The sequence below is a fragment of the Acinetobacter sp. 1542444 genome (genome assembly GCF_000581835.1).
GTDB classification, from domain to species: Bacteria; Pseudomonadota; Gammaproteobacteria; order Pseudomonadales; family Moraxellaceae; genus Acinetobacter; species Acinetobacter pittii.
Genome location: NZ_JEYA01000002.1, coordinates 631,368 through 689,038, shown reverse-complemented (window position 1 = coordinate 689,038; position 57,671 = coordinate 631,368). Strand labels below are relative to the sequence as shown.

Sequence of the window (57,671 nt, the reverse complement as noted above, 5' to 3'; positions counted from 1 at the left end):
TTTGTCTGTAAAACCGATCGTTGGGCTTATTCCTCCTGAGGTCACTTTAATACCTCAGCCTACCGAAATTGATCGAATTTTCTTTGTCCCGTTACAGCAACTGATCGAAACGCGTCCGACACCCTATGAAGTTCGATATGCTCATCAGTCTTTATATTTCCCAAGCTTACAGATTGATAATGAAATTATCTGGGGGTTAACTGCTCGTATGTTAGTTGCTCTGTTTAAATATGGACTAGGTTATCAAAAAGATTGGCCATTTTTACTCAACTCACCAACCTTTGGAATGCCAAAGTTTTCTCATAAAAAATAAAGATCAGGATTGATAAATTATGATGTATAGCTATCAAGGACAGCACCCAAAAGCATTACATGAACCATGGGATGGTTGGGTTGCTCCAACTGCAACACTTATTGGGCAAGTGGAATTAGGTCGTCAGGTCAGTATTTGGTTTGGTGCAGTAGTTCGTGCTGATAACTGTGTCGTTCGGATTGGTGATTTCTCTAATATTCAAGAAAATTCTGTCTTACATACCGATGCTGGACTTGAGCTAAACATTGGTGAATATGTCACAGTCGGTCATAAAGTCATGCTGCATGGTTGTACGATTGGCGATAATAGTTTGATTGGTATGAACGCCGTAATTTTAAATCGGGCGGTGATTGGTAAAAATTGTATTATCGGTGCTAATGCTTTAATACCTGAAGGAAAAGTAATTCCAGATAATTCAGTGGTGATGGGTTCACCAGGCAAAATTGTCAAAACTTTAGATGACGATGGTGCCGCAAAAATACGATTGAGTGCATTGCATTATGCTGAACACTTTAAGAACTATGCAGATTTAAAAGAGTTTCACTTTTAAAAGTTTTTAATAAGTTATTTTCTATGCCAAGCATAAGCTTGGCATTTTTATTTAGAAAGAGAACAACTCGCCTATCAGAGCCGAGTGGGGTATCATAACCCTCGTTTTTAATCTGATTTAATACTAAGGTTGTGCATGAAATTGCTGGCGTTGGAAACTGCAAATGAGCAGTGTTCTATTTCATTAGTCGATGAAACCCAAGAACTATTTTTTCAACTCGATACGCGGGCGAAAGCACAAACCCAGACCATTTTGCCTATGATTGAGCAAGGGCTACAACAAACAGGTCTTGAAGTTGCTGGTTTGGATGCGATTGCCTTTAGCCGTGGGCCTGGTTCTTTTAGTGGTGTTCGAATTAATGCTGCTGTTGCCCAAGCTTTAGCTTGGTCACAAGATTTACCTGTGGTTCCAGTTTCTACATTGCAAGCTTTAGCACAAGCGGCATACCGACTTGAAGGTTTGGAACAAGTGACTGCCGTGCTCGATGCGCGTATGAATGAAGTTTACATTGCAAGTTATGTTTTAGATGAACAAGGAATTATGCAGTGTATTGATGAAGAAAAATTAATGGGCTATGAGCCAGCAGCAGCTTATGCAAAACATTGCTTAATTGGTTCGGGCGCCAAGCTACTTCAAGTTGATGCAGAGCATCAAACAATCACTGCAACTGCACAGGATATTGCTTCTATTGCACGTGTCTATGCTGCACAAAAGCAATGGGTGGATGCCGAGCATGCTTTGCCAGTTTATTTACGTGATGATGCGTGGAAAAAGATAGCGGATCAGGGTAAAGCAAAGTAAAGGCAGTACTCATGCATATATATTTTGAACAAGATTTTCAAGAACAAGCACAGCACTACCAAGCTGTGCTTTGTTCTAGAGGTGTGACTGTCGATTTAAAGCCAATTGAAAAGCTGAATGCACGGTTTTTACGCTTCAATCCTGAAATTGCCCTTTGTGTAGATGAAAACGGACTTTGGTTATCTGCTAATGGCATGAAAATGCAACCCGACTGGAAAGCTGAAATTCCACGTTTAAAACGTGCAAGTCTTAAATCGGAAATGATTGCCCGTGCTTGTCAGTTAGGTGAAAAGCCAGTACTGGTTGATGCAACAGCGGGTTTAGGCCATGACAGCTTACTTATGGCTTATTTAGGTGCCCAAATCCAGCTTGTTGAGCGCCATCCGATTTTATTTACTTTACTTGAAGATTCAAAAGCTCAGGCGGAATGTGATCCATTCTTAAGTCAATTTATGGATTGTATTCAACTGATCTTTGCTGACTCTGCAAGCTATTTACAGCAATTACATCAAGAAGCAAAAACGGTTGATGTAGTCTATCTTGACCCGATGTTCCCACAGCGCGACCAAAATCAACAAGCAATTAAAAAACAAGCTCAAGTCAAAAAACAAATGCAGCTTTTACATCTTCTTTTACCTGAAGATGGTGAGATGGATTTGGGGGATAATTTGCTAGTTTTGGCACAGAGAGTTGCTAAACGTGTAGTCGTTAAGCGGCCACGCCATGCTATTTTCTTGGCAAATCAAGAGCCAGCTCATCAATGGCAAGGGGATGCTTGTCGTTTTGATGCGTATTTTCAGTAGGCTTATGTAAGGTTAGGTTTTATTGCTTGAATAATGCACAAATATATGTGATATAGTTCAAAAGCATGATTGCTAAAATTCTTAGCAGGCATACACTTAAGATGCCTGTCAAAAACGAAATTTTTGAAAACCTTTTATGATTGATCTTAAACCCTCCATTAACTTTTGGCATGATTTTAAAAGCAACCAAATTGCCGGAATGTGGCTGTTTTTGGGGTCAAGACGTTCTTTACAGATTGTGCATCCATCTATTCTTCAGCTTATTGTCTGGGGAATTTTAGGGGGGTGTACTAACTCTCTTTACAGCTGGCTTGTAGCTGGTCAAATCGGTGATTTTAATTCACAAGGTTTAATTGGTTATGCGCTTTGGCCATTCATTGCTTTAATTGTTGGTATTTTCTTATCACAGCGAACCAACCAACCTCGCTTAATGCTAGTTCCTGCTTTACTTTGGCTGGTTCTAGATACAAATATCTTATTAATTCAATGTTTAATCCAGTATTTGGGGTCTAACGGTTATCTCAACTTTATTCCCGATGCTATTTATAACGGAATTTTACCGAGTTTATTTGTAGCTTTATTCGTGTGGCAAAGTTTAGCCGTAATTTGGGTTTTCTCACGTGAGCTTAAGTGGCCATGGTGGGAACGTGCACTGGTTATGGTTGCGACCATTGCAACGATGGTGGTTTGGCAACTTTCTGTAAAAGATCAACCGATTTGGAAGGTAGAAGATACGGCTCCAACGTTTGCTGAAGATGCTTTTTATGCACAAAGTAAACTATTAAATGATTCTTTAGAGCAAGTTCAATATGGTGAGCTCGCCAAAAGCCATTGGTATTTTCTAGGTGTTGCTGGTGATAGTTATCAAGATGTTTTTAAATCGGAAGTGGTCCGTATTAAAGAACAGTTTGATACACGTTTCGGAACGATTGGACGTTCGATGATGCTGGTTAATAATCCAGATACCCGCACAGAAATTCCGATTGCCTCTAAAACCAGTATCGAGTTAGCCCTACGCCGCATGGGCCAGCAAATGAACCGTGATAGTGATGTACTATTTTTATATATGACTTCACACGGTGAACAAAATCACTTCGAAATTGAAAATGCGCCATTAGATTTAGGGCAAGTGGACCCGAAATGGTTGCGAGAAACACTGGACAAATCCGGTATTCGCTGGCGTGTAATTGTGATCTCAGCCTGTTATTCAGGAAGCTTTATTCCTGCTTTACAGTCTCCTGATACCTTAATTATTACTGCATCGGCTGCTGATAAAACTTCTTTTGGGTGTAATAACGAAGCTGACTATACCTATTTTGGTCGAGCTTTCTTTGATTTGGCTATGCGAGAGCAATCGTCGATGAAAGATTCGTTTAACACAGCTAAGCAAACGGTAACCAAATGGGAAGTGGCTCAAGGTGTTGAACCTTCGGAACCTCAGTGGATGATCGGTAAAAATATGGAACTTATGCTACCTCAATTGGAAAAGTATCTATTTCCTCAGCAAAATACGGGTAGTGTAGATATTGCTCAAACAAAAACAGAGGCTAAAAACGATGCAACTCCTGCAAAAAAACCGCTGCTTTGAGGGCGAGCAGCGTATATACCAATTTGAATCTTCTTATTTAAAAGGACCAGCGAAGTTTGGTGTTTATTTACCACCAGCAGCTCTAGAAGGTAAAGCTTGCTCAACTCTATTTTACTTAGCTGGGTTAACGTGTACTGAAGAAACCTTTGCCATTAAAGCACATGCACAGCATATGGCAGCTCAACTTAGTCTTATACTGATTACCCCAGATACTTCTCCTCGTGGCGAACAAGTTGCGGCAGGGGATCATTGGGATATAGGCCAAGGCGCAGGCTTTTATATTAATGCCACAGAAGCACCTTGGTCTGAGCATTATCAAATGGAAAGTTATTTAATTGATGAGCTATATCCACTCATTTTAAAAAGCTTTCCTGTAAACGATCAACAAGTTGGTATCTTTGGGCACTCAATGGGTGGCCACGGCGCATTGACTTTGGCTTTTAAATATCCTGAGAAATTTAAGTCGGTATCTGCTTTTGCTCCGATCTGTGCACCAACAGAGTGTGCATGGGGAAACAAAGCGTTTAGCCATTATTTAGGTGCAGATCGCAATAGCTGGTTAGCTCATGATGCTACAGCTTTAGTCTCAAAGAATGGTGCAATATTTAGCGAAATTTTGGTGGATCAGGGATTGGATGACCAATTTTATGAACAACTTCACCCTGAAAAATTTAAGCAAGCATGTTTAAAAGCAGGACAGCCTTTAACTTTAAGACAACATGCTGGCTATGACCATGGTTATTATTTCATTCAAACCTTTATGGATGAGCACTTACAGTTTCATGCAATCCAGTTAGAAAAAGTATTTGGCTAATTAGTTTAGTGTTGCCATTCAACTTGAAATTCTTGTTGAGCCATACGGTTTAGATGATCAAGCACCACTTTTTCTAAGTGGTTGTGGTCATCCAACTGACTATCAATAGCAACGTTTAACTGCTCTGTTTCTGGTGCAAGCGTAATTGTTGCGGTAGGCATTAAGATTTTAAAATCTTGTTCAGTTTCTTGTACTTCAAATTTGTGCTTCCAATGATTAACTAGACGTTTTGCAATGCGTTTTCCATCGTTTGTTAATAGATGAGTTGTGCTTTTCATTATCAATCCTCACATTGGTTTAATGTACCTTAACAAATTCGTTTCGCCGTTAGCATTCTATTGTTGCAACGTTACGTTTCAAGTTTGAAATGTTGTCATTTAAGCAAGGAAGGGCGGGCCAATTAGGTTCTTTTTTGTTATAATTTTTAGCCTCTCCTTAAACTTCTAGCCAGGTCATTCACCTATGTCCAAGCCTTATTTGATTGCTCCTTCTATTTTATCTGCCGATTTTGCTCGTTTAGGCGAAGATGTAGACAAAGTGTTAGCCGCAGGTGCAGATGTAGTGCATTTTGACGTTATGGATAATCACTATGTTCCAAATTTAACTTTTGGTGCAGGTGTATGTAAGGCTTTAAAAAACTATGGGATTACAGCTCCTGTTGATGTACATCTAATGGTATCTCCAGTTGATCGTATTATTGGAGACTTTTTGGAAGCAGGCGCAGATATTATTACGTTCCACCCAGAAGCATCTCACCACATTGACCGTTCATTACAGCTTATTAAATCTGGTGGTGCTAAAGCAGGTTTAGTTTTTAACCCAGCAACGCCATTGCATTATCTAGATTATGTACTTGATAAAGTTGACCAAATTTTAATAATGAGTGTAAACCCTGGTTTTGGTGGACAAAAGTTCATTCCAATGACATTAGAAAAATTACGTGAAGCCCGCAAAATTATCGATGCAAGTGGTCGTGATATTCGTTTAGAAGTTGATGGTGGTGTTGGCCCTGCAAATATCCGTGAAATTGCAGAAGCTGGTGCAGATATGTTTGTTGCCGGTTCCGCAATTTTTGGTCAACCCGATTATAAAGTTGTGATTGACCAAATGCGTGCAGAGCTTGCGAAAGTAGGCAGTGTTAATGCTTAAAAAGATAGAGTTAATCTAAAATAGACTTGTGGATAACTTTGTTTATAACTGTATGGATAACTGTGTTGATAACCGTATGGATAAGATGTTGGTAAAATAAACAAAATTAGATCAACCGTTTATTCTATAGACAAAAACGATGGAAAAAGAACGTTTTGGCGTTCTTTTTTTATGCGTGTTGAATAATTTATTAGCTGGTTTTTTATTAAGCTTTGCTAAAAAATAACCTGTGCAAAAAACGATGTAGCTCTGTGTAAAACTTTTTGTGCATAGATACGTATAAAACTGTAAAAGTGTCATGAAAAATAAAGCTAAATTTGGTTTAATAAGTTTTTAGTAAGAGACCTCGATAATTAATGACAGTAAAAATTTTAGCGGTAGATATGGATGGGACTTTTCTTAATTCCAAAAAGCAGTACAACAAAGCACGTTTTTTAAAACAATACGAACAACTAAAACAAAATAATATTCATTTTGTGGTAGCCAGTGGTAATCAACTTGCAAAGCTTATTACCTATTTTCCAGAAATTAGTCATGAAATTGCTTTTATTGCAGAAAATGGCGCGCATGTTGTAGATGCAGGGCAAGAATTAGCTTTTGCTCATTTAAGTCAGCAACAATATATTGAGATTCTAAAAGCGATTGATCCTTCATATACCTCAACCATGGTGATCTGCGGGAAACAGAGTGCTTATGTGCATAGCAGCATGAACGCAGAGGACTATGCCAAGGTTGCCCGATATTTTGAAAAACTGACAGTTGTAGATGACTTTTATGCACTAGATGACTTAGTGTGCAAAATTACTTTTACCGCTCAGGAAAACGAAAGCTTTGCGATTTTTGAGCATTTTCAGAAGCAAAGTTTTGTAGCAGATAAAGTTTTGGTACCTGTTTCAAGTGGTTTTAATTTTATCGATTTGATTCTTCCCGACCAGCATAAAGCACACGGTTTGAACTTATTACTACAAAAATGGCAGGTTGAACCTAATCAAGTGGTTGCGATTGGTGATAACAACAATGATATGCAGATGATTAAAGCTGTGGGTTATGGGTTTGCAGTTGAAAATGCAGTAGAAGCATTAAAAGCGGTGGCGCCTTATACCACTGTAAGTAATGAACAAGAAGGTGCATTAGAGGTGATTGATTTAGTCCTTCAGCATCAACCTCCATTTGCTTAATTGCCCTATAACAAGCATTTAAGATAGAAAATTGTATCTCTTTTAAAACTTCGTTATGCTAATGGCATTAAAATCACTCATCGGCTCTAGGCGATAAATCACAATGGCTCTACAACACTTACGCAAGTATGCTTGGTTTGTGTTCCTAATGGCTTTCGTCATTGGGTGGAGTGGTGTGTCTATTGCACAGACGCCTATGCAACATGATCTTCATACTATGCCGTGTCATAGTGAAAAATCTTCGCATAACAATATGCATACTCAAGCAAATGATCAGACCGTATGTCATCAAAAGATGACTCAGTCTCTTCATTCGCATGGTGAGCATTGTCAGGACTGTAATCCAGTCCATTGCCAAATGGTGAATTTAGCTCTGCAGCAAGCTGTACCTGACGTTGAATCCCCACTTATTCCTATTTCATATCAATTTAGCAGTATTTATCAGGCTCAACATTTAGCCGGATACTGGCAAGAGATTTTACGTCCTCCTAAAGCTTGATCCTTATTTACTTATTTTTTTAATTAAAAAGGATCACAGCAATGTCTCATAAAACAATTAGCAGCTTAGTCGCTGTATTTGGACTATTGGTTTCACCATGGTCACTCGCAGCAATTAAGGAATATCACCTTAATATTAATGAACAACAGGTCAATGTTACGGGCAAACCCCTTAAACGAATTACCGTAAATGGAAAATTTACAGCACCACTCCTTGAGTTTGAGGAGGGGGATGAGGCTGTTATTCATGTTCATAACCAATTAAAGAATCAAGATACGTCTTTGCATTGGCATGGATTGTTACTACCAGGGTTAATGGATGGCGTACCTGGTTTTAATAATTTCAAAGGAATTGCGCCAAACGGAGATTTTGTTTACCGCTTTAAGGTGAAACAAAACGGTACATATTGGTATCACGCCCATAGCAAAGGGCAAGAGCAAGATGGTTTATATGGGCCACTTGTGATTTACCCGAAAGGGAAAATACCTGTTGCTGCTCATGAAAAAACGGATCGTGATTATGTGGTGATGCTTTCAGATTTTCATAATTCTTCTAGCGATAGCATTATGAAGAATTTGAAGAAATCTGCTGAGTATTATCAAAACCGCCGTGAAACCGTATCTGATGTTTTGAAGCAAGTTAAAACACAAGGCTTAAAAGCAACTTGGCAAGATCGTTCGATGTGGAATCAGATGCGGATGTTAAAAACCGATATGTCTGATGTGACGGGCTATACCTTCTTAGTCAACGGCAAAACACCGCAGCAAAACTGGACAGCTAACTTTAAAGCTAGTGATAAGGTTCGATTACGATTTATTAATGCATCAGCGATGTCATTTTTTGATGTCAGAATTCCAAATTTGAAAATGACTGTTGTGAGTGCAGACGGGCAGCCAGTTAAGCCAGTTGCAATTGACGAGTTTCGTATCGGTACAGCCGAAACCTACGATGTCATTGTAGAACCTACGCAATCAAATTATCAGATTGAAGCAGAGTCTATTGACCGCAGTGGTTTTGCCATTGGAACTTTGCACAATGAAAATGCGCAGGCTGTAGGGCCAATTCAAATGCCACAGCCACGTCCACGCGCTTTGTTAACTATGGATGATATGGGCATGAGTCATGGCAATGGGGCAAGTGATGAACATGCTGGCCATCAAATGAACATGCAACATGACATGTCGGCTATGCCTGAAATGAAAAAAGAAGCGAACCATGCTAATCATGATTCTACAATGATGAATATGGATCATGACATGAAAAATAAATCATCTAGCGAACATGATCATTCCATGATGCAAATGAAGCATGACATGTCAGCGATGCCTGAAATGAAGCATGATATGCAGGCAATGTCAGCTAGCGAGCATGACCACGCTATGATGAATATGAATCATGAGATGCCTGCGCAATCTGAGAATAAGCCTAAAAAGGATGAACCCGTTTATGGCTGGGCAAATGCTTCAACACCAGCGGGGATGAAAGCACTGCAATATAGTGATTTGCAATCTTTAACACCTCAGCCGGACACGCGTGTACCAGAACGAGAGCTTGTTATTCGTTTAGGTGGCAACATGGAGCGTTATATCTGGACCATTAATGGCAAAAAATTTAGCGAAGCTGAGCCATTACAAGTTAAGTATGGCGAACGTATTCGCTTGAAGTTTGTGAATGACAGCATGATGGCCCACCCAATGCATTTACATGGGATGTTTATGCAATTAGAAAATGGCCAACAAGCTGAAAACTTACCAAATAAACATACTCTTATTGTTCCACCAGGAAAAACCGTTACTGCGTTATTGACAGCTGATGCCTTAGGCGAATGGGCGATTCATTGCCATCTGCTTTATCACATGAGTGCTGGAATGATGAATAAGTTGATTGTGGCTCAAGTGAATGATGGACAACAACCTGCTCAAGCTCAATCACCTGTTCAATCTGAAAATGAGAAAGGAGCTAGTCATGCGCATCACTAAGTTATTTTCTCAAATGTTATATTGCGGTGCTTTCTCGAGCATATCAGTATTTACTTTTGCTCAAGAGCCTTTAACTCATGATCATTTACGTGAACATGGTGGACAGGTTTATCAAGCAACAAAAATTGATACTAGCTGGACTCAAAATGAAGAAGGAGAAGGTAGTTTTTCTTCTGAATTAGAAACTTGGGTGGGAACGGATGAAAATAAATTGTTCATTAAAGCCCATGTGGATAAAGCAGAGTCAGAAGATGCTAATTACGGCAGTTCAGTACTTTATAGTCGAAATGTAGCTGACTATTGGGATGTACAGGTTGGGGTAAACTACGAGCGTTTGCAACGGGAAGATGAAAAGCAAGATCGTTGGGCTGGTGTTGTGGGTTTACATGGCATGGCACCATACTTTTTTGAAACCGATGCATATCTTTATGCAGGTGAAGACCAGCTATGGAAGTTAAGTTTAGAAACGGAAAGGGACTTGCTCTTTACCCAAAAGTTAATTGGTAAACCTTATTTAAAAGCAGATGTTGTTTTGCAAGATGAATCTCGCTATGCCAATAAAACAGGGCTATCTAGTTTACAAGTTGGCTTTCAAACCCGTTATGAAATCAACAAAAAGGTCATGCCATTTGTTGACGTCGGTTATGGTTATGAAAAAGGTTTAAAACAAACTGCTTGGCAAACAGGAACCGACTCCGAACATGGTTGGTATTATGGAGCTGGGTTAACACTAAAATTCTAATTGCCGAACAAAAAGTAAGCTTAAACATATGCCATTGGTTTATACTAATGGCATTGTTTTTTGTGTCAGTTATGGTGCAAAGATGGCTTTAGAAAAACAAGAGAATCAAATACATTTAAGTAAAAATAGCTCTAACTGCGAATGCTCAAGCATGTCGTCTCAGGAGTGTTTCACGCCTAGTGAACCTGTGGTTAAAAAGAGCCAGTGGGTAAGTTATTACCATATTCCTCGCATGGACTGTGCAGCCGAAGAGCAAATGGTGCGGATGGCTTTAGCCTCTTACACTGACGATATCCAAGAACTTCATTTTGATTTGCCTGCACGCCATTTAGCGATTTATCACAGTCTTCAAGCTGAAAGGATTACTCAAAGTTTACAGCGTTTAGGACTAGGAGCCGAGCTACAACAAACACAGCCACATTATGAACCTGTTGAAAAACCTAAAAAGGTTCGAGCTGGTTCCTCAACCAATGCAACACAAAAACAAGTTTTACAATGGTTGTTACTGATTAATGGGATCATGTTTGTTATTGAGTTGATGGCAGGCATTATTGCTTCATCGACAGGGTTAATCGCTGATTCGCTCGATATGTTTGCCGATGCTGCAATTTATGGCATTGCTTTATTTGTGGTGGGTAAAAATCTAAATGCACAATTAAAGGCTGCGCATCTTTCGGGGTGGTTGCAGTTTGGCTTAGCCATGATTGTGTTAGTTGATGTACTTCGCCGTTTTATTTACGGTAGTGAACCCGTTTCAATTCTCATGATTTTAATTGGCGGATTAGCTCTTGCGGCCAACATTAGTTGTCTTTATTTAATGAGAGACCATAAGGAGAGCGGGGCACACATGAAGGCGAGTTATATCTTTTCTGCAAATGATGTCATCGTCAACTTGGGTGTCATTGTCGCGGGAATATTGGTTGCCATTACAGGTTCGCGTTATCCTGATTTAATGATTGGATTGATTATTGTTTTGTTTGTTTTAAATAGTGCACGAAAAATTTTACAGTTAAAAAATGAATAATATTTTCTGATAGAGGCAAGCCTGTGTCAGGGTTTGCCTTCATTTTTTATTTTAAAGTAAACTGAGTCCTCACATAAAGGAGGAACGACCTCCCCCATAATGGGACATCATGTCGGGACGACCTGACGCTATAAAAATTAGTGAATGTTATGGCTTGGGCTATTTTAATTTTAGCAGGTGTATTTGAAATCATTTGGGCATATTCTATGAAAATGTCCGAAGGTTTTACACGTTTAACCCCTAGTGTTATTACCGTAGTTTTTATGATTTTGAGTGTAGTTCTGCTTTCAATATCAATGAAAACTTTACCGCTTGGCACTGCCTATACGGTTTGGACAGGCATTGGCGCAATTGGGTCATTTCTTGTAGGTATATTTTTTCTTCATGAACCTATTGGAGCTATGCGAATGATTGCCGCTGTATTAATTGTGTCAGGTTTGGTTTTAATGAAAATTTCATCGCCGTCTTAAGAGAATAAAACTATGTTGCTGTCTTATAAGTATATCAATTCGCCTGTTGGGCAATTAAAGCTAGTTGCGAATGAAAATGCTTTGGTGGCAGTACTCTGGGACAATGAAAATCCAAAACGTGTTCGACTGGCTGAGCTGGTCGAACAAACTGAACATCCAGTATTATTAAAGACCGAACAACAATTAGTAGAATATTTTGAAGGTAAACGCCGTGAGTTCACCTTGCCATTAGATTTTGAAGGGACCGCATTTCAAAAGCAGGTCTGGGCTGCTTTACTGACCATCCCTTATGGGGAAACAAGAAGTTATAAAGATATTGCACTTCAAATTGGCAATGAAAAAGCGGTGAGAGCAGTGGGCGCGGCAAATGGCAAAAACCCGATTTCCATTATTGCACCTTGTCACCGAGTCATTGGTGCGGGTGGAGCTTTAGTTGGTTTTGCTGGTGGGCTTGATAAGAAAGATATTTTATTAAAACTAGAGCAACAATGAGCCGTTTTTGCGCTCGATTTTTTTAGACTTTTCTACTAAGCTGTTCACAATGATATTTCATAAGGTCGGTGCTTTATTGCATCGCTTTTTTTGAAATATTGATCTTATTCAACAAACTTTGGATGTTCTAAAAATGGCTGTCGGTGACGTAACAATGCCACAAATGCATGTGGTAAAAGGTGTAAAAATTGGCTCAACAGAAGCATATGTACGTTACCAAAACCGACGAGATTTAGTCATTTTTGAGTTTGTAGAAGGCTCAAATGTTGCTGGTGTATTTACTCAAAATGCATTCTGTGCAGCACCTGTTCATGTCTCTAAAGCTCATCTTGCCGAAGGTAATCCTCGCTATTTAGTAATTAACACGGGTAATGCCAATGCAGGTACCGGGCCTACAGGTTTGAAAAACGCTCAGGATACTTGTGCAAAGTTAGCGGAGCTTGCTGGCGTTAATAGTTTTGAAGTGCTTCCATTTTCTACAGGTGTGATTGGTGAGCAGCTTCCGATGGAGCGCTTACTTGCTGGTCTTCAGCCTGCATTAAATAGTGTACAAGATGCTGCTTGGAATGATGCTGCAACTGGCATTATGACAACAGATACTGTGCCTAAAGGCGCATCTGAACAATTTGAACTTGATGGCATTGCTTATACCATGACAGGTATTAGTAAAGGCGCCGGAATGATTCGCCCGAACATGGCAACCATGTTGAGCTTTGTGGCAACAGATGCACCTATTAGCCGTGATTTAGTACAAAAGCTATTAAAGACAACAGTTGAGCATTCATTTAACCGTATTACGATTGATGGCGATACCTCAACAAATGACTCTTGTATTTTCGTAGCAACAGGTCAGGCGGGTGGTGCTGAAATCACATCAGACAACGATGCACGCTACACTAAAGTTTTAGAAGTACTTGCTCGTGTAATGAATCGTTTAGCCCAGTTAATTGTCCGTGATGGTGAAGGTGCGACGAAATTTATTACTGTTGCTGTAGAAGGCGGCGCAAATACTCAAGAATGTTGTGACATTGCATATAGCATTGCGCATTCACCACTTGTCAAAACTGCACTTTTTGCATCGGACCCCAACTGGGGACGTATTTTAGCTGCGATTGGCTATGCAGGCGTTAAAGACTTAGACGTGTCTAAAATTCAAGTGTGGTTAGACGATGTACAAATCTGTAAAGATGGTGGCGCAGCTGAGGACTATACCGAAGAAGCGGGTGCGCGCGTTATGGCACAAACCGAAATTACCATTCGTGTTGATTTAGGACGTGGTCAGGCCAAAGACACGGTATATACGTGTGACTTATCTTACGACTATGTCAAAATTAATGCTGATTACCGTTCTTAAATATCAGTTATAATCAAGCCTCGACAAAGAGGCTTTTTTATTAGCCCCATCTTTTGATATTAAATGATTCAATCCGTAAATCATTTAAGCAGTAACGTTATATGCGAGCAGGTATGCCAGCATGAAGGATAGAGAAGACGTTTTATGAGTGATGCGACTTTAATTGCCAACGATGCAAAAAACATTGTACAAGCGCATTTAGACCGTTTAGGTGAGCCAAAAGACAATCGCTTAAGTGAAGAAGCAAAACAACAAAAGTTTGCGCAGATCGAAGCAGAGCTCAAAAAACGTGATGCTGTCCTTGTTGCTCATTACTATTGCGACCCTGAAGTACAAGAACTTGCCGAAAAAACAGGTGGATGCGTTTCTGACTCTTTAGAAATGGCCCGTTTTGGACGAGATCATGCAGCCTCTACACTGGTTGTGGCTGGTGTTAAGTTTATGGGAGAAACAGCAAAAATCCTGTCTCCTGAAAAAACAATTTTAATGCCGACACTTGAAGCAACCTGTTCACTCGACTTGGGTTGCCCAGTTGATGAGTTCACGGCATTTTGTGATCAGCACCCTGACCATACCGTAGTTGTTTATGCTAATACATCGGCTGCTGTTAAAGCACGTGCAGATTGGGTCGTGACATCAAGCTGTGCGGTTGAAATTGTTGAGCATCTAGACAGCTTAGGTGAAAAAATTATTTGGGCACCAGATCAGCACTTAGGTCGCTATATTCAGAAGAAAACTGGTGCAGATATGTTGCTTTGGGATGGCGCATGTATTGTGCATGAAGAATTCCGTGCGCGTGGTATTGCCAACATGAAAGCACTGTATCCAGACGCTGCTGTATTGGTACATCCTGAGTCACCAGAGTCAGTTGTAGAAATTGCAGACGCGGTAGGTAGTACGTCGCAACTCATTAAAGCTGCGCAGACTTTGCCAAACGAAAGACTCATTGTGGCAACAGACCGCGGTATTTTCTACAAAATGCAGCAAGCTGTACCGAATAAGATTTTAGTTGAAGCGCCAACAGCGGGTGAGGGGGCAACTTGTCGTTCATGTGCCCACTGTCCTTGGATGGCAATGAATGAACTTGACGGAATTTTAGAAGTTTTACAAAAAGGTGATCAGGAAATATACGTTGATCCAGCGCTTGCTGAACGTGCCAAAATGCCTTTAGATCGAATGTTAGCCTTTAGTGCATCGTTAAAACGTTAAAAAACCTCAAAATGCTTGTTAAATATACATTTGATAAGGATTTTTAACTTTTTTTGAGAATAGGTGTTGACGTCTGAGGGCGTCGCGCCTAGAATGCACACCGTACCGCACGATGTGCGATACAGCAAAAGCTGAGATAGATCGGAGCATAGCACAGCCTGGTAGTGCACCTGGTTTGGGACCAGGGGGTCGTAGGTTCGAATCCTACTGCTCCGACCACTTAAAATAATATTTTAAGATCGGCGAAGTATCGCATGATAAGCATCATCGGTTAAGCGCCTGTAGCTCAGTTGGATAGAGCATCCGCCTTCTAAGCGGATGGTCACAGGTTCGAATCCTGTCAGGCGCGCCATTTGGTAGCTTGGTACATAGAACTTATTTGATGGTGGATGTAGCTCAGTTGGTAGAGCCCTGGATTGTGATTCCAGTTGTCGCGGGTTCGAATCCCGTCATTCACCCCAATTTCGGAGCATAGCACAGCCTGGTAGTGCACCTGGTTTGGGACCAGGGGGTCGTAGGTTCGAATCCTACTGCTCCGACCATATTTAAAATCGTTCAAGCTTTGAAAATATCCCAAATATTGAAAAGAATTTCTTCTAGTCTTACAGGTAGAAGGAATTTTTTGTTTTTATATATTTAAATTTTAATTCATACACACTCCAATATTTGAACTTATTTATATAAGCTCTGTTCTCTGTTCTCTGTTCTCTGTTCTCTGTTCTCTGTTCTCTGTTCTCTGTTCTCTGTTCTCTGTTCTCTGTTCTCTGTTCTCTGTTCTCTGTTCTCTGTTATTGATATTTCTGCCTTAACTCATCTTTTTCTTGATCTGATAGAAATGCGATTTTTAGGCCGTTTTCTTGAGCTGTATAAATTTGCTCAGGGCTTAAACCTGCTAATGGGGCGGCAGTTAAATATTCATGTTGTATCTCAATGCCTTCTACCGCTGGGTCATCTGTATTAATGGTGGCAAGCACACCATGTTCTAAAAAAGTCTTTAATGGGTGTTCTGCTAAAGACGGTACTGTGTTGGTTTGAATATTTGAGGTGAGGCAAGATTCAATACCAATCTGGTGTTTTGCCAAATAATCTAAAAGTTTTAAATCTTGAACTGCTTTAACGCCATGTCCAATTCGTTCGGCACCTAATTCTTCAATAGCTTGCCAAATACTTTCTGGGCCAGCAGCTTCACCTGCATGTACCGTAATGTGCCAACCTGCATCACGTGCTTTTTTAAAGTGATCAATAAATAAATTGCCCGGAAAACCAAGCTCATCTCCAGCAAGATCTAGTGCTTTAATATCATTTTTATGGGCAAGCAGGGCATTTAATTCTTTTTCACAGGCTTCTTGGCCAAAAGTACGACTCATAATGCCAATTAAATTCGCTTTTACTCCGTACGCTTGGCTGCCTTCTTTTACTCCAGCAATCACAGCTTCAACTACGCCTTCAAGTGGAAGTTGATGGGTCATACCCATGTAACCAGGTGAAAAACGTAGTTCTACATAGTCTAGACCTTGCTGTGCTGCATCCTGCATGTTTTCAAAAGCAATACGTTTGCAGGCATCTAGGCTCGCTAATACTTTTACACCCCAATCGAGCTTAGATAAAAAACTTAATAAGTCTGGTTGGTTATCCATCACTTGTACGTGGGGTCGTAAAGATTCAATGTCGTAAGCAGGTAAATCTAAATTGTATTGTTGGCCCAATTCTAAAATGGTTTGAATGCGGATGTTGCCATCAAGATGACGGTGTATATCTGTAAGCGGGAGCGTTTTTGTAATCATAGACTTCTTCTTATCTGTTGCTATTAATTCATCATGCCTGTTTAGTTGCGCTGATAAAAGTTTGGATTTGCTATGTTTTTGTGAAAAGCGTTGAGTTGAGTTTTTTGAACTTACTATATTTGTATAAGTTTTAATTTTGATGACATTGTTCTGGCCTAAGAAGATAACTCAGTCTGTGTAAGATACGAGCACCAAGATTTTTATTGTTTTTAATTTCGCTGAGCCTGTTTAGTTGACTCTTCAAGAGTGGATTGGCTGAAGAATGGTCATTGGTATTTTGCCTTTTACTTGTAAAGATGAATAAAGGCTTGCTAAAGACCAAACTGATAAAGCGATTAATTTATCTGTAGAAATCTATTTCTAGCAAGTAAATGAAAAAGAAGAAATAGGAAGCGCTCAAATGAAGTCGGTACTTTGTCATCAAGCAAAACTACAAGTGGTGGACCAACCGAAATTAACGCCTGCAAAAGGGCAAGTTTTATTGGAAGTGGTGCGATGCGGGATCTGTGGTTCAGATTTACATATGCAGCATCACTGCGACCACATGCATGATTTGGCTGCACGTGTCGGGTTTAATGGTTTAGCGAAGTCTACAGACCCATTTGTATTGGGACATGAGTTTTGCGGCAAGGTTTTAGACTATGGCCCAAAAACACGTCACAAATTTAAAGCCGATACACTTGTTTGTGCAATGCCGCTTTTAAATGTAGATCAGCATGGTTATTTGTCTACAGGGCTTTCTCCAAATGCATCTGGTGGCTATGCAGAGCAAGTGCTGGCTCAGTCGAGCTTGATGTTTGAAGTACCTAACGGTCTAGATGCAGATAGTGCTGCCATGACTGAACCTATGGCGGTTGCATTGCATGCTGTTCGCCGTAGTCGTGTAAAAACTGGTGAACCTGCGATTGTGATTGGCTGTGGCCCTGTTGGGCTAGGTGTCATATTAATGCTTAAAGCAGCTGGGGTTAAAACTGTAGTTGCTAGCGACTTTTCACCAAACCGCCGTAAGCTTGCCGAGCAATGCGGTGCAGATATTGTGGTAGACCCTAAAGAGACGTCACCATTTGCTAACTGGAAAGAGTTTGGTTTGCTTGGCAATGTTTCTGATGCCATTAACATGGGCATGGGGCTGTTTGATAAGTTGCAAGCGACACGCTTACCGTGGTGGCATGGATGGCGCATGATTGATAAGTTAGGTGCTCTGCCAAAACGTCCTGTTATTTTTGAGTGCGTGGGCGTACCGGGTGTTTTACAGCAGATTATTGAAGGTGCACCTTTATTTTCCCGAATCGTCGGGGTGGGGGTATGCATGCAAAGTGACAAAATCGAACCCGCACTTGCAATTAATAAAGAGTTAGAAATTCAGTTCGTATTGGGCTATACACCGCTTGAGTTTCGAGATGCGCTACACATGATTGCAGAAGGTAAAGTGAATTGCTCACCGCTCATTACCGGTGTTGTTGGCCTAGAAGGGGTTACGAGTGCATTTGAAGCATTACGTGATCCTGAACAGCATGCCAAAATCTTGATTGACCCGAAACGTAGCGGTTCAGATATTCAATTAATGAGTCATTAATTTCAAAGTTATTTATGCTTAACTAAAAGGTTGTGATCTTATCAATCACAATCTTTTTTTATGCGTATAGATCGCACAAAGTGGCTCAGCTAATTTGTATTACTTTTTAGTTGTTCTAGTTCTTGGTAAATCCACTCAACAAATTTTTGAATAGTCGGTGAGATGTCTTGGCTTGAGTGAATGAGATAGTATTTTCGGCTACCTTTTAGTTTTTTATTAGAAACAATCACCAGTTCCTTTTTTTGTAGTTCAGACTCAATCAACATTTGTGGAATTAGAGCCATTCCCATGTCATGGCTAGCAGCAACAGCAAGCATTGAAAATAACTCATGGCGCTGTCCATCAAAAGGTTTCGGGTGCTGCATCTGATGGGTCAGAAACCATTCTTGCCAAATACTAGGTCGAGTGGTTTGTTGCAGTAGAGGAATTTTCAGTAAATCTTCAGAGCTTAAATCATAGGTATTTTCATTGATCATGACTGCATCTGGAAAATACTTTTCGATGAGTCTCGGCGAGCACACGGGTACAATTTCTTCATCCATTAAATAATGTGCTTGTATGCCGGGCCAGTGATCAATTTGCTGCTGCGTACCTGCAAAAATAGCAGCGTCAAAAATATTGTCATTAAATAAAAAGGGCTTGGTACTGGTTTCTAAGTGAACCGTAATTTCAGGGTGTTTTTGATTTAAAAGATGGAGCTTGGGTAACAACCAGCGCGTTGCAAAGGTAGGTACTACACCTAACTTTAGTGTGCCACCTAAACCTTTATGAGAAATCACATCGGCTGTACATTTCTCTAGTCCTAACAAGTAAGGTTTAATGCTTTTAAAATACTGCTGACCTGCAATGGTGAGTTCAACACCATGCCGAGTACGTATAAAGAGTTCAACGCCCAAGAAATCTTCTAACTGCTGAATTTGGCGCGAGACTGCACTTTGGGTAATACATAACTCTTGGGCAGCATAGGTATAACTTAGATGTTTTGCTGCACTTTCAAAGCAAATCAGGCCCTGAATGGATGGGATATTTCTTCGCATAAATAAATCCTTTTATTTGTCGTCATATTTCAAAATGGCATATGACCTAAATGCAGAGAGCAGAGTTTAGTATAAAAATAAGCCATTTTTAATGAAATACAACGAATAAAATATCTAAATTTAATGCATCTTATTTTAAATATGCGTAAGTCGCATATCTGCATGAACATTTATCGTTTGATTACTGCATTTTTCACGCATAACATCGAGTTAAATAAAGAAGATCAAATCAAGCAGAGGATGCGATGAATCACATGGTGACAACAAAAAAAGCAAAAGTTCAATTTAACTGGCAAGACCCATTTTTAATTGAGCAACAGCTTACCGAAGATGAGCGCATGATTCGTGATGCTGCTCACGCCTATTGCCAAGAACGTTTGCAACCACGTGTACTTGAACAATTTCGTCATGAAACAACAGATCCATCTATTTTCCGTGAAATGGGAGAGCTAGGCTTACTGGGTCCAACCATTCCTGAGCAATATGGCGGCGCGGGTTTGAACTATGTGAGTTACGGTTTGGTTGCACGTGAAATTGAATATGTCGATTCGGGTTACCGCTCTATGGCGAGCGTGCAAAGCTCATTGGTCATGGTTCCGATTCATGAATTTGGTACCGAAGAGCAAAAGCAAAAGTATTTACCTAAACTAGCTACGGGTGAATATATTGGTTGTTTTGGTTTGACAGAACCTGATCATGGCTCAGACCCGGGCAGTATGATTACCCGTGCTAAAAAAGTTGATGGTGGTTACCGTTTGACTGGCGCAAAAATGTGGATTACCAATAGTCCAATTGCCGATGTATTTGTAGTCTGGGCAAAAGAAGTTTCTGCTGAAGGCAATGTCGGTGATATTCGCGGCTTTATTTTAGAAAAGGGCTGGGAAGGTCTATCTGCACCTGCCATTCATGGCAAGGTTGGTTTACGTGCATCGATTACAGGTGAAATCGTGATGGATAACGTATTTGTACCTGAAGAGAATGCGTTCCCTGAAATTCGAGGTTTAAAAGGCCCATTTACCTGTCTAAATAGCGCCCGTTATGGTATTGCATGGGGCGCAATGGGTGCTGCCGAGTTCTGCTGGCATACTGCACATCAATACACCATGGACCGCAAACAATTTGGTCGTCCGTTGGCTGCAAATCAGTTGATTCAAAAGAAACTGGCAGATATGCAAACTGAAATTGCTTTGGGTTTACAGGCAGCTTTACGTTTTGGCCGTATGAAAGATGAAGGTATTGCATCAGTTGAAGGGACATCTTTAATTAAGCGTAATAACTGTGGAAAGGCGCTTGATATCGCTCGTATGGCGCGCGACATGATGGGTGGAAATGGTATTAGTGACGAGTTTGGCGTAGCACGTCATTTGGTTAACCTTGAAGTCGTGAATACCTATGAAGGCACACATGATGTTCATGCTTTGATTTTAGGTCGTGCACAAACAGGCATAGCCGCATTTAGTAACTAACTCATTCATTTTTAAAAGATAAAGGTGTTCTTTCGAGAGCACCTTTAGGGATTTTTACTCAAAAATTTATGGATAATGACAAGATTCATCGTAAGGATACTCATGTAAAGATATGCCTCTGTGTACTTAAAACCAAATGTAAGATGATGAAAATATAAAAGATTAAGTCATGCAGAAAACATAAGTAAGCTATCGATGACTCATTTGGGAAAATGAGGAACTAAAGATGAACAATGACGTTCAAGTAATATCGAAAGAATTAAGAAATACATTTCCAAGCAACCTTGGAACATATGAAAGAATTGGCCCTCATACATGGAAATGGGCGTTGTTATTTGCCTATTTTGCGATGGTGGTCGATGGCATTGATATTATGCTGTTGTCTTATAGCTTGACCAGTTTAAAGGCAGAGTTTGGTTTAAGTACCTTTCAGGCAGGTGCCTTAGGTAGTGCTTCTTTGGCAGGGATGGGGATTGGCGGTATTTTGGGTGGTTGGGCATGTGACAAGTTTGGTCGTGTACGAACCATTTCCAACTCGGTGACTTTCTTTTCGGTAGCGACCTGTTTATTGGGCTTTACGCAAAGCTTCGAACAATTTATGGCCTTACGTTTTATTGGTGCTTTGGGTATTGGAGCACTCTATATGGCTTGTAATACCTTAATGGCTGAATATGTACCGACTACTTACCGTACAACGGTCTTGGGTACATTACAGACAGGTCAAACCGTAGGTTATATTGCTGCGACGTTATTAGCTGGCGCAATTATTCCAGATCATGGCTGGCGCGTTTTATTCTTCCTGACCGTAGTACCTGCTTTCGTCAATATTTTCCTGCAACGCTTTGTGCCAGAGCCAAAATCTTGGCAGCTCACCAAAATTGAAAGCTTACAAGGCAACAGACAACCTAAAGAAAGAGTGGTGGCTGAAAAGCCGAAAAGTGGCAGTATCTACAAACAAATCTTTAATAATTTTAAGCACCGTAAAATGTTTTTGTTGTGGATGACCACAGCATTCTTCTTACAGTTTGGTTATTACGGCATTAACAACTGGATGCCAAGTTATTTAGAAACAGAAGTGCATATGAACTTTAAAAACTTAACCAGTTATATGGTGGGTTCATATACAGCAATGATCCTAGGAAAAATTTTAGCGGGTTATCTTGCTGACAAATTTAACCGTCGTGCTGTTTTTGTGTTTGGAACAATAGCCAGCGCCGTGTTCTTGCCAATCATTATTTTCTTTAACACCCCTGACAATATTTTGTATTTATTGATCACCTTTGGCTTCTTATATGGCATTCCATATGGTGTGAACGCGACTTATATGGCTGAAAGTTTTTCAACCGATGTGCGCGGAACAGCCATTGGCGGTGCCTATAACATTGGTCGTGTCGGGGCTGCGATTGCACCAGCCACCATTGGTTTCTTGGCATCGGGCGGTACGTTTGCTATGGCTTTTATTGTGATGGGTGCTGCGTATTTTGTTGCGGGTGTATTGCCGGGCTTATTTATTAAAGATCGTCAGTACGATCCACAAAGACAATCATAAACAATGACAGGGAGGTATGTTGAGTACCTTCTAAAAAGATAAGGGTATCGTTATGGGTGCATTACAAGGAATTCGGGTTTTAGATTTAAGTCGTGTGCTTGCTGGGCCTTGGTGTGGGCAAATCTTGGCAGACCTTGGCGCGGAAGTGATTAAAATTGAACGTCCTCGAGTCGGTGATGACACCCGTATGTGGGGTCCACCATGGATGCCCGATCACGACGGAAACATGACCCGTGAATCTGGTTATTTCCAGTGTACCAACCGCAATAAATATTCGGTTGTGGTAGACATAACCACACCCGAAGGTCAGGCCTTAATTTATGAAATTGCCAAGACTGCTGACGTGGTAATTGAAAATTATAAGACAGGGTCTTTGGCTAAATATGGTTTGGACTACGCGTCATTAAGTGAGTTGAACCCAAATATTGTTTATTGCTCGATTACCGGTTTTGGGCAAGATGGCCCACGTGCAGAAGAACCTGGTTATGATTTTATTATTCAGGGTATGTCTGGCTTAATGAGCATTACTGGCGAGCCTGATGATGTGGCAGGCGGTGGTGCACAAAAAGTTGGCGTGGCTGTGGTAGATATTCAAACTGGTTTATATTCCACCATTGCCATTCAAGCTGCCTTGATTGCACGTTCGCACACGGGACGCGGTCAGTATATTGACATGTCACTCCTTGATGTACAGGTCGCGGCACTGGCAAATCAGGGAATGAACTATTTAGCTTCGGGTAAAGTACCACAGCGCATGGGCAATCAACACCCAAGTATTGTGCCGTATCAAACTTTTAAGGCTAAAGATAAAGAATTTATTATTGCTTGCGGTAACGATAAACAGTTTAAGGATTTATGTATTGCGATTGGTTATTCAGAGCTACTCGAAAATGAAAAGTTTGTACGCAATCAAGACCGTGTCAAATATCGAAATGAACTGATTCCTTTATTGTCGGAGCACTTTTTACAGAAAACTGCTAAAGAATGGGTCGACATGATTCATGCGCTTAAAGTACCCGTAGGTGTTATCAACTCTATTGAAGATGCTTTGGCTGAACCACAAATCGTCCATCGCAATTTGGTGGTCAATATTCCTCATCGTTTAAATGAAAACTTTCAAACCATTGGCTCACCAATCAAAATGTCTGATACTCCAGTTGAATATCATCATGCACCGCCAGAGTTGGGTGAACATACCGCTCAAATCTTATCGAGATTTAAAACAGCAGAAGAACTGGCTACTTTAAAAGAGAAGGGCATTATTGATGGGAAGATTGCTTAAGCTATTGCTGTTTTTAATGTGATTCAATTTAAATGAAAACTGTGATTTGCAATAAATCACAGTTTTTTATTAGAAAATAAGCGTTTTAATATTTAAAAATAAGCGGCAGCTCTGGTCTGAAATCATGAATCATTCCTTGAGGTTTATGATCAAAACTAATTTCCATTAAATGCTCCGGTCCATCGGTGACTTCAAAATTATCAAGTGTATTGAACAGTAATGAAGTAGGATGCTGCTTAAGGTTTGGAATAGAAACCTTAATCGCGGTGATTTCTGATAAATCTTTGCTATGCACAAGTGGTTGTTGTTTGTCTTTTACAGCAAGGTCTGGTCGTGAAGCAAATGAAAGGAAGAACCACATCGGTTCAGATACAACAGCATCTTTGGCAACATTTACTTCTAAGCTGGCTGGTAAATAGCTTGGTTTGTAAACCCAATTAGGAAATTTTACGCCGTTATCATCTTTATTTTTAGGTCTAAAGCAAATTCCAAAAGGGGATGCGATATTATCTTGAGCACTGAGTCGTTCAAAGAGCAGGGTGGGTTTGGTGAGATCGCTTGAGGCTTCTTCTGGATTATTTAAAAAGATTAATTCGATAAAGCTATTTTTAAAGAAAAATCGTCTGTTTTCGGTACCTTGACCCGGATGCTTATTGGATGAACCTTCTGTGAGACCGAATTTTTTTAAAGTTTCAGCTTCGGGAGCGCCTGATTGTACACAAATAAAAATATGGTCCACTTCCATTTTAAGTTCTCATGCTAATGTTTATGAATATTAAATAATTGATTAATAGAGTTTTTCATGTTTGTCGCAAGTGTTTCATCGAAACCATCGACTAAAAAGCGGCTAATCAGCCCTTCAATTACCGTATAGATTAGCTCAGATAAAGCTTTACCATTGGGTATATTGCAGTTTTGTGCAATCAATACTTTAATCCATTGTTTATGGGCTTTAGAAATAGAAATAATGTCTTGATCATCTTGGTTAGATTCAGCGACAGCTCTTACAAATAAACAGCCCTTAAAAAAATCTTGTCTAAACCAGTTAGTGTGCCAATCCAGAATTTTATTGATGGCCTCTAACCCTGTTGCATCTCCCACATAGCCCAAAAGGCTTTGCTTGAATCGCTCATCACGTGCAACGAGCACAGACTTAACCAATTGATTTTTATTTTTATAGTACGTGTACATGGTGGTTTTAGAGCAGCCAGATTCATCGCGAATCAGGTCAACGCCAACCCCGACAAAACTATTTTCATTAAATAACTTCTCGGCTGTATCTAATATTTTTAAGGCAGATTTTGACATGTGTCTTTTCCAAAAAATAAAATAGTACAGATCTGTACTATTTGAAATTTTATCTATATGCTTTTTAAAAAGCAATGTCTGTTTAAGGAATAAAACCATGTTCTCGATCTTTTATGGCAAAGAAAAACTGGCTCCGTCGCCCACTAAAGTTGATGTCTTAAGAAGCCTTGTTGGGGGGACGCTCAGTATTTTTATACTTCTGTGGTTGAGTAAGCTCACACATAATATCTTTATCATGGCGCCGTTTGGTGCAACCTGTGTATTGCTCTATACCGTGTCGCAATCACCTTTGGCACAGCCGAGAAATATTATATTTGGACATCTTATTTCGGCTTTTGTAGGTTTGTTTTTTCTAAAATTTGTCGGCGTTTCCATTTTTACAATTGCTTTTTCCGTGGGCTGTGCCATTGCGCTCATGCAGGTTTTTAAATGCATTCATCCACCTGCTGGAGCTAATCCTTTGGTTATTTTACTCACTGCAAGCAGCATACATTACGAGTGGAGTTTCTTAATTTTCCCTGTTTTGGTTGGCGCAGTGTCTTTGGTTTTGGTGGCGATGCTCATTAATAATATTAAAGCGAGTACCAAGTGGCCGATGTATGGCTTAGGAATTTTAAATAGTAAAAAGTAGGTGAGGTATGAAATATTTTGAGCTTAAAAATAATAAAAGTATTCACTATGCCAAGATAGTGAATACTTTTGAATGAAATTATGACTTCTTCGAAATACGCTCTTCGATAGCAAATTTGAGTAAAGAAGCACTGCGGTAAAAACCATGTGCGAACTTTCCAAATGGCATGGTAATAAAGAAAGTCATGACAGTGGCTAAATGGAAAATCAGTAAAAGTGCCATGTAAGGGGTATTGCGAAATGCCATAAGTGCTAGCCCTGAAGCACTAACGATAAGTAGAAGGAAAATAAAGCCTCGATCTACAGGTTTTTGCTCACGGTCACCATGCAACGGATGACGTTTAAGATTTAAATAGAGTAAGCCAGTAGGCCCGACAACTAAGCCAATTCCACCTAAAGTGCCTAAAATCACAGGCAAGCTTAGGTAAGGATAAGGTGCATGTAGGTCAAGAAAATAATGATATAAAGTCGCTACACCCGTAGCTGCGAAGCAGAGCATAAAGCCATAAAAAGTTAGGTGATGGAACACACGGCGGATTTGTGTGTAACGGTCATCTTGCTCATTACAGCCTTTACCATGACCGCCATCTAAATATTTAAGTGTTAATACGTTTTGGGTGGCTTGAACTAGGTCTGGTTTCTCAACTTTGCCATGAATGACTTTTGAGGTTTGTCGCCAGAATTTGCTAATTCCAATGCCGAGTAAAACAATTGCAACTGTAAAGGTCGCTCCAAACAATAGAGCTAAAAAGTTATGCGGGAAAATCGCATAGAAATTACCTTGATAGCCTGCAAACAGGTCGGTGCCTTTGTACCACACCACAGCTAACATGCAAAAAAAGAAAATAAGTGTTAAAGCCGAAACAAAAGGAATACCTACAGACTTATACAGTCGACCTAAAGGCTGAGGGGTCGCAAACTCTTGGTAAGTTTCTAAACGTACTTGCGCCATCGCTTTTGGAATGTTTACGCCAAACTCATGCGGTGGGGCATATTGGCAAGCGTGTAAACAAGCACCACAGTTATGGCAGAGGTTTGCGAGGTAATGAATATCGGCTTGGTTAAACTCAAGGCGTTTGGTCATGGCCGCAAATACAGCGCAAAATGACTCACAGTAGCGACAAGCATTACAAATCTGTAGGGCTCTTTGGACTTCTTGCTCATGGTCAGAGAGCTGAACAACTGGTATTAGGGCTTTGCTATTAGCATTCATGTTCAACTCCTTGTGAAAGTGCATAGTGGGCAGCATTTTTTCCGGCAATTCGCCCAAATGTCGTTCCGATCGACATACCAACGCCTGCGGTATAACCCTGACCAAGTACGTTACCTGCCATCATTTCACCTGCGACAAACAGGTTGCGGCTTGACTTATTGTTAAAACGCACAGCAGCATCGTCTTTGACTTTTAAACCTAAATAGGTAAAGGTAATGCCGGGTTTAAGGGCATAGGCATAGAAAGGTGGCTGATCGAGAGGAACGGCCCAATGGGTTTTGTTGGGAACAATATTTTCGGTGGTGCAGTTATCTAAAACGGTATGGTTAAAGGTGCCTTGCACACAGGCTTGATTAAATTCTTCTACGGTATGGCATAAGGTTTTGGCATCTAGCCCGATTTTTTCGGCCAGTTCTTGAATGCTATTTGCTTTTACGCCAGCAAATACAGGTGGCATAAAACGACCAATGGCTTTTGAATCAATAATCGAATAAGCAATTTGCTGGGGTTGTTTAGCAACAAGGCGGCCCCAAATCGCATAACGTTTTGGCCAGAAGTCTTCGCCTTCATCGTAAAAACGTTCGGCTTTGTTATTGACCACAATTCCCAATGAAACACAGTCAATACGAGTACAAATACCGCCGTCATATAATGGTGCGCGTGCATCTACGGCGACACAGTGCGATTGTGATGGGTCACCAATAATATCGGCGCCTTGATCTATCATAAATTTAAGCAAGTTGCCTTGATTAAAGCGGGTTCCACGAATAATGAAATTATCGGCAGGCCATTCGCCGTTTTCATTTTGTCCCCATGCTTCTCTTAACCATTCAAGATTTGACTCAAAACCACCTGCGGCCAATACACAGCTTTTTGCTTTAAACACACGTCCATCTTCAGCAATTGCAGCTTCAAAATGTCCTTGATTCAACTTTAGATCTTTAATTTTTGTGTTGTATAAAATCTCAATACCAAGTTCTTGGGCACTACGGTAGTACGCATTAATGAGGGCTTTACCGCCACCCATAAAGAAGGCATTGGTACGTGCAACATGCAAAGCACCCGATAGTGGCGGCTGAAAATTCACACCATGTTTACGCATCCAGTCGCGGCAAGTCGCCGTGCTACGAATGACCAGACGGGCTAAATGTTCATTGGTTTTGCCCGCAGTCACTTTAAGTAGATCTTGCCAATATTCTTCTTCAGGATAGGCATCGACCAATACGTCTTGAGGAGCATCATGCATGCAGCGAAGGTTACGAGTGTGTTGTGAGTTACCACCACGCCATTCTTTAGGCGCTGCTTCTATGACAAGCACAGAAGCGCCGCTTTCTTTTGCCGTGAGCGCGGCACACAGTGCGGCATTCCCACCACCAATTACAATCACATCATACATGGATTTCTCCCTTTCTCAGCTAAGGCTAATGTAGCTTTAAAAGGGATGATGAAGTGAGAGGCTAAGCTTGAATGGGTGTTTAGTAAAAATAAACACTAATGGCTTAAGTGTTTATGAGTTCCGCACCGGGCCAGCGCTTTTCATTAATCAAGTTTGCTACACAGGCACGAATCACCACCTTCGTGGCTAAGGTGGCAGGCGAGAGTTCTTCTTCAGAGAGGCTAATTAAATAGTTAATGCGTTCAATTGCAGGTTCTACAATGCGCAGTAAACATAAGTCTTGCCGCGAGTTTAACGATGCACCCGCAGGTTGGATGGTTGCCATTTCAAGTTGGTTAATGCTTTCCATTAACAAATGCAGCCCATCAATTTCATAGGCCACTTTAAGCTGATGAATTTTCTGTTCGAGTAATAAACGCAGTCCATGTCGTTGACTTGGTAAAATCAGAGGGAGTTCTTTAAGCTGTGAATGATTAATGGTCTGAGTGTCTATACAGTTTTCAAGATGGTAATGACTCAGTACTTCTTTAGGCGAGATTAAAAACATCTGTTCTTTGACTAAAGGCTGTATAGCCCACTGTGGGTCAACATCATCACTAAAGATGATGGCAACATCGAGTTGCCTTGCATTAACTAAAGCTTTTAAGTCACCCGATAAGCCCTCGATTAAACGGACTTTAATGTCGGGGTAACGGTTTCTCATGAGTTTTAAAAAGTGTGTGCCAATAACTGCTGCAACACTCGGTGAAAAACCGACGGTGACGTGGCCACTTAAACGTGAAGAATGCGCAGAGTCTACGGCATGGTCTAGGTGTCTAAGTGCCAGTTGTACTTGTTGAAAAAAAGCTAAGCCCGCAGGGGTGGGAACCGTACCCAAAGCGGTACGTTGTAAAAGGCGAATAGAAAGCTCGCTTTCTAATTTAGAGATTTGCTGGCTTAATGCAGAAGTTCCAATATCGAGATTTTTTGCAGCTTTACCCAAGCTTCCTGACTCGATCACTGCAATAAAATACTTTAATTGTTTAAGTTCCACGGCAAATACTACATTAACCTTTATGGATTAATTCTACACTGGTTTATCGCTATAGATTTTGTTCTATTGCTTTGAGTAAACCACTAAAAGAGAAAAGGCAACATCACCTCAAGACGTTGCCTTTTAGAGCTTTTATTCTTTAACCTGCTCAAGACCCTGTTCTTCAATAATTTGTGTTGCTTGTGGCGATTTCACAAATTTAATTAACTCTTTTGCGACTTTTGCATGTTCCGAGTTTTTACCAATGCCTGCCGCAAATACCGTCACTTTTTGATAAGGTGCAGGAATTGGGCCGACTAATTCAACTTGACCATATTTGCCAGTAAAAGGTTTGATTTCACTAATTTGCTGGAAACCAACATCAAACTGGCCTTCAGCGATACGTTTTGCAACGCGGTCGCCTACCACTTTTTCTGCCTTACTCGAAATTACTTTGTACTCGACAGGCGGGAAGCTTGGGAAAACATCTTTTTCAAGATGCGTACCGCTCGCACTTGCTGAATAGCCGATATGCTTGGCATTTAATAAAACTTTTTCAAATTTTTCTGCAGAACTGATATCTGGTTTTGGTGCACCTTTAGGCACAGCCATGCCAATGCTTGAATTCACTAATGCACTTTGTGAATTTGGGTCTACATAACCCTTTTCTGCGAGCTTGTTGAGTTCAGGAGCAGCCAAGACCACCACATCAAAACGTTCACCACGGTCAAGACGGTTTGGAATTGCAGTCGGTGATGCACCCATTGATGATCCAGACGAGAGATGCACGGTATGGCCTGTTTGTTTTTCAAATAATGGAATGAGTTTTTCCATAGATGAATAAAAACCACCTGAGCTAATTACTTCGATTGTATCTGCGTTAGCAAGAGTTGAGCCTAAGCTAGCACCAGCTAGGCAAATGGTCATGAAGATAGGGGACTTTTTCATAGTATCTCGCTTTAATGACAGGAGAACACAGTACGGAGATTTAAGATCTGCCGTACTGTTCATTAAAATTTCAGGTTAAGTAGTTGTTGTTTTAAGCGCTAATTTTTGCAGGTTCAGCAATCGTGTCAGTATTTTTCTGTTTAGAACCGCGGCATAGATACAAGCTTGAAATGAGGCTACAGACCGCAGCGAGCATAAGCCAGAAAGCAGGGGTACTTGGGTTACCTGTGTTTTCGACAAGGAAGGTACAAGCCATTGGGGTCATACCACCAAAAATAGCGGCTGCAAGGCTGAACGCTAAAGAGAAACCAACTGTACGCACACGTTTCGGCATCACTTCTGCAAGCGTTGCGACCATGGTTCCGTTGTACATACCAAAGAAGAATGAGAAGTAAGCAAGCGTAATTAGAAGGTTAGAGAAACTAATGTTGCTCACTAACCAACTTAAAACCGGATAACTTGTAAAGAGAGCAAGTGTGGTAATACCGACTAGTACTGGACGGCGACCAATTTTGTCTGAAAGCAAACCACCCATTGGTAACCAGAAGAAATTAGACAAACCAACAAACACTGTTGCTAAAAGGCTGTCTGTTACTGACATTTCTAAAGTGCGTTTTGCATATACTGTGGTGTAAACCGTAATGAAATAGAACGTGGTTGTGGTCATGGCACTCATCATCATACCTGCAAGTACGATGCGCCAGTTGCTTGCCAGTGTGCTGAAAATTTCTTTTGTTGAAGGATGAGTCTTTTGCGATTTAAAGTCTTCAGTTTCCTCTAAAGTACGACGGAACAAGAAGATTAACGGAATAATCAAACAACCGATTAAGAACGGAATACGCCAGCCCCATTCACCCACTTGAGCCGTAGTTAAGATGGTGTTGAGCCAATAGCCAAGTAATGCGGCAAATACAACAGCAACTTGTTGGCTGCCAGACTGCCAGCTTGTGATAAATCCGCGATTTTTATCCGTTGCAATCTCTGCGAGATAAATAGAAACACCGCCAGATTCAACACCTGCCGAGAAGCCTTGTAATAGACGTCCAATCACCACCAAAATCGGCGCAATAATACCTATGGTTTCATAACCCGGTACAAAGGTAATTAAGATGGTTCCGATGGCCATAAGACTTAAAGTAACAATAAGACCTTTGCGTCGACCAACTCTGTCGACATAAGCGCCCAAGAAAATAGCGCCGAGAGGACGCATAAGAAAACCCGCAGCAAATACGGTAAATGTCATCATTAAAGAGACATATTCATTTTCAGAGTGGAAAAATTTTGCCGCGATATAAGTGGCATAGAAACCAAAAAGAAAAAAGTCGTACTGCTCTAAAAAGTTGCCACTCGTTACATTTAATATTTTTTTAAAAGTAGCCCTACGGTTATTCACGACATCCATTGGAGACCTCCTTGGCCTGACAAAATGGAAACATTCACGATTTTCGAGGCTGGACCTAAATTGATTCAATCAATAAATCTAAAGAGCAAATGGGTTAGAGATGAGATTTAGCGAGGTCCTTTGCAGAAAATGTGATGCCTTGTTTCCAGTTCAAACTACACATCTATATTTCGATAAGCGGAAAACCACTTATCATTCGGACGAAAATGTAATCTCAAAAAGCAGGAGGGAGTGAGAGGGCAAAATTAATTAGGTATTTAATAAAATTAATGACTCTTTATAAAATAATTTCAGAACATGGCCAAATCTGGTTTTGAATCAAATCTTTCACACATGCCTTAATGGCTGACTTTGCGGCAAGTGCGGCAGGTGATAATTCTTCTTCGGCAAGGCTTACCAAGTAATTGATTCGTTCAACTTCAGGGTCTACTAACTTGAGTAATTGAAGCTTATGTTTGTACTCTTGCAGACAAGCGCTACCTGGGCGGACACTGGCAAGGTCGAGGTGAATTAGACTGTCCATAAGTAAGTGTAGGCCATCAATTTCATAGACGACATTAAGCTGACCAATCTTGTGCTCAAGCAACTTTCTTAAACTATGGCGCTGGCGTGGTAATACTAAAGGAAGGTCTCCAATTTGTTGAGACTGAATCACACCACTTTTGATGCAATCGGCAAGACCATATTCTTCTAGAACTTCCTTTCGTGCCATTAAATACATTTGCTCGCGTACCAAGGGTTGAATCGACCACTGTTTATCAATTTCATTGGTAAAAATAATCGCGATATCGAGCTGACGCGAGTTAATAGATTGAATTAGATTCCCCGATAGCGTTTCCACAATCTCTAAACGAATGTCTGGGTAACGTTCAGACATTAGCTTCATTAAAGGGATGCCAATCAAAGCAGTAATCGTCGGTGGAAAGCCAAGGCTGACATGTCCAGACAGTCGTGCAGAATGAGCAGCATCTACCGCGAAGTTCACTTGACGTAAAATAAGTTGAGAATGTTTTAAAAAGGCGAGACCTGCTGGAGTAGGGGTTACACCAAAGGCATTACGCTGTAATAGGCGAATGCTTAGCTCTTGTTCTAATTTACTAATTTGCTGGCTAATAGCAGAAGCACCCACATCGAGTTTTTGGGCGGCTTTACCAATACTACCTGCTTCAACCACAGTCAAAAAATACTTTATTTGTTTGATTTCCATAATAAATGTGTTCGCTCATCATCCTTGATTTAATTTGTACAGATATGAAGGATTGGGAAATCTATCATGTGCTTTAATATTAACAGCAATCCATAAAAAAGATCTTTAATTTGATATTCTAAAAACAATAAAAACGATCTTTTTCAACTTTAATATTAAAATTTCTCCTCTAACTTTTATTTATTATTACGATAAATTTACCCTTAAATTTTCAGTCTTTCACATTCCCTATTCTTAGAGTTTTAACCTATTTAATTTTACTAATGCCCCCTTTAATTTATTGGTATCACGATGTTTTCTTGATCTGTGCTTTAATCTTTTCAAATGAAAAAAAGGAGCACATTAAATGCATGATGCATTAGAAAATATGATGGATTTTCAAATTATGAAGAAGAGTAACTGATTAAATAACTATTGGAAAAATATATGAGTATTTAGCTCATTTGATCAGAAGGGAAAATTGGGTAAATAGGTTTATTTATTTAAATATTAACGTTACCCATAGCATGGATATGCAAAAGACAACTCAATAGATTACGTTTTTACTATCTTGTTGTTATTCATCAGTATTATTTAACCGTAGCATTTTTAGATATTTCTGCAAAGGTTTTAATTCTCATTATAGATCTGGTGATTGTCCTAACTTTCCCTCTCCTTAGCTATTTCTTTCAGTCGATTGATTCGTAATTTTTATAGTAACGCTGCATTACAGAAGTTTGCTGTGAAAAGCGCATTTCAAACATAAGACCAAAACTAAAAACCGATAAGCATGATCGTGCCAAGGAGGTCGATTATGGAGATTAGTAAAAATCAAAATATGAATAGAGCAAAACGTTATAAGGATGTATGTAACATGAAAAATTTAACTTTACTCGCATTAACATGCGTCAGTGTGACAATGGCTGGGTGTGGTTCAGGAAATGCTTCTAAAGAGGCGGGGCAGCCAAAACGTCCGGAATGTATAGCCCCAGCTAAGCCGGGTGGCGGGTTTGATATGACCTGTAAATTGATTCAATCTGGCTTTAAACAAACAGACCAGCTCAAAGATCCAATACGCGTAACCTATATGCCGGGTGGGGTAGGTGCCGTAGCCTATAACAAAATCGTAAACAGTGATCCTGCGAATAATAATGCCGTGGTTGCATTTTCCACTGGTTCACTCTTGAACTTAGCACAAGGAAAATTCGGACACTTCACTGAAAAAGATGTGAAATGGTTGTCTGGGGTCGCCGTCGATTATGGTTTGGTTTCGGTACATAAAGACTCACCATTGAAAAACCTCGATGACTTGATGAAAGCACTCAGAGAAAACCCAAAAGCACTCAGCTTTGGTGGTGCTGGAAGTGTGGGCGGTCAAGACTGGATGCAAACAGCAATGTTGGCAAAAAAAGCAGGTATTAGTCCTGCCGATTTAAGATTTGTTGCACTTGAAGGCGGTGGGGAAGTGCTGACTTCATTATTGGGACAGCATATTCAAGTTGGGGTCGGTAATATTAGTGAAGTCAGTTCATACCTAGAGTCTGGTGATATTCGGGTATTGGCAGTTTTTGCTAACAAGCGTTTAGATGGGAAGTTCTCAAAATTACCTACTGCAAAAGAGCAAGGTTATGACATTGAGTGGCCAGTCATACGTGGTTTCTATATGGGGCCAAAGGTCAGTGATGAAGCTTATGGTTGGTGGAAAAATGCCTTCGATAAAATGATGGCTAACCAGAAATTTGACGCAGTCCGTGAAAATCAGGATCTACTCCCATTTCAGCTGACAGGTGAAGAACTCAAAGCTTATGTTTATAAACAGACCGCGGAAATGCGGCAGTTATCGCAAGAATATAAATTATCACAATAACAAATCGGCTGGGTTGAGAAGCTATTTTTCAGCTCAGTTTTTTTCTGAGGATAGATGATGAAATCTGAACGGATTCTTACCGCCATTATTACGGTTTGTGGGTTATTTTTGTTGATTTATGCGAGCAATTTTGAAGCCCCAATTTCCTACGATCCAGTGGGCCCTAAAGCTTTTCCTATTTTATTAATGGGCTTAATTACAGCGAGTGCAGCGTATCTCACTATTCGACCAGCCATTATGTTTGAACCTGTGGAATTGGAATGGACAAAAAAATTAGTCGTTAAGTTAACGTTATGTGCGGTGGCTTTAACGTTGTATGCATTAGTTTTTGAATGGCTCGGCTTTATTGTTGCAACCCTGTTGATGACCATTGCAGTGGGCAAACTTTTCCATGGCAAAACCATACCGGTTTTGGTGACAGGTTTGGTACTGAGCATGAGTACCTACTATATGTTTGACCGTTTCTTGGATGTGCCATTACCACTTGGATTTTTTGGTTAAGGATGACCCGATATGGATGTATTAAGTTTTTTAATGATGGGGTTTGAGGTTGCCTTGCAGCCGCAGAATCTTTTAATTGCTTTGATTGGCGCATTTATTGGAACGATTGTTGGCTTATTACCGGGTTTAGGTCCAATTAATGGTGTGGCAATTTTATTGCCGTTTGCTTACGCTTTGGGTTTACCCGTAGATAGTGCCTTGATTTTATTGGCAGCAGTTTATTTGGGCTGTGAATATGGCGGACGGATTTCAGCGATTCTGTTAAACGTACCCGGAGATGCTGGAGCTATTATGACCACGTTAGATGGTTATCCATTGGCACAGCAAGGTAAGGCAGGAATTGCATTGTCTTTGTCATCGGTCAGTTCCTTTGTTGGGAGTACGGTCGCCTTTATTGGGATTGTGTTGTTTGCTCCTATATTGGCGAAATGGGCAATTGCGTTTGGTCCCGCTGAATATTTTGCTCTGATGGTTTTTGCCATTGTTTGTTTAACTGGTCTGGTCAGTACGCAGCCTTTTAAAACTTTAATTATGGCACTCATGGGCCTAGCACTTTCAACTGTGGGAATGGATGCAATTACAGGTGTATATCGCTTTACCTTTAACAGTGTGGGTTTAAGTGACGGAATTGCATTCACAACTTTGGTTATTGGCCTATTTAGTGTAAGCGAAATCCTATTAATGCTCGAACGTACGACAATTGGTCAAGTTGCTTTAAAACAAGGAAAGCGTTCTCTTTTTAATCTTAAAGAGTTCTTTTTCTCGTTGGTTGCTATTATCCGCAGTTCAGTGATTGGTTTCTTCTTGGGTATTCTTCCAGGAGCTGGCGCAACCGTTGCAAGTGCGATGGCCTATACCACTGAACGAAAAATGGCAAAAGATAGTAGCAAGTTTGGTAAAGGTGATTTACGTGGACTTGCTGCACCAGAAAGTGCGAATAACGCAGCCGCTTGTGGTTCATTTGTGCCCATGTTGACACTAGGTGTGCCGGGCTCGGGGACGACTGCGGTCATGATGGGCGCATTGCTTATGTACAACATTGCACCAGGTCCGCAGTTATTTGTTCAGCAACCTGTATTGGTGTGGTCGCTGATTGCATCGCTTATGGTGGGTAATATCATTCTGTTGGTATTAAACTTGCCATTGGTAGGCTTCTTTGCCCGCATGCTGAGTATTCCTAATTACATTCTGATTCCGATCATCGCAAGTGTGAGTTTTGTTGGTGTGTATGCTATTCATAGCAATATCTTTGACTTGCTGTTATGTATGGGCTTAGGTGTATGTGGATATATTCTCAGAAAATTTGATTTTCCCTTAGCTCCACTGATTCTTGGTTTTGTACTTGGCGAATTAATGGAATCGAATCTGCGCCGTGCACTCTCAATTTCTCAAGGGGAACTTGATGTCTTATGGAGCAGTAACATTAGTATAGGACTTTGGATCATGTCAGGATTATTATTGATCTTGCCAATCGTTCGTAAATACTTGTTTATCAAAAAGCAACAAGCTTAAAAGGACAGCAATAATAGTCAGCATTAGTTGGCTATTATTGCTCTGAATTATGGAAAAAATAAGCTCAAATCTCACAGGATTAGCAATTGCTCTGGTCGGAGCTTTAATTGCCAAATATTTGCATATTCCCTTACCTTGGTTGCTTGGACCTCTATTGACGGCTTTATTGTTCGGTAGTGTTGGTCATCCACTTGCCTGTGATCCCCAGTGGCGACGCATAGGGCAGGTCATTATTGGTATGGCTTTAGGCCTATACTTTTCACCAGCTTTGGTACAGGCAGTGGCAGCATATTGGGGCTTTATCCTCATAGGTTTGGCATGGTCACTTGTGTTGGGTACGTTGCTAGCTGGATTGCAATATCGAGTTAATGCCTTGGATTGGGCAACTGCATGGTTTTCTTCTGCAATTGGTAGCGCCAGTGAAATGGTGAATATTGCAGAGCGACACCAAGCTCAAGTCGATAAAGTCGTTGCTGCCCATAGTTTGAGAATTGTGATTTTGGTTGTGCTGGTTCCAATTTTTATGGAGCTTTATTTTCATGTCGAATGGACTGGTTTAAAGATACCAGTGTCGGATCAATTTAGCTTTTTTCAGGTTGTATTGCTGTTTTGTCTAGCTCTGTTTGTGGGTAAGGTTTTTCAATTTTTTAATCTTTTGAATGCTTGGATTTTGGGGCCACTCGCCATTATTGGGTTCTTGTCATTTTGTGGAATACTTCAGATGAAATTACCTGAATGGTTTACTGCCTTTGGTCAAGTCTGTATTGGTTGGTCACTAGGTAGCAAATTTCCATTTAGCTTTTTAAGAAAAAATAAAAAATTTATTGGAATCACACTGATATTCAATTTACTGGCTTTAGTGTTATCGATCAGCGTTGCTTTATTACTGGTTAATTTAAGTCATACAGAAAAACAAATCTTGATTTTAGGCCTTTCACCCGGAGGCATCGCAGAAATGTCACTGATGGCTAAAGCTCTCGGACTCGCAGTACCCATCGTTGTTTCCTTTCAACTCTCAAGATTAATTTTTGTAATTCTCACTACACGCTTTTTTTATCAATACAGTCTGCAATTGTTTTTTAAATCTAAAAAGTAAGCCCTTTTTTAACATAAAAACTTTGTTGTGCTTACCGCTACACAAACCATAACTTTTCAATATGGCATCTACGGTCAACTCATTGGCGTTTGGAGCTAAGCAGAAGCATTCAAATCTACATAAAGTGAGGAATCAAAATAAAAAATATCCAGGATGGATCCATGAGTTTTGTTGTGAATAAAAAAATATTGATCTTAGGAATAACTTCAATTTGCACAAGCACCTTACATGCGGCTGCATTTGATAAAACAGGGCAGTCTGTAGCGGCATTTTTACAACCGGGTAACTATTTTGAAGCAAGTTTAGGAATCACAGATGCCGATTTAAGTGGTGTAGAGTCGGGCACAAACCCGTCACATCATTCAATTTCAGATATAGCCAACACCGATTATCGACCTACCGCAGCGTTAAAATTACAGTTAGCACCGCAGTATTCATTTGGCTTGCTTTACGATCAACCATTTGGTGCCGACACACAATATTCAGGCCTAAATGGCTTTGTTGCCACGCCAAAAGACACGGTTATGTTACCCGGCATTACAACAGCAGGACTTGCCAATGCTACTTCTGGTCAGGCTCCTACAGGAAATGCAAAATCAGAATTTGATATACAAAATTTAAGCTTTATTTTGGGGTATCAACCCACAAAAAACTGGAATCTTTATGCGGGGCCAGTCTATCAAACCTTTAAAAGTCAGGTTGAATTAAGAGGTAATGTATTTAGTCTTTACAACGGCTATGACTTTCACACCAAAACTGTAGGTGACTTGGGATGGTTAGCAGGGCTTGCCTACCAGATTCCGGAAAAAGCTGTGAAAGTCTCATTAACCTACCGTTCAGCCATTACTCACAAGCTAAACGCGACTGAAAATGCCCCACTCATTGATATGTTAAGCACTCAACAAGGTCGTGATCTAGTTAATCAGCATTTAGACTACATGATTTCTATTGGCCAGATGACTTTACAAAAGAAAGCTTACTTAAATCAGATTATTGCTAATTTGCCAGAACAAGAAGATACAGGTACAACAAAATTTAAATCTCCAGACTCAGTGAATTTGGAGTTCCAGACTGGACTTCGTCAGGGAACGTTACTGTTTGGTAGTTTACGCTGGGTAAATTGGAGTGATCTTGCTTTGCAACCTTATCGCTTCGGTGAGATCTCAAAAGTTGTTGGCGGACTATCAACGCCAAGCCGTCCGGAAGGTTTTAATTTGGTTCGTTATTATGATGACCAATGGTCTTTAAATTTGGGGGTTGGACAACGCTTTTCACCTAAATGGTTAGGTTCTGTGTCGGTTGGATGGGACTCGGGAGCAGGTGATAAAGTGTCAACGGGTGGCCCAACCAAGGGATATTACAACTTGGGCGTGGGTGCTCAATATAGCCCGACATCGCAATACTTTATTTCTGGTGGTATTAAATATTTTTGGTTAGGCGATGCAAAAGCTCAGCTTGGCGCACAGGCGGGTAGTGACTATTATGTAGGTGAGTTTAAGGATAACCACTCAGTCAGCTATGGCTTAAAAATTGGATATAAATTTTAAAATTAAATCAGACATTTATAAGGTTTTAATTACATGAATAAAATGATCAAAAACGGTATATTTTTAGGTTTGTCGACTTTCATGGCAGGTTATGGAACTCTCCTTCATGCGGAAGCAAGTCCAACAACTTTACCGGCGGTTTCGCAAAAAGCGTTAACCATTATTGATAGGCAAACAGAGTGGTTAAATAAGGTCTATAAAGACATTCATGAACACCCTGAACTTGGGTTTATGGAAACGCGTACTTCAGCAATTGTTGCCAAAGAACTTAAGTCACTGGGTTTTGACGTTAAAACGGGAATAGCCAAAACAGGCGTAGTCGGCATTTTAAAAAATGGTGAAGGGCCAACAGTCATGTACCGTGCCGATATGGATGCCAACACTGTTGAAGAAGCGACTGGTTTACCATACGCGAGTAAAGTGCGTGTAAAACTTGATGATGGAACTGAAACACCTGTAGCACATATGTGCGGTCATGATGCACATGTGACATGGATGCTCAGCATGGCAAAAACATTAGTCGCTTTAAAAAAGGAATGGAGCGGAACTATTATTTTAGTCGCGCAACCTGCCGAAGAGCCGATCACAGGTGCAAAAGCTATGGTGACCGATGGCTTATGGACAAAATATAACTTGCCAAAACCTGATTATTTCTTTGCAGTGCATACCACACCTGCACCTGTAGGCGTAGTCATCAATGCACCGGGGCCACGTATGGCGGGAACCGATCAGCTTGATGTTTTATTTAAAGGTGTGGGTGGGCATGGTTCACTACCAATGCTCACCAAAAACCCGATTAGTATGGCGGCCAATGCAGTAAATCAATATCAAACCATTATGGGTAATGCAGTTGATCCGCAACAAGCGGCAGTATTATCGATAGGTTCAATTCAGGCTGGAAACTCGAATAACGTGATTCCTTCTACTGCGTTGGTCAAAATGAACTTGCGCTGGTTTGATCCTAAAGTGCGTGAAACCATGTTAAATAATATTAAGTCTATGAGTGAAGGCGCGTCTCAAATGCAGGGGATGGGTAAAGACCAAATGCCGACCTTCACTTTTAAAGGTTCAAGCACACCAGTAATTAACAATAAAGAATTTTCGGCACGTTTAAATGGGCCTTTAAAAGCACTATTGGGCGATAAACATGTTCTGACTGAGTATCCTGCGGTTATGGGGTCAGAAGATGTTCACCATTTATTAGGCGACCAAAAAGACATTCCTTTTAACTTTATGTTTATTGGTGTGGCAGACCCAGTTGTGTTTGCAAATGCAGTCAAGCAAGGCAAACCTGTGCCTTATATTCCACATAGTCCAAACTACATTGTTGATTTAAAAGCTTTACCAGTGGGAGCCAAAGTCACTACAGTTTCGATGCTAGAACTACTTACTAAAAAGTAAGTTACTCATAAAAAAAGATGCACTCACATGCATCTTTTTTGCCTAGGTTTTTTAAAAGTTAAGAGCAAGCCAGATATTTTTCTCGATAATGGATAGGTGACAAATCGGTCCAGCGGCGAAACGCACGGGTAAAACTACTTACATCGGTGAAGCCCAGAATATAAGCAATCTCAGTAATATTATGGTTTGAGTTTTTAATATACGATAAGGCGAGTTCATGCCGAGTCTGATCGAGTAATTCACTATAAGAGGTGTTTTCGGCAGAAAGTTTGCGTTGCAGACTCCGTATGCTTAAGCCCAGACTTTTCGCAACGTCTTGTTGTTGGAAATCACCTGTAGATAATTTTTCGATTAATTTTACTTTCACACGTGCCAATATATTTTCTTTATCGAACCGTGCCAGATAGCGATTAATAATTTCATCATATTCTTGGGTGAGAGTCGGATTTGCACCTTCGAGTGGTTGTTCTATGGTTGCCGTATCAAACACAATCATGTCTTTGGCTGCATTAAAAACAATCGGAGCTTTTAAAATACTCTGGAATGTTTCTAAATCTTCAGGTTCTGAACGTCTAAGTTCAATGCGTAAGGGTGAAAAAACAGAGCCTTGTAAGGCACGACTCGAGCGAATAAAAACGGAAATAAATGCATCTATTGACTCGGGCTGAACTTCGTCGGGAACATGAATAACGAAATAATGGTTACTTCCTTGCCCATAAAACTCTAGCTCTGGAATATCCGTAACCACACGAAAATAACGAATAATTTTTAGAAACATCTCTTTTAGGGTGGTGCTAGTAATCAGTGAATGCCCTAACACATGAAAAGTATTTTGATTGACTTGGCTGGCAACTTTAAGGCCAAAACATGAATCTTGAGTTTTCTGAACTGCTAATTTCCATAAATTTGCTGTTTGTTTTAATGAATATCGTGCATCAGGATTACTCAGAGCCTGAATATCTAAACCTGCTTGTTCTAATAAAGGTTGACTATCAACACCGGCTTTTTCAAGCGCTTTTTGAATCGCTTTCACCCAGCTAGCCAGTGCCGTTGCTGTCTGTGGCATGTTATGTCCTATAACTTGTGATTCATATTCCTGTAAACAGTATAAAAGATTCAAAACTAAAAAATCTTTTGTTTATTTTGAATCTTTTTATTTTGGCATCCATAGCCAATAAATTGGCGTTTCGAGCTAAGCACACTTAGGGTGATCTAAATAAAGTAGGGGCATGAAAAACTGAGGAATAACGGATGACCTATATTTATAAAAATCCTGCCGGAATGACCGATAGCGAAAAAACCGAACATATTAAAAAAGTAGTAACAGCAGAAGGCGTGGCTTTACGCAAACGCCACCCTATTTTGCACCATCAAAATGCCATTGGGGCGATGATTCTATTTATATCTTTGGTCGGCATGATAGCGACTGCCGTGCTCTATATAAATCATCAACTTTCAGCTTGGTTTGCAATTCCAATTATTGCTTTTTTTGCATCGCTCACCCATGAGTTAGAGCATGACCTGATTCACTGGATGTATTTTAGAAAGAAACCATGGGCACATCATTTAATGATGGGCTTAGTCTGGTTAGCTCGACCAAGTACCATTAACCCGTGGAAACGTCGTGAGCTGCATTTTAACCATCATAAAAATTCAGGCACCGAAGTCGATTTAGAAGAAAGAGCTTTAACCAACGGAGAGCAGTGGAGCATACGTCGACTCATCGCGATTGGTGATAATGGCTTGGCGGTCTTATTCCGTATTATTTCTGCAAGCAATTGGGCGGTTAGAAAAGTAATTTTTAAACGTGCATTTATGGCTTATTTTCCGTTAGGAATTATTCATTGGTCGCTGTGGTATATCTTTTTAGGTTTTCATGCAGTAGATGCCGTTTCAAGTTGGGCAAATGCACCGATTGCTTGGTCGGCTACCACTTTAAATATTATGCATGTGGTTAATATTTTGACTGTTGTTTGGGTTGCACCGAATGTGCTGCGTACTTTCTGCTTGCACTTTGTGACTAGTAATATGCATTACTACGGTGACGTTGAATTGGGTAATGTCATTCAACAAACTCAAGTATTAACGCCGTGGTGGATGACTCCGTTCCAATTGTTTTGCTTTAACTTTGGTTCAACACATGCCATCCATCATTTTGTGGTGAAAGAACCATTCTACATTCGCCAAATGACCGCGCCAGTTGCCCATAAAGTCATGCGTGATATGGGAGTACGGTTTAACGATGTCGGAACTTTTAAAAGAGCAAATCGTTGGAACGTAAATGATTTATCTGAATCGAAGAGTTAAAGAATAGCTATCTATCTTACTCAAATGGACTGAGTTCTGTACAAAGCGCTTAGTCCATTAACCATAACTTCACTATAGAGTTTCTTAAAAATTAAATAGCTCTACTGAAACTTAGTAAAAAGCAGAATTACACCTAATACACATAAAATTGAGCCAATGACCCTATTAATCTGTACTTGCTTGGCTAACATTTTCTGTCTCAGTAGCATGGATGAAAACAGCACAGCGACCAGTGAAAACCATACAAAATGGGCAAATGACATAAAAAAGCCATAAGCCAAAAGAATGGTTTTAGGCGTGGTTAAACTCACAATTTGCGTATAGGTGCTAATCACAAATAGCGTGGTTTTTGGGTTGAGGGCGTTGGTAAAAAAGCCGTACTTTATGGCTTTCAAAGTACCTATAGAATTTAAAGCAGCAGCGTCTAAAACTGGTTTTTGAGTAAAAGTTTTATAGCCAATATAGATCAGATAAAGTGCGCCAATATACTTAACAATATTCAAAATTTGTGGCGTATAAGTCATCACGAAGGCAACGGCAACTAACGTATAGGTTACATGTACCAATACGCCAAGCGATATTCCAAGTGAAGTGAACACACCTATTTTTCTGCCGTACAGATAACTATTTTTCGTAACGATCGCGAAGTCAGCGCCGGGGCTAACCACCGCCAAAATCGTAATGAGAATAACTGCAATAAACTCTGCCATTATCTTGCACCCTCACTGAAAATGAGGCGATTAATCTGTACTTTTTGGAATGTATTTGAGAGGAGAACTGTTTTACTTAAAGCTGTTATTCTTTCCGTGAGAAAGATTGGGGCTTTACATTTATGAAGATAGGTATAGATATTCAATATGCTTTTCATCATCTAAAATGGGGTTTAATAAAGATGATTTTTATTTTGAACAGAAATCTAAAAATAAAAATCGATAAAAACGACTACACATTTATGAGTTTTTGGAATGATTGAAAGAATATCGCTGAATTCACTAAAATTTTTCTACTTTGTGGCGAAATATGGCAGCGTCACTTTAGCTGCAAAGAAATTATTTGTGACGCAAAGTGCGGTCAGTAAACAAATTTATAATTTAGAAGAAGCTTTAAATACGACTTTATTCGAACGAAAAAACAAAACACTTGTGATGACGGAGCAGGGCGAAATTTTATTGAGTTGTTGCCATCAAGTTTTTGGTCAACTCGATGAATGTTTAATAGAACTCAGCCAGCCTAAAACTCACAACAAGCAATTGGTTTTGTCGTGCGAACCGACTCTTTCCATGAAATGGCTCATACCGCGGTTATCAAAATTTAAAAAACTTGGTCATGATTTTGAAGTGGTATTACTCACAGCAGGCGGCGTGGTCGATTTTGAAAAAGATAATATTGATATCGCGATTCGCCGAAATGACTTTGATTGGGGAGAGCATCTTTATAGCGAAAAGATTGCCGATGAATATATCGCTCTAGTCCAAGCAACCAAGCCATCGGAAACAAACGACTTACTCATTTCGACCTCTAGACCGAATTTTTTCAAAAGCATGAGTCGCATTGCTGAATTAAAGCAAAGTTTAAAAGACTACGCTAAAGTTGAACTCGAACATTTTTATCTATGTTTAGAAGGTTGTTTGGCTGGACTCGGCGCAACGGTCATCTCAATTTATATGATTGAAAAAGAGCTTGAGTGGAACTTACTGAAAAAAATTTCACCTGTTGTGCAAGATAATTCAGCCTATTTTTTACTTTCTCATAGTGCTTTTGAGGAAGATTCACGCAAAACCATATTTTTAGAATGGCTAAAAGCAGAGATGAATGAAAGTCAGCACACATTACTTTAGGTTGATTCTTTTTAACTTAAATTTTTTCTATTAAGTATTTGAAAATAATAATTAATATTTAAAATTATTAAAGTGCCGTGTGAGCGGCGTATCTTGAATTTCTGTTGTCTAAAATTCCCGAAGATGAAAAAAATTTAACTTCATACTTATTTATTAAACCCTAAACATGAATTTCACTCAGTTTTGAATGAGACTAAATCATTTTTATTCATGTTCTGATTGCGGTATAAATCTATTCATGCTCTGAAGCGCTCCAGTAATTCACTTTGATAAGACCATAAGGCACAAATCTGACAAGTCTGGAAAGTTTAAAAAGAGCAAAAAGTTTTTATTTAGGTTTTATCTCAGAAATTAGGGTACTGATCACAATGAGTAAAGAATTTACATTTACGATTAAGAGTATTTGTTTCGATGAGAACTATCGTCCAGCAGACAATACACGTATTACAACCAACTTTGCTAACTTGGCAAGAGGGATGAGTCGCGAAGAGAATTTGCGCAATACATTGCAGATGATCGACAATCGTTTCAATGCCTTAGCTCATTGGGACAACCCTAAAGGTGACCGCTATGGTGTTGAACTTGAAATCATTTCAGTTGAAATGAACATTGATGCCGAAAACCGTACCAGCGGGCTTCCTCTCATCGAAATATTGAAAACCAATATTGTTGATAAGAAAACTAATGAGCGCATCGAAGGTATTGTGGGCAACAACTTCTCGTCTTATGTACGTGACTATGACTTTAGTGTGCTGTTGTTAGATCACAACAAAAACAAGTCGACTTTTAGCACGCCAGAAAAGTTTGGTGAATTGCACGGTAACTTGTTTAAGAGCTTTATTAACTCTGAAACTTACAAAGCCAACTTTAAAAAGGCGCCTGTGATTTGCCTAAGCGTTTCGACGACTAAAGAGTACCACCGTACTGAAAACGAACATCCAGTTTTAGGTGTTGAATACAAGCAAGAAGACTATTCACTCACTGATGAATATTTCCAAAAAATGGGCTTAAAAGTTCGCTACTTCATGCCGCCAAATAGCGTTGCGCCGTTAGCGTTCTATTTTACAGGCGATTTGTTGAGTGATTACACCAATCTTGAGTTGATTAGTACCATTAGTACGATGGAAACATTCCAAAAGATTTACCGTCCTGAAATTTACAACGCAAATTCAGTGGCTGGAAAATCTTATCAACCAAGCTTGAAACACGAAGATTATTCACTTACTCGAATTGTGTATGACCGTGAAGAACGTAGCCGTCTGGCTATTGAGCAGGGGAAGTTTGTTGAAGAGCAATTTATCAAACCATACCAAGCGATTCTTGAGCAGTGGTCTGCTAATTACGCTCCTAATTAATCAACATACGGGTCATTGATCATGAAAAAATTATTACCGACTTCAACTGCTGGCAGCTTACCAAAACCGTCTTGGCTTGCAGAACCTGAAAAGCTTTGGTCTCCTTGGAAACTTGAAAACGAAGGCTTAGCCGAAGGTAAAAAAGACGCGTTACGTTTGGCGTTGCACGAACAACAACTTGCTGGCATCGATATTGTGAGCGATGGCGAACAAACCCGCCAACACTTTGTGACCACGTTTATTGAACACTTAAATGGCGTAGATTTTGAGAAGCGCGAAACCGTTCGTATTCGTGATCGTTACGATGCAAGCGTACCGTCTGTAGTAGGTGCGGTGTCTCGTCAAAAGCCTGTGTTTGTTGAAGATGCGAAGTTTTTACGTCAGCAAACCAATCAGCCAATTAAATGGGCGCTACCTGGCCCAATGACTATGATTGATACACTTTACGATGGTCACTACAAGAGCCGTGAAAAACTTGCTTGGGAATTTGCCAAAATCTTGAACCAAGAAGCGCGTGAGCTAGAAGCTGCTGGTGTAGACATCATTCAGTTTGACGAACCTGCATTTAACGTATTCTTTGACGAAGTAAATGACTGGGGTATCGCGACTTTAGAGCGCGCAATTGAAGGTCTAAAATGTGAAACTGCGGTCCACATTTGCTACGGTTACGGCATTAAAGCCAACACTGACTGGAAAAAGACTTTAGGTTCAGAATGGCGCCAGTACGAAGAAGCTTTTCCGAAACTTCAAACTTCTAACATTGATATCATCTCGTTAGAATGTCACAACTCACATGTGCCTATCGATTTACTAGAACTCATTCGTGGTAAAAAAGTGATGGTCGGCGCAATTGATGTTGCATCTAACCAGATCGAAACACCAGAAGAAGTAGCCAATACACTACGTAAGGCACTTCAGTTTGTAGACTCTGACAAGCTTTACCCTTGCACAAACTGCGGCATGGCGCCTCTTTCTCGTGAAGTGGCACGTGGCAAGTTAAATGCTTTAAGTGCAGGTGCAGAAATCGTTCGCCGAGAACTGACTGGTTATGATCTTACTGCTTAATATTTACTAATAAGTGGTATAAAGGGTTACTTTTTGATGGCAGTTGATAATCAAACAAGTAACCCTCATTTTACTTACTACATGTCGCTCTAATCTGATCGCATGTCGATAGTACCTTCCTGATGGAGTTGGGCGGTATAGCAAACACACAGGACAAGGTACGGTTCAATTTAGGAATAATGTCATGGTTCAAGCAACAGACTTTAGAAATGCAATGTCTTTACTCACAAGTGCAGTTAGTGTTGTGACTACGGCAGGCATGTCTGGCCGTTTTGGATTTACTGCCTCTGCTGTTTGTAGTGTGACCGACACACCTCCGACATTATTGGTGTGTATGAACCAATCTGCGAGTTCGCATGCACATTTCCTAGATAACAAAATCTTAACTGTGAATGTGTTAGGCGCGCATCACGAACATATTTCAAAAGCATTTTCATCTAAACTCACACCAGAAGAGCGCTTTAAACATGGCGCATGGATTGAGTTAGAAACGGGTTCACCTGTGTTAGACGATGCTTTGGTAAGTTTCGATTGTGAGATTGAGCAAATTCAACAAGTCGGCACACACACGATTTTTATATGTCCGATTGTAGCGATTAAACAAAGCCAACATGACCAAAGTTTGGTTTATTTTAACCGTGCTTATCACCAAGTGGGGCAGACCGAGATTGTCTAAACCCACGCGTTTAGTTGTTTCTTCAATAGCCAAATAACGGCCTAAGAACAAGCCTATTTACAAGTTGTTTCACCGGGTTCAGGCTCTCGGATTTCTAGCTTATTGTTATGTTCTACTACACAAATACGTGTATCGAAAGTTTTGTATATGTCTAAAGTAATGTCATAAGCCACATTCTTTTCAAACTCCTTTAGAGGAATTTTTACACAATCTTTCTCTTCTATTGGCAAAGGAACATTTGAATATTCTTTCTCATAAGAACTTTTAAATCCGTTTTGGTAGTCCACTTTCGCCAAGAAAATAATAAATTTTTGATCGAAGGGATAATTCGTTTTTTTAGGGTTATTGGTAAAGGCACATACATAATCTTGATGTAGTGTAACCTCTAATGGAAGAGGGCCTTGGCTACAACCATTCAATAAACACCCAGTGGTTAATATTAAAATGGACTTTGAAAATAGTCTTCTCATTTATGTTCTCGTAAAGTTCTAAAAAATATTCCAAATCAAAAAGTAAAATTCAAGTGGTTTAGCTTACCGTATCTGACTCTTTTTAAAAAATAAATAAATACAATTAAATATAATATCTTAAAAAATAATTAAGTTAATCTAATGAAAAATAATAAGAAATTTAAATACTTGGCATAAAAGCTACATTGACACCTCTAAACTCTCAGATTATGCTTTGCGTGCTGGCCTACATTGCCAGCCGGTTTTAGCAGACCGCATAGTAAGAGCATCAGATTATTCCTTCTGAGGAGTAGTCTCATGTGTAACAATCGTCCCTCGCTCGTTGCGGTAGGACGAGTGAGGGACACCTTCGGGTGTGCTGATTTCTTACTATCAGTCTGCTAACCCTTGCTCGTTCTGCCACCATAATTCCAAATGAATGCTTTGGCAGAACTCCCAAAATCAGGAGTTGGCTATGCACATCCATCATTTCTTGGTACTCCGTGCCAAAAGCTATAACGACACAGCTTAAAAATTTACAGTAGCTTGAACGCCATAAGGTTTTCAGGCTTTAAGTCATTTTTACTTAAAACTTAGCAAAACAAAACTTGAGATGTGCCAAGCACCGTCTTACTGCTTTGCTGTGCCTTTTTTTTCTCCCAGAAAGGGCACAGGCTTTTTATCTCATTTAGAAACAACAAGAATTTATAACGGTAAAACGATGCCAACTTTAGAAATATCTTCCAAAAAATTACAGGTGGTGCAAACCGCCATCCAACTCTTTACCACGCATGGATTTCATAATGCAGGCGTAGACCTGATTATCAAAAAATCCAAAATTCAAAAAGCCACGTTTTATAACTACTTTCACTCAAAAGAACGCCTTGTTGAAATGTGTCTAATCTTTCAAAAAAGCCGACTTAAAGAAGAAGTGCTGGCAATTGTCTACTCACATCGCTACCCAAGCGCAGCCGATAAACTTAAAGAAATTGTCCGCTTACATGTCGATGTAAATAGCCTTTACCATCTTTTGTTTAAAGCCATTTTTGAATTAAAACTGCTTTATCCACGGGCTTACCGCATGGCAGTTGAATATCGTAAATGGCTACTAAAAGAGCTTTTTGATCTGGTCTTTAGTCTGGAAACCAACAAACCCAAACTCGATGCCAACATGGTTTTAAACTTAATTGATGGCTTGATGCTACAGGTTTTAAGTTCAAATCGTGTGGATGAACGGGATGTGGTGTTAGAGAGGTTTTGGGGGAGGGGGTGATACTGTTAAGATTAAATGATTTATTAGATAAACCTATTTTAAAATAATGAGAGCTATATTTGTGAGTATTTTTAGGCGATTGCCCCATTAAAATATTAATAAAATTGTTTAGATTGTTTTAATATTTAAAACAACTAATTAAAAAATATTATTTTTAACTATTTTTGTTATTAAATTTGAACAACTTTTAATTTAAATTTAATAATAATTTTATTGTTTTTTTATTTGTAATTAATGTGGAGTGGGATATTTACTTATAAATTTTCTATGTTAATCTATTTTATATTGTGGTGAGGATTATTTTATACTAATCATAATGAGAAAGTTTAAAAATTTTCTAATCATAATAAATATCTTGTTAATTATTAAAAAAGTATTATAGGAATAATATATGACAAACTTCGTTGATATTCTAAACAAAATGGAAGAACACTACATAAATAATATTAATACAGGTATGGCAATACCATATTATCCTAATTTGGTTGAAGATTCTTTGGGCTTGGTAGAAGCAACAAATGAATACTGTGTTACTGATGTTAATAATGACGGTGAAGCGACAGATAATTCATTTCAAAGTAAATTGAAGGCTTTAAAAAATAAAGCACAGGATACGTCTACTCATCTTGCTTCCCTTATTGAAGAGGAACTAAAAAAATCGAGTAAGAAGTTGAAAGATAATAATTCTCCTACTGCAAAATCTGAATTTGATAATGAACTTGATAAGATTGGTGACACTGCTATTGAGGATGCTACAAAAAATATTAAAAAAATTATAGCTAATGCAAAAGAGATTGGTAAAGCTTTTCCGAAGGCTCAGAATCTTATTCTCGTTGCGGTACAACAAATTCATCAACTTATTAATGAATTGATTCTTAAAATAGTTGCTTATATTTCTGAGCTTATTAAAAATATTATTAAATGGATAGAAAAAGCTTGGGAAACTATTGCTATGGTTTTTAATGATATTAAAGTGTGGATTTTACACTGGTTTAAATAAAATAATTTATTTGTAATAACACCATGACCCTTAAGTGGTAATGGTGTTGTTTTTTAATATTGTTTTTATTTTGGTAGATTTAATTTTATATGTTCTTACAAATTTTAAAAATTTATTGTAATTGTTTGAAATTGATATGTAATATCTATTTTTAATTAATTAGACTAATAGAGTTTATAAAGAACTTTCATATTCCACATACCCATCTTCAATTGCAGGAATAATCTCTACAAACTCAAAGTAGGGTACTGTACAAAACTCAGAGTCTCGAATCGCATCAATCACAAAATAATAATCTTGCAAAGATTTCGTCTCAAACACAGCAATATCACTCGCTTTAGTACTAAACGCTTCAACGTCATACCACCGAACTTTTACAGTTGGGTACTTCGCAAAAATAGGTTCAAGCTTTTGTGTACTAAACTCAGCCCGCTTTTCACGAGCTAAAGCCAACCAAGCAGGCAAAGCTCTTAAATGAATAAAAAAAGTATAAGTTCTAGACATAACTACTCCATGACTGGGCGCGTTGTAGTTCAACTGAAAAAGACAGCATTTGCTTGTCATATCAACATGACTCAGTCAGTATATGAGTGATTACTCACATTAAATACTCGCATTTCGACCCATGTCAGAAACCCTCCCAGACCCACGTAAACGCCCACGTCAAGCACGATCAGTGGCTACCTTTGAAGCTATTTTAGAGGCGGCTGCTCGCATTTTGGAGTCTTTAGGCTTTGCTGGATTTAACACAAATGCCGTGGCTGAACTTGCTGGCGTAAGCATTGGTAGCCTATATCAATACTTTCCATCTAAAGAGGCGTTAATCGTCGAGTTAATTCGACGTGAACGCGCCAAGCTTTCAACCCATATTGTTGAAGCCATACAGCAGCATGAAGCCGCAGACTTAAAAGAAAAATTAAAACTCATCATTCAGGCTGCTGTGCAACATCAATTGAGCCGTCCGCAGTTGGCACGAACTTTAGAGTTTGCTTCAGAACTGATTGGAAAAGATGTTGAGGAAAGCGTACTTCAACACGAACTTGAAACCATAATTTCTGACTTGTTTATATGTTCTGGTATTTCACATGAGCAGACAGCCGCACAAGATGTAATTGCGTTAAGTAAAGGAATGATTAACGCAGCAGGCATAGCAGGGGAAAACGATTTAAATGGTTTACAGCAGCGAGTTGAAAAAGCTGTATTTGGTTATTTAGGTTTGTATTAAAGATTATTAATTTTGCTATAAAATAGCTTTTTTTATTTTATTAAATAATTATATTTTTTATTGGGGAATTTATGAAAGATGAAATTATGAGTAAAGCAGAGGTAAGCGCATTTACTTCAATTTTCTTAGGTTTGGCGGGTTACTCTATTTTTATGTTTTATCTACTTGCTAAACGAAGCAAAGGAATAAACTATTTTGATGATTTATCTTCTTTAAATGATAACGTTTCATATTTAATTTGTTTTCTTATTTTTATAGTAGGTAAGTTTTTTAAGGAAAATAAGAATATAGCTAAGTTTATACCATTTTTAACAGGGATTCTTTTATCTGTAATGTTCTTTATTGTTGTTTTATAGGGGGGAGTTGTGATTTATAAACTTAAAATGTGGATCTCTAGGGAAGTGGTTGATCCATTTTTTTTATTATATTCGTATATTTATAAAAATTTTGTTCTTGGCTTTACCTTAAGTTTTTGTCTAATCGTACTGCTTTGTGCTCTTAATCCCAGTATAGTTTTCACTCCTAAAAAAGAGGGTTTTATTGTTTATGAGCCTGAATTTCAAATCAAACATGGGCGTATGACATCACTAATAATAAAAAGAGGCAATAAAAAATTTTTTATTAATTGTGCATATTTTAAAAATGAGAATGGTTCATTTTGTGAATTATATAAGCCTAGAAAACTACTTAAAGTTGAGGGAGGTTTTTTTCCTAATTCATCATTGTTTTTTAAAAGTAAGTATATTGTAGTTAATAAAATTCGTTTTGAAGATGAAAAAGGGAGTGTAATTAATTTTTCAACAAGTGAAGAAGAAATTGCTTCTTGGTGGAATTGGGTTATGTTCCCCACCTTATTGATGAGGTATTTAATTTTAATTTGGTTAATGGTGGTTGTTTTAATATTACTTTTAAAATTAGTTAAGCATAAGAAAGAAACCTAATTTTATTTAAAAATAATTTTATCTTTATTTTGAGTTGAGAGATAGATATGAAAAAGGGCTGCTATTAGCAACCCTTTTTTACAGCATCTATATTGTGCTGTTATATGTTTAAACTTACCAGCTTAACGCACCACCAGTTTGGTAGTCAGTTACGCGAGTTTCGAAGAAGTTCTTCTCTTTACGTAAGTCCATCATCTCAGACATCCACGCAAATGGGTTAGTTACACCAGCAAATTGCTCTGGTAAACCTAACTGAGATAAACGGCGGTTACAGATGAATTTCAAATATTCTTCCATCATGCTTGCGTTCATACCCAATACACCGCGTGGCATCGTGTCACGTGCATATTCGATTTCAAGCATCGTACCTTCAACAATCATTTGAACCACTTCTTGTTGGAACTCAGCAGTCCAAAGGTGAGGGTTCTCAATCTTGATTTGGTTAATCATGTCGATACCAAAGTTCAAGTGCATAGATTCATCACGCAAGATGTATTGGAATTGCTCAGCAACACCGTTCATCTTGTTACGACGACCCATACTCAAAATTTGAGTAAAGCCACAGTAGAAGAAGATCCCTTCAAGTACACAGTAGAATGCGATCAGGTTACGAAGTAAACGCTGGTCGTTTTCAGGCGTGCCTGTGTGGAAATTAGGATCAGTTAAAGATTGAGTATATTTCAAGCCCCAAGCTGCTTTACGTGCAACAGATGGAACTTCACGGTACATGTTGAAGACTTCGCCTTCGTCCATACCTAAAGATTCGATACAGTATTGGTAAGCGTGAGTGTGAATTGCTTCTTCAAACGCTTGACGCAAGATGTACTGACGGCATTCAGGGTTAGTAATATGACGGTAAATCGCCAATACTAAGTTGTTTGCAACCAAAGAGTCTGCGGTCGAGAAGAAACCTAAAGAACGCATAACAATAGTACGCTCATCTTCGGTCAAGCCATTTTCAGACTTCCAAAGCGCGATGTCATGGTTCATGTTAACTTCTTGAGGCATCCAGTGGTTTGCACACCCGTCAAGATATTTCTGCCAAGCCCATTCATATTTAAATGGAACAAGTTGGTTCAAGTCCGCACGACAGTTAATCATGGCTTTGTCGTCAACTTGAACACGTTGAGCACCCATTTCTAGCTCTTCAAGGCCAGGGGCAACGTCTAAGTGTTCTAAGGCTTGAGCGGCTCTAGCCACTGTATCGGAGGCAACTGTTGGTCGCACGGAATGGGTTCCAGCGGATTGTGGAGCTGCCACGCTCGGCGATGATGGCTGCGCAGTAGATACATTCTGCGAATCTGACGCTTTTTCCGATTGGACGGGCGCAGACTTGTGTTCAGGTGTAGTCGGTTTTTGCGAATCATCTTCAAAATCGTCCCAACTAAGGATAGACATTTTTGTTCTCTCTTCGTTGTATATATCTATATTTGACATCTCTTAAACGAAGATGTCCCTACTATACGCTTTTAATGTGTAAACAAAATTAAGTTTTATTGATGCATGACCAAATTTTGGGCCTTTGGTCTCTACTCCCTACAACTTATTTTGTTTACGCTGTTGCTTACGTATTGTGATAAATGCGTAAACCATCGGTATATAAAAGAAAATAAAGGCAAAGATTAAAACTCCAACACCAAGCATATAGTTATGGCTGAGATGAGAAAGCATAATCTTTACCTCTTTTAAGATTACTCTTTAGTGAAAAAGAGCAACCTTATTAAATGTTATTGGCAAGCTTCACAATCAGGGTTGTCGATTGAACAAGCCATTGGTACTGGAGCTGCTTGAGTGAAGCCTTCTTCCTCAACTGCTGCTTCTGGTTTCTTCGCTTCTACAACAGGGGCAGCAACAGCTGCTGCTTCAACAGTCGCAGGTTTAACTGCGTTTAAAGCACCTGTGTTGATTGTAGATTTTTCAGCAGAAGTTGCACCTAAAGCTCGGAGGTAATAAGTCGTCTTAAGACCACGTAACCATGCCATTTTGTAAGTGATGTCAAGTTTCTTACCGTTTGCACCAGAGATGTAAAGGTTAAGCGACTGAGCCTGATCAATCCATTTTTGACGGCGTGATGCAGCATCAACGATCCAACGTGTATCTACTTCAAACGCAGTAGCAAAGATTGCTTTTAATTCTTCAGGAATACGAGCAATTTTTTGTACTGAACCTTCAAAGTGTTTAAGGTCGTTAACCATTACTGTGTCCCAAAGACCACGTTCTTTTAATGCACGAACAAGGTATGGGTTAATAACAGTGAACTCACCAGACAAGTTAGATTTCACATATAAGTTTTGGAATGTTGGCTCAATAGATTGAGAAACACCACAAATGTTAGAGATGGTTGCAGTTGGAGCAATGGCCATCACGTTTGAGTTACGCATACCGTCTTTTTGAACTTTGGCACGTAAAGTGTCCCAGTCTAAACGTTGAGTACGGTCAACTTCGAACATGCGCTCTGGACGAGACTTCGCAACAATTTCTAAAGAGTCGATTGGAAGGATACCTTGATCCCACAATGAACCTTTAAATGTTGAGTAAGCACCACGTTCAACAGCCAAGTTGCTTGAAGTTTCAATCGCGTAGTAGCTAATTACTTCCATTGATTCATCTGCAAAATCAACAGCAGCGTCTGAACCGTAAGCAATACCCATTTCATATAGAGCATCTTGGAAGCCCATGATACCCATACCCACAGGGCGGTGCTTCAAGTTAGAGTTTTTCGCTTGTGGTACAGCGTAGTAGTTAATGTCGATCACGTTATCGAGCATACGTACAGCTGTTTTAATTGTACGAGCTAATTTCTCACGGTCTAACACACCACCTTGAACGTGTTGTACAAGGTTGATCGAACCTAAGTTACATACTGCAATTTCGTCTTGATTTGTGTTCAAGGTAATTTCAGTACATAAGTTAGATGAGTGAACTACACCAACGTGTTGTTGTGGTGAACGTAAGTTACAAACATCTTTGAATGTGATCCACGGGTGACCAGTTTCAAACAACATAGAAAGCATTTTGCGCCATAAGTCTTTAGCACGTACTTTCTTGTGTAACATATTGGTTTCTTTCGCTACAGACTCATAGTAAGCATAACGCTCAGCAAATTCAGCACCAGTCAAATCGTGCAAGTCTGGAGTTTCAGAAGGGGTAAATAATGTCCATTCACCATCTTCAAATACACGTTGCATAAACAAGTCTGGAACCCAGTTCGCAGTGTTCATGTCGTGAGTACGGCGACGGTCATCACCCGTGTTTTTACGAAGCTCTAAGAACTCTTCGATGTCTAAGTGCCAAGTTTCTAGGTATGCACACACAGCACCTTTACGCTTACCACCTTGGTTTACTGCAACAGCTGTATCGTTCGCAACTTTCAAGAATGGAACAACACCCTGAGACTTACCGTTAGTACCTTTAATATAAGAGTTCAAGGCACGTACAGGTGTCCAGTCATTACCTAAACCACCAGCCCATTTAGAAAGCATCGCGTTGTCACGCATCGCGCCATAAATGTCATAAAGGTCATCGCCAATTGTTGTTAAGTAACAACTTGAAAGCTGTGGACGTAATGTACCTGAGTTAAACAAGGTAGGCGTAGAAGCCATGTAGTCGAAGCTAGACAATAAGTTATAGAACTCAATTGCACGCTCTTCTTTATCTTGCTCATTGAGTGCAAGACCCATCGACACACGCATGAAGAATAATTGTGGTAATTCGAAGCGAACGCCGTTTGAGTGAATGAAGTAACGGTCAAATAAAGTCTGTAAACCTAAGTAGGTGAACTGATTAGAACGTTCTGGCTGAATTGCTGCTGATAATTTTTCTAAGTCGAAGTCAAGCAAGTCAGGTGAAAGCAAATCAAGCTCAACACCTTTTTTCAAGAATGCTTCAAGTGCATTGTTTTCTGGTGTATCTGTTGATAAGCCTAAGAACGTTAAACCAGTGCTCACTAATTCGTTACAAAGCAAACGTGCAGTCACGTAAGTGTAGTTAGGTTCTTGTTCAATACGGGTACGTGTTGCCATCATCATTGTTGTGGCAATATCACTTTCTTTTACGCCGTTATATAAGTTTTTAACGGTTTCATCGACAATGGCTTGAACGTCAATACCTTCCAAACCTTCAGCTGCCTTAGAAACAGTTGCTTGCAATGCACTTAAATCAAGTGGCTGAAGCTGACCGTTTTTGTCGGTAACTTGTAAAGTAGGGTGATGGTTTGAGTTCGTTTGCTGACGAGCGCTAGCACGTTGTTCACGGTAAATCACATAAGCGCGGGCAACCTTTTGTTCCCCAGTACGCATTAAAGCAAGTTCTACTTGATCTTGAATTTCTTCAATATGGATCGTACCGCCCGATGGTAAACGGCGAGTAAAAGTATTTAAGACCATTTCCGTCAACTGGGTAATACGGTCGTGAATACGGCTAGAATCCGAACTCTGTTGACCTTCCACAGCAAGAAAAGCTTTACCAATCGCAACTGAAATTTTCTCTGCATCAAATGCAGCAACATCTCCAGTGCGCTTAATCACCTGAATTTGACCGGGAGTCGAAGTAATTACGCTCATGCCAGCATAGCTCCATTGTCACTTTTGTTATGTTCATAGACCGTTTGAACCGAGCAAAAAACATGCCACGATATTTGAGGGATAAACACAAGACTTAGTAGTTAAAGTTTATTTTCAACACAAGATACGGGATTTTTCATAGCAGATCAATCTTGACTTTTTAGTAATTTTTTATCTGTATGATTTGATGGGAGATAGCATAGCAAAGCTGTTAAAAAACACTTATAGATAACTTTGTGGATAACTCAAAAAACAAACACTTAAATAAATTTAAACTAAACAGAGAAATAATTTGTTTAATA

General features: G+C 39.6%; 55 protein-coding genes and 4 tRNA genes (1 of these 59 only partly in view). 41 read left to right on the top strand and 18 right to left on the bottom strand.

The features are described 5' to 3' along the window. The 6 genes from J580_RS12185 to fghA form a co-directional block, all read left to right on the top strand. Positions 1 to 313: the 3' portion of a CoA pyrophosphatase gene (locus J580_RS12185; RefSeq protein WP_014208431.1), read on the top strand. It extends 314 nt beyond the left edge of the window; 313 of the gene's 627 nt are visible here — the last part of the coding sequence; the start codon falls outside the window, past its left edge; the stop codon is at positions 311 to 313. Between the two features lie 22 nt (positions 314 to 335). Then, positions 336 to 863, top strand: a complete 528-nt coding sequence (locus J580_RS12180; protein WP_079748263.1) for a gamma carbonic anhydrase family protein — start codon at positions 336 to 338, stop codon at positions 861 to 863. Between the two features lie 135 nt (positions 864 to 998). After that, entirely contained in the window at positions 999 to 1,664 is a 666-nt protein-coding gene (gene tsaB, locus J580_RS12175) for a tRNA (adenosine(37)-N6)-threonylcarbamoyltransferase complex dimerization subunit type 1 TsaB (RefSeq protein ID WP_005071228.1), read from the top strand. Positions 1,665 to 1,675: 11 nt separating this feature from the next. After that, positions 1,676 to 2,467 (top strand): class I SAM-dependent methyltransferase, encoded by a 792-nt coding sequence (locus J580_RS12170; RefSeq protein WP_032004345.1) that lies wholly within the window; start codon positions 1,676 to 1,678, stop codon positions 2,465 to 2,467. Between the two features lie 136 nt (positions 2,468 to 2,603). Continuing rightward, a complete protein-coding gene (locus tag J580_RS12165; protein WP_032004344.1) occupies positions 2,604 to 4,055 on the top strand; it encodes a C13 family peptidase in 1,452 nt (483 codons plus the stop codon). Continuing rightward, on the top strand, positions 4,024 to 4,869 hold the full coding sequence (gene fghA, locus J580_RS12160; protein WP_032004343.1) for an S-formylglutathione hydrolase: 846 nt from the start codon (positions 4,024 to 4,026) through the stop codon (positions 4,867 to 4,869). The genes J580_RS12165 and fghA overlap by 32 nt, the downstream gene beginning before the upstream one ends. Positions 4,870 to 4,874: 5 nt before the next feature. Here fghA and J580_RS12155 read toward each other — a convergent pair whose 3' ends face one another. Beyond that, complete coding sequence (locus J580_RS12155; protein WP_000843456.1) at positions 4,875 to 5,147, bottom strand: DUF2218 domain-containing protein; 273 nt, start codon at positions 5,145 to 5,147, stop codon at positions 4,875 to 4,877. A 184-nt stretch (positions 5,148 to 5,331) separates the two neighbouring features. Between J580_RS12155 and rpe the strand changes: the two genes are divergently transcribed. The 14 genes from rpe to J580_RS12085 all read left to right on the top strand — a co-directional run bounded on the left by rpe (position 5,332) and on the right by J580_RS12085 (position 15,507). Continuing rightward, entirely contained in the window at positions 5,332 to 6,018 is a 687-nt protein-coding gene (gene rpe / locus J580_RS12150; protein ID WP_032004342.1) for a ribulose-phosphate 3-epimerase, read from the top strand. Positions 6,019 to 6,374: 356 nt separating this feature from the next. Continuing rightward, positions 6,375 to 7,196, top strand: a complete 822-nt coding sequence (locus J580_RS12145; protein ID WP_005803356.1) for a Cof-type HAD-IIB family hydrolase — start codon at positions 6,375 to 6,377, stop codon at positions 7,194 to 7,196. 103 nt (positions 7,197 to 7,299) lie between these two features. Beyond that, entirely contained in the window at positions 7,300 to 7,695 is a 396-nt protein-coding gene (locus tag J580_RS12140) for a hypothetical protein (protein ID WP_002115904.1), read from the top strand. 41 nt (positions 7,696 to 7,736) lie between these two features. Next, positions 7,737 to 9,674, top strand: coding sequence for a copper resistance system multicopper oxidase (locus J580_RS12135; protein ID WP_032004341.1), 1,938 nt, complete (start codon positions 7,737 to 7,739; stop codon positions 9,672 to 9,674). After that, a complete protein-coding gene (locus J580_RS12130; protein ID WP_032004340.1) occupies positions 9,661 to 10,416 on the top strand; it encodes a copper resistance protein B in 756 nt (251 codons plus the stop codon). Before J580_RS12135 ends, J580_RS12130 begins: the two co-directional genes overlap by 14 nt. A 28-nt stretch (positions 10,417 to 10,444) precedes the next feature. Next, positions 10,445 to 11,440 carry a cation transporter gene (locus J580_RS12125; RefSeq protein ID WP_032004339.1) on the top strand — a complete coding sequence of 332 codons (996 nt, stop codon included), beginning with the start codon at positions 10,445 to 10,447 and terminating at the stop codon, positions 11,438 to 11,440. A 149-nt stretch (positions 11,441 to 11,589) separates the two neighbouring features. Beyond that, positions 11,590 to 11,910 carry a DMT family transporter gene (locus J580_RS12120; RefSeq protein WP_002115842.1) on the top strand — a complete coding sequence of 107 codons (321 nt, stop codon included), beginning with the start codon at positions 11,590 to 11,592 and terminating at the stop codon, positions 11,908 to 11,910. 12 nt (positions 11,911 to 11,922) lie between these two features. Beyond that, positions 11,923 to 12,402, top strand: coding sequence for a methylated-DNA--[protein]-cysteine S-methyltransferase (locus J580_RS12115; protein WP_032004338.1), 480 nt, complete (start codon positions 11,923 to 11,925; stop codon positions 12,400 to 12,402). A gap of 133 nt (positions 12,403 to 12,535) precedes the next feature. Further along, positions 12,536 to 13,756 (top strand): bifunctional glutamate N-acetyltransferase/amino-acid acetyltransferase ArgJ, encoded by a 1,221-nt coding sequence (gene argJ, locus J580_RS12110; protein ID WP_032004337.1) that lies wholly within the window; start codon positions 12,536 to 12,538, stop codon positions 13,754 to 13,756. Positions 13,757 to 13,900: 144 nt separating this feature from the next. Then, complete coding sequence (gene nadA / locus J580_RS12105; RefSeq protein WP_032004336.1) at positions 13,901 to 14,965, top strand: quinolinate synthase NadA; 1,065 nt, start codon at positions 13,901 to 13,903, stop codon at positions 14,963 to 14,965. Between the two features lie 142 nt (positions 14,966 to 15,107). Further along, a tRNA-Pro gene (locus J580_RS12100) sits at positions 15,108 to 15,184 on the top strand. A 56-nt stretch (positions 15,185 to 15,240) separates the two neighbouring features. Next, positions 15,241 to 15,317: transfer RNA gene (locus J580_RS12095), tRNA-Arg, on the top strand. 33 nt (positions 15,318 to 15,350) lie between these two features. Beyond that, positions 15,351 to 15,426: transfer RNA gene (locus J580_RS12090), tRNA-His, on the top strand. A 4-nt stretch (positions 15,427 to 15,430) separates the two neighbouring features. Continuing rightward, positions 15,431 to 15,507: transfer RNA gene (locus J580_RS12085), tRNA-Pro, on the top strand. 246 nt (positions 15,508 to 15,753) lie between these two features. Here the strand turns inward: J580_RS12085 and add are convergent. Next, a complete protein-coding gene (gene add, locus J580_RS12080) occupies positions 15,754 to 16,749 on the bottom strand; it encodes an adenosine deaminase (RefSeq protein ID WP_032004335.1) in 996 nt (331 codons plus the stop codon). Positions 16,750 to 17,149: 400 nt separating this feature from the next. On the opposite strand from add, the gene J580_RS12075 reads away from it, so the two are divergent. Continuing rightward, entirely contained in the window at positions 17,150 to 18,325 is a 1,176-nt protein-coding gene (locus tag J580_RS12075) for a zinc-binding dehydrogenase (protein ID WP_032004334.1), read from the top strand. 89 nt (positions 18,326 to 18,414) lie between these two features. On the opposite strand, the gene J580_RS12070 is transcribed toward J580_RS12075, so the two are convergent. Continuing rightward, positions 18,415 to 19,362, bottom strand: a complete 948-nt coding sequence (locus J580_RS12070; RefSeq protein WP_032004333.1) for a LysR substrate-binding domain-containing protein — start codon at positions 19,360 to 19,362, stop codon at positions 18,415 to 18,417. Positions 19,363 to 19,607: 245 nt separating this feature from the next. On the opposite strand from J580_RS12070, the gene J580_RS12065 reads away from it, so the two are divergent. The 3 genes from J580_RS12065 to J580_RS12055 all read left to right on the top strand — a co-directional run bounded on the left by J580_RS12065 (position 19,608) and on the right by J580_RS12055 (position 23,659). Beyond that, a complete protein-coding gene (locus tag J580_RS12065; RefSeq protein WP_005111988.1) occupies positions 19,608 to 20,828 on the top strand; it encodes an acyl-CoA dehydrogenase in 1,221 nt (406 codons plus the stop codon). Positions 20,829 to 21,054: 226 nt separating this feature from the next. Continuing rightward, positions 21,055 to 22,377: an MFS transporter gene (locus J580_RS12060; protein WP_032004332.1), complete on the top strand. Its 1,323-nt coding sequence runs from the start codon at positions 21,055 to 21,057 to the stop codon at positions 22,375 to 22,377. Between the two features lie 52 nt (positions 22,378 to 22,429). After that, on the top strand, positions 22,430 to 23,659 hold the full coding sequence (locus J580_RS12055) for a CaiB/BaiF CoA transferase family protein (RefSeq protein WP_032004331.1): 1,230 nt from the start codon (positions 22,430 to 22,432) through the stop codon (positions 23,657 to 23,659). Between the two features lie 85 nt (positions 23,660 to 23,744). On the opposite strand, the gene J580_RS12050 is transcribed toward J580_RS12055, so the two are convergent. Further along, a complete protein-coding gene (locus J580_RS12050; RefSeq protein ID WP_032004330.1) occupies positions 23,745 to 24,404 on the bottom strand; it encodes a VOC family protein in 660 nt (219 codons plus the stop codon). 14 nt (positions 24,405 to 24,418) lie between these two features. Continuing rightward, positions 24,419 to 24,967 carry a TetR/AcrR family transcriptional regulator gene (locus J580_RS12045; protein ID WP_032004329.1) on the bottom strand — a complete coding sequence of 183 codons (549 nt, stop codon included), beginning with the start codon at positions 24,965 to 24,967 and terminating at the stop codon, positions 24,419 to 24,421. 97 nt (positions 24,968 to 25,064) lie between these two features. Between J580_RS12045 and J580_RS12040 the strand changes: the two genes are divergently transcribed. Beyond that, the gene (locus J580_RS12040) at positions 25,065 to 25,598 is read left to right on the top strand and encodes an HPP family protein (protein WP_032004328.1); all 534 of its coding nucleotides are present in this window, start codon (positions 25,065 to 25,067) and stop codon (positions 25,596 to 25,598) included. Positions 25,599 to 25,676: 78 nt separating this feature from the next. On the opposite strand, the gene tcuB is transcribed toward J580_RS12040, so the two are convergent. The 6 genes from tcuB to J580_RS12010 all read right to left on the bottom strand — a co-directional run bounded on the left by tcuB (position 25,677) and on the right by J580_RS12010 (position 32,775). Next, complete coding sequence (gene tcuB, locus J580_RS12035) at positions 25,677 to 26,810, bottom strand: tricarballylate utilization 4Fe-4S protein TcuB (protein ID WP_032004326.1); 1,134 nt, start codon at positions 26,808 to 26,810, stop codon at positions 25,677 to 25,679. Further along, positions 26,800 to 28,206, bottom strand: coding sequence for an FAD-dependent tricarballylate dehydrogenase TcuA (gene tcuA / locus J580_RS12030; protein WP_032004325.1), 1,407 nt, complete (start codon positions 28,204 to 28,206; stop codon positions 26,800 to 26,802). The genes tcuB and tcuA overlap by 11 nt, the downstream gene beginning before the upstream one ends. Positions 28,207 to 28,309: 103 nt before the next feature. Continuing rightward, the gene (locus J580_RS12025; RefSeq protein WP_032004323.1) at positions 28,310 to 29,239 is read right to left on the bottom strand and encodes a LysR family transcriptional regulator; all 930 of its coding nucleotides are present in this window, start codon (positions 29,237 to 29,239) and stop codon (positions 28,310 to 28,312) included. Between the two features lie 132 nt (positions 29,240 to 29,371). Next, complete coding sequence (locus tag J580_RS12020; protein ID WP_032004322.1) at positions 29,372 to 30,166, bottom strand: substrate-binding domain-containing protein; 795 nt, start codon at positions 30,164 to 30,166, stop codon at positions 29,372 to 29,374. Between the two features lie 91 nt (positions 30,167 to 30,257). After that, a complete protein-coding gene (locus J580_RS12015; protein WP_032004321.1) occupies positions 30,258 to 31,568 on the bottom strand; it encodes an MFS transporter in 1,311 nt (436 codons plus the stop codon). Positions 31,569 to 31,845: 277 nt separating this feature from the next. Then, positions 31,846 to 32,775, bottom strand: a complete 930-nt coding sequence (locus J580_RS12010; RefSeq protein ID WP_005071169.1) for a LysR family transcriptional regulator — start codon at positions 32,773 to 32,775, stop codon at positions 31,846 to 31,848. A 793-nt stretch (positions 32,776 to 33,568) separates the two neighbouring features. Here J580_RS12010 and J580_RS12005 point away from each other — a divergent pair. From J580_RS12005 to J580_RS11980, 6 genes are all read left to right on the top strand, one after another. Continuing rightward, on the top strand, positions 33,569 to 34,621 hold the full coding sequence (locus tag J580_RS12005; protein WP_032004320.1) for a Bug family tripartite tricarboxylate transporter substrate binding protein: 1,053 nt from the start codon (positions 33,569 to 33,571) through the stop codon (positions 34,619 to 34,621). Between the two features lie 54 nt (positions 34,622 to 34,675). Continuing rightward, positions 34,676 to 35,122, top strand: a complete 447-nt coding sequence (locus J580_RS12000; protein ID WP_081403621.1) for a tripartite tricarboxylate transporter TctB family protein — start codon at positions 34,676 to 34,678, stop codon at positions 35,120 to 35,122. A gap of 12 nt (positions 35,123 to 35,134) precedes the next feature. Continuing rightward, positions 35,135 to 36,634 (top strand): tripartite tricarboxylate transporter permease, encoded by a 1,500-nt coding sequence (locus tag J580_RS11995; RefSeq protein ID WP_000382837.1) that lies wholly within the window; start codon positions 35,135 to 35,137, stop codon positions 36,632 to 36,634. A 49-nt stretch (positions 36,635 to 36,683) separates the two neighbouring features. Next, on the top strand, positions 36,684 to 37,730 hold the full coding sequence (locus J580_RS11990) for an AbrB family transcriptional regulator (protein ID WP_032004318.1): 1,047 nt from the start codon (positions 36,684 to 36,686) through the stop codon (positions 37,728 to 37,730). A 161-nt stretch (positions 37,731 to 37,891) separates the two neighbouring features. Further along, positions 37,892 to 39,277, top strand: coding sequence for an outer membrane protein transport protein (locus tag J580_RS11985; RefSeq protein WP_032004317.1), 1,386 nt, complete (start codon positions 37,892 to 37,894; stop codon positions 39,275 to 39,277). A gap of 33 nt (positions 39,278 to 39,310) precedes the next feature. Then, complete coding sequence (locus J580_RS11980) at positions 39,311 to 40,678, top strand: amidohydrolase (RefSeq protein ID WP_032004316.1); 1,368 nt, start codon at positions 39,311 to 39,313, stop codon at positions 40,676 to 40,678. Between the two features lie 58 nt (positions 40,679 to 40,736). Here the strand turns inward: J580_RS11980 and J580_RS11975 are convergent, their stop codons facing one another. Further along, positions 40,737 to 41,744 carry an AraC family transcriptional regulator gene (locus tag J580_RS11975; RefSeq protein WP_032004315.1) on the bottom strand — a complete coding sequence of 336 codons (1,008 nt, stop codon included), beginning with the start codon at positions 41,742 to 41,744 and terminating at the stop codon, positions 40,737 to 40,739. A 215-nt stretch (positions 41,745 to 41,959) separates the two neighbouring features. Here J580_RS11975 and J580_RS11970 point away from each other — a divergent pair, with 215 nt between their 5' ends. Continuing rightward, positions 41,960 to 42,985, top strand: a complete 1,026-nt coding sequence (locus J580_RS11970) for a fatty acid desaturase (protein WP_081403636.1) — start codon at positions 41,960 to 41,962, stop codon at positions 42,983 to 42,985. A gap of 101 nt (positions 42,986 to 43,086) precedes the next feature. On the opposite strand, the gene J580_RS11965 is transcribed toward J580_RS11970, so the two are convergent. Continuing rightward, the gene (locus tag J580_RS11965; protein ID WP_032004313.1) at positions 43,087 to 43,695 is read right to left on the bottom strand and encodes a LysE family translocator; all 609 of its coding nucleotides are present in this window, start codon (positions 43,693 to 43,695) and stop codon (positions 43,087 to 43,089) included. A 255-nt stretch (positions 43,696 to 43,950) separates the two neighbouring features. Between J580_RS11965 and J580_RS11960 the strand changes: the two genes are divergently transcribed. From J580_RS11960 to J580_RS11945, 4 genes are all read left to right on the top strand, one after another. Continuing rightward, positions 43,951 to 44,823 (top strand): LysR family transcriptional regulator, encoded by an 873-nt coding sequence (locus J580_RS11960; protein WP_032004311.1) that lies wholly within the window; start codon positions 43,951 to 43,953, stop codon positions 44,821 to 44,823. 368 nt (positions 44,824 to 45,191) lie between these two features. Then, a complete protein-coding gene (locus tag J580_RS11955; RefSeq protein ID WP_000031350.1) occupies positions 45,192 to 46,178 on the top strand; it encodes a DUF1852 domain-containing protein in 987 nt (328 codons plus the stop codon). A gap of 21 nt (positions 46,179 to 46,199) precedes the next feature. Continuing rightward, positions 46,200 to 47,243, top strand: a complete 1,044-nt coding sequence (locus J580_RS11950; protein ID WP_032004310.1) for a methionine synthase — start codon at positions 46,200 to 46,202, stop codon at positions 47,241 to 47,243. A 184-nt stretch (positions 47,244 to 47,427) separates the two neighbouring features. Beyond that, a complete protein-coding gene (locus tag J580_RS11945; protein ID WP_000249487.1) occupies positions 47,428 to 47,919 on the top strand; it encodes a flavin reductase in 492 nt (163 codons plus the stop codon). Between the two features lie 53 nt (positions 47,920 to 47,972). Here J580_RS11945 and J580_RS23995 read toward each other — a convergent pair whose 3' ends face one another. Beyond that, positions 47,973 to 48,389: an NF045616 family extracytoplasmic (lipo)protein gene (locus J580_RS23995; RefSeq protein WP_032004309.1), complete on the bottom strand. Its 417-nt coding sequence runs from the start codon at positions 48,387 to 48,389 to the stop codon at positions 47,973 to 47,975. A 700-nt stretch (positions 48,390 to 49,089) separates the two neighbouring features. Between J580_RS23995 and J580_RS11935 the strand changes: the two genes are divergently transcribed. Together J580_RS11935 and J580_RS11930 are read left to right on the top strand one after the other, a co-directional pair. Then, positions 49,090 to 49,641 (top strand): TetR/AcrR family transcriptional regulator, encoded by a 552-nt coding sequence (locus J580_RS11935; RefSeq protein ID WP_075383865.1) that lies wholly within the window; start codon positions 49,090 to 49,092, stop codon positions 49,639 to 49,641. Between the two features lie 391 nt (positions 49,642 to 50,032). Next, a complete protein-coding gene (locus J580_RS11930) occupies positions 50,033 to 50,641 on the top strand; it encodes a hypothetical protein (RefSeq protein WP_032004307.1) in 609 nt (202 codons plus the stop codon). A 174-nt stretch (positions 50,642 to 50,815) separates the two neighbouring features. Here the strand turns inward: J580_RS11930 and J580_RS11925 are convergent, their stop codons facing one another. Continuing rightward, positions 50,816 to 51,145 carry a darcynin family protein gene (locus J580_RS11925; RefSeq protein WP_032004306.1) on the bottom strand — a complete coding sequence of 110 codons (330 nt, stop codon included), beginning with the start codon at positions 51,143 to 51,145 and terminating at the stop codon, positions 50,816 to 50,818. A 121-nt stretch (positions 51,146 to 51,266) separates the two neighbouring features. Between J580_RS11925 and J580_RS11920 the strand changes: the two genes are divergently transcribed. The 3 genes from J580_RS11920 to J580_RS11910 all read left to right on the top strand — a co-directional run bounded on the left by J580_RS11920 (position 51,267) and on the right by J580_RS11910 (position 52,807). Continuing rightward, the gene (locus tag J580_RS11920; protein WP_032004305.1) at positions 51,267 to 51,866 is read left to right on the top strand and encodes a TetR/AcrR family transcriptional regulator; all 600 of its coding nucleotides are present in this window, start codon (positions 51,267 to 51,269) and stop codon (positions 51,864 to 51,866) included. Positions 51,867 to 51,937: 71 nt separating this feature from the next. Continuing rightward, positions 51,938 to 52,222 (top strand): hypothetical protein, encoded by a 285-nt coding sequence (locus J580_RS11915; protein WP_032004304.1) that lies wholly within the window; start codon positions 51,938 to 51,940, stop codon positions 52,220 to 52,222. Between the two features lie 9 nt (positions 52,223 to 52,231). Beyond that, positions 52,232 to 52,807: a hypothetical protein gene (locus tag J580_RS11910; RefSeq protein ID WP_032004303.1), complete on the top strand. Its 576-nt coding sequence runs from the start codon at positions 52,232 to 52,234 to the stop codon at positions 52,805 to 52,807. 114 nt (positions 52,808 to 52,921) lie between these two features. Here the strand turns inward: J580_RS11910 and J580_RS11905 are convergent, their stop codons facing one another. The 3 genes from J580_RS11905 to J580_RS11895 form a co-directional block, all read right to left on the bottom strand. Further along, positions 52,922 to 54,205 carry a ribonucleotide-diphosphate reductase subunit beta gene (locus J580_RS11905; RefSeq protein WP_005803276.1) on the bottom strand — a complete coding sequence of 428 codons (1,284 nt, stop codon included), beginning with the start codon at positions 54,203 to 54,205 and terminating at the stop codon, positions 52,922 to 52,924. Positions 54,206 to 54,343: 138 nt separating this feature from the next. Then, positions 54,344 to 54,478 (bottom strand): hypothetical protein, encoded by a 135-nt coding sequence (locus J580_RS23100; protein WP_032004302.1) that lies wholly within the window; start codon positions 54,476 to 54,478, stop codon positions 54,344 to 54,346. Between the two features lie 56 nt (positions 54,479 to 54,534). Continuing rightward, entirely contained in the window at positions 54,535 to 57,369 is a 2,835-nt protein-coding gene (locus J580_RS11895; protein ID WP_002120003.1) for a ribonucleoside-diphosphate reductase subunit alpha, read from the bottom strand. Positions 57,370 to 57,671: the final 302 nt, after the last annotated feature.

Bases quoted from the DNA above. Each gene is read 5' to 3' on its own strand.
- J580_RS12055 (WP_032004331.1), top strand. From the start codon at position 22,430: ATGGGTGCATTACAAGGAATTCGGGTTTTAGATTTAAGTCGTGTGCTT.
- tcuB (WP_032004326.1), bottom strand. From the start codon at position 26,810: ATGAATGCTAATAGCAAAGCCCTAATACCAGTTGTTCAGCTCTCTGAC.
- J580_RS12015 (WP_032004321.1), bottom strand. From the start codon at position 31,568: ATGGATGTCGTGAATAACCGTAGGGCTACTTTTAAAAAAATATTAAAT.
- J580_RS12010 (WP_005071169.1), bottom strand. From the start codon at position 32,775: ATGGAAATCAAACAAATAAAGTATTTTTTGACTGTGGTTGAAGCAGGT.
- J580_RS12180 (WP_079748263.1), top strand. From the start codon at position 336: ATGTATAGCTATCAAGGACAGCACCCAAAAGCATTACATGAACCATGG.
- rpe (WP_032004342.1), top strand. From the start codon at position 5,332: ATGTCCAAGCCTTATTTGATTGCTCCTTCTATTTTATCTGCCGATTTT.
- J580_RS11960 (WP_032004311.1), top strand. From the start codon at position 43,951: ATGATTGAAAGAATATCGCTGAATTCACTAAAATTTTTCTACTTTGTG.
- J580_RS11995 (WP_000382837.1), top strand. From the start codon at position 35,135: ATGGATGTATTAAGTTTTTTAATGATGGGGTTTGAGGTTGCCTTGCAG.
- add (WP_032004335.1), bottom strand. From the start codon at position 16,749: ATGATTACAAAAACGCTCCCGCTTACAGATATACACCGTCATCTTGAT.
- nadA (WP_032004336.1), top strand. From the start codon at position 13,901: ATGAGTGATGCGACTTTAATTGCCAACGATGCAAAAAACATTGTACAA.
- J580_RS12115 (WP_032004338.1), top strand. From the start codon at position 11,923: ATGTTGCTGTCTTATAAGTATATCAATTCGCCTGTTGGGCAATTAAAG.
- J580_RS11945 (WP_000249487.1), top strand. From the start codon at position 47,428: ATGGTTCAAGCAACAGACTTTAGAAATGCAATGTCTTTACTCACAAGT.
- J580_RS11905 (WP_005803276.1), bottom strand. From the start codon at position 54,205: ATGTCTATCCTTAGTTGGGACGATTTTGAAGATGATTCGCAAAAACCG.
- J580_RS11895 (WP_002120003.1), bottom strand. From the start codon at position 57,369: ATGAGCGTAATTACTTCGACTCCCGGTCAAATTCAGGTGATTAAGCGC.
- J580_RS12140 (WP_002115904.1), top strand. From the start codon at position 7,300: ATGGCTCTACAACACTTACGCAAGTATGCTTGGTTTGTGTTCCTAATG.
- J580_RS12125 (WP_032004339.1), top strand. From the start codon at position 10,445: ATGCCATTGGTTTATACTAATGGCATTGTTTTTTGTGTCAGTTATGGT.
- J580_RS12075 (WP_032004334.1), top strand. From the start codon at position 17,150: ATGAAGTCGGTACTTTGTCATCAAGCAAAACTACAAGTGGTGGACCAA.
- J580_RS11950 (WP_032004310.1), top strand. From the start codon at position 46,200: ATGAAAAAATTATTACCGACTTCAACTGCTGGCAGCTTACCAAAACCG.
- J580_RS11935 (WP_075383865.1), top strand. From the start codon at position 49,090: ATGCCAACTTTAGAAATATCTTCCAAAAAATTACAGGTGGTGCAAACC.
- J580_RS12005 (WP_032004320.1), top strand. From the start codon at position 33,569: ATGGAGATTAGTAAAAATCAAAATATGAATAGAGCAAAACGTTATAAG.
- J580_RS12040 (WP_032004328.1), top strand. From the start codon at position 25,065: ATGTTCTCGATCTTTTATGGCAAAGAAAAACTGGCTCCGTCGCCCACT.
- J580_RS12020 (WP_032004322.1), bottom strand. From the start codon at position 30,166: ATGAAAAAGTCCCCTATCTTCATGACCATTTGCCTAGCTGGTGCTAGC.
- J580_RS12155 (WP_000843456.1), bottom strand. From the start codon at position 5,147: ATGAAAAGCACAACTCATCTATTAACAAACGATGGAAAACGCATTGCA.
- tcuA (WP_032004325.1), bottom strand. From the start codon at position 28,206: ATGTATGATGTGATTGTAATTGGTGGTGGGAATGCCGCACTGTGTGCC.
- J580_RS11920 (WP_032004305.1), top strand. From the start codon at position 51,267: ATGTCAGAAACCCTCCCAGACCCACGTAAACGCCCACGTCAAGCACGA.
- J580_RS12135 (WP_032004341.1), top strand. From the start codon at position 7,737: ATGTCTCATAAAACAATTAGCAGCTTAGTCGCTGTATTTGGACTATTG.
- J580_RS12050 (WP_032004330.1), bottom strand. From the start codon at position 24,404: ATGGAAGTGGACCATATTTTTATTTGTGTACAATCAGGCGCTCCCGAA.
- J580_RS12165 (WP_032004344.1), top strand. From the start codon at position 2,604: ATGATTGATCTTAAACCCTCCATTAACTTTTGGCATGATTTTAAAAGC.
- argJ (WP_032004337.1), top strand. From the start codon at position 12,536: ATGGCTGTCGGTGACGTAACAATGCCACAAATGCATGTGGTAAAAGGT.
- J580_RS12060 (WP_032004332.1), top strand. From the start codon at position 21,055: ATGAACAATGACGTTCAAGTAATATCGAAAGAATTAAGAAATACATTT.
- J580_RS12120 (WP_002115842.1), top strand. From the start codon at position 11,590: ATGGCTTGGGCTATTTTAATTTTAGCAGGTGTATTTGAAATCATTTGG.
- fghA (WP_032004343.1), top strand. From the start codon at position 4,024: ATGCAACTCCTGCAAAAAAACCGCTGCTTTGAGGGCGAGCAGCGTATA.
- J580_RS12000 (WP_081403621.1), top strand. From the start codon at position 34,676: ATGATGAAATCTGAACGGATTCTTACCGCCATTATTACGGTTTGTGGG.
- J580_RS11985 (WP_032004317.1), top strand. From the start codon at position 37,892: ATGAGTTTTGTTGTGAATAAAAAAATATTGATCTTAGGAATAACTTCA.
- J580_RS11930 (WP_032004307.1), top strand. From the start codon at position 50,033: ATGACAAACTTCGTTGATATTCTAAACAAAATGGAAGAACACTACATA.
- J580_RS23100 (WP_032004302.1), bottom strand. From the start codon at position 54,478: ATGCTTTCTCATCTCAGCCATAACTATATGCTTGGTGTTGGAGTTTTA.
- J580_RS11975 (WP_032004315.1), bottom strand. From the start codon at position 41,744: ATGCCACAGACAGCAACGGCACTGGCTAGCTGGGTGAAAGCGATTCAA.
- J580_RS11990 (WP_032004318.1), top strand. From the start codon at position 36,684: ATGGAAAAAATAAGCTCAAATCTCACAGGATTAGCAATTGCTCTGGTC.
- J580_RS11980 (WP_032004316.1), top strand. From the start codon at position 39,311: ATGAATAAAATGATCAAAAACGGTATATTTTTAGGTTTGTCGACTTTC.
- J580_RS12065 (WP_005111988.1), top strand. From the start codon at position 19,608: ATGAATCACATGGTGACAACAAAAAAAGCAAAAGTTCAATTTAACTGG.
- J580_RS12045 (WP_032004329.1), bottom strand. From the start codon at position 24,967: ATGTCAAAATCTGCCTTAAAAATATTAGATACAGCCGAGAAGTTATTT.
- J580_RS11970 (WP_081403636.1), top strand. From the start codon at position 41,960: ATGACCGATAGCGAAAAAACCGAACATATTAAAAAAGTAGTAACAGCA.
- tsaB (WP_005071228.1), top strand. From the start codon at position 999: ATGAAATTGCTGGCGTTGGAAACTGCAAATGAGCAGTGTTCTATTTCA.
- J580_RS11955 (WP_000031350.1), top strand. From the start codon at position 45,192: ATGAGTAAAGAATTTACATTTACGATTAAGAGTATTTGTTTCGATGAG.
- J580_RS11925 (WP_032004306.1), bottom strand. From the start codon at position 51,145: ATGTCTAGAACTTATACTTTTTTTATTCATTTAAGAGCTTTGCCTGCT.
- J580_RS12070 (WP_032004333.1), bottom strand. From the start codon at position 19,362: ATGCGAAGAAATATCCCATCCATTCAGGGCCTGATTTGCTTTGAAAGT.
- J580_RS11965 (WP_032004313.1), bottom strand. From the start codon at position 43,695: ATGGCAGAGTTTATTGCAGTTATTCTCATTACGATTTTGGCGGTGGTT.
- J580_RS12130 (WP_032004340.1), top strand. From the start codon at position 9,661: ATGCGCATCACTAAGTTATTTTCTCAAATGTTATATTGCGGTGCTTTC.
- J580_RS11915 (WP_032004304.1), top strand. From the start codon at position 51,938: ATGAAAGATGAAATTATGAGTAAAGCAGAGGTAAGCGCATTTACTTCA.
- J580_RS23995 (WP_032004309.1), bottom strand. From the start codon at position 48,389: ATGAGAAGACTATTTTCAAAGTCCATTTTAATATTAACCACTGGGTGT.
- J580_RS12145 (WP_005803356.1), top strand. From the start codon at position 6,375: ATGACAGTAAAAATTTTAGCGGTAGATATGGATGGGACTTTTCTTAAT.
- J580_RS12170 (WP_032004345.1), top strand. From the start codon at position 1,676: ATGCATATATATTTTGAACAAGATTTTCAAGAACAAGCACAGCACTAC.